Source organism: Synechococcus sp. Nb3U1 (genome assembly GCF_021533835.1).
Taxonomy (GTDB): domain Bacteria; phylum Cyanobacteriota; class Cyanobacteriia; order Thermostichales; family Thermostichaceae; genus Thermostichus.
The window spans coordinates 1,797,487-1,853,271 of sequence record NZ_JAKFYQ010000001.1 but is presented as its reverse complement, the minus strand read 5'-3'; the positions used below and the strand labels follow the sequence as shown (position 1 = coordinate 1,853,271).

General features: G+C 56.1%; 56 protein-coding genes, 1 tRNA gene, 1 pseudogene and 1 other annotated feature (2 of these 59 cut by a window edge). Of the genes and pseudogenes, 37 read left to right on the top strand and 21 right to left on the bottom strand.

The genetic code is table 11. The features are described from left to right. The 7 genes from secE to L1047_RS08675 all read left to right on the top strand — a co-directional run. Positions 1–31, top strand: partial view of a preprotein translocase subunit SecE gene (gene secE, locus L1047_RS08705; protein WP_235278474.1) — the final stretch only. It extends 293 nt beyond the left edge of the window; only the last 31 of its 324 coding nucleotides appear in the window; the start codon falls outside the window, past its left edge; it ends in the stop codon at positions 29–31. A gap of 96 nt (positions 32–127) precedes the next feature. After that, a complete protein-coding gene (gene nusG / locus L1047_RS08700) occupies positions 128–775 on the top strand; it encodes a transcription termination/antitermination protein NusG (RefSeq protein ID WP_235278473.1) in 648 nt (215 codons plus the stop codon). A 9-nt stretch (positions 776–784) separates the two neighbouring features. Further along, positions 785–1,210 (top strand): 50S ribosomal protein L11, encoded by a 426-nt coding sequence (gene rplK, locus L1047_RS08695; RefSeq protein ID WP_235278472.1) that lies wholly within the window; start codon positions 785–787, stop codon positions 1,208–1,210. A 115-nt stretch (positions 1,211–1,325) separates the two neighbouring features. Then, the gene (gene rplA / locus L1047_RS08690; RefSeq protein ID WP_235278471.1) at positions 1,326–2,036 is read left to right on the top strand and encodes a 50S ribosomal protein L1; all 711 of its coding nucleotides are present in this window, start codon (positions 1,326–1,328) and stop codon (positions 2,034–2,036) included. A 97-nt stretch (positions 2,037–2,133) separates the two neighbouring features. Continuing rightward, positions 2,134–2,291 (top strand) — a sequence feature (ribosomal protein L10 leader region). A gap of 64 nt (positions 2,292–2,355) precedes the next feature. Continuing rightward, on the top strand, positions 2,356–2,919 hold the full coding sequence (gene rplJ, locus L1047_RS08685; RefSeq protein WP_235278470.1) for a 50S ribosomal protein L10: 564 nt from the start codon (positions 2,356–2,358) through the stop codon (positions 2,917–2,919). 143 nt (positions 2,920–3,062) lie between these two features. Further along, on the top strand, positions 3,063–3,470 hold the full coding sequence (gene rplL / locus L1047_RS08680) for a 50S ribosomal protein L7/L12 (protein WP_235278469.1): 408 nt from the start codon (positions 3,063–3,065) through the stop codon (positions 3,468–3,470). 179 nt (positions 3,471–3,649) lie between these two features. Beyond that, entirely contained in the window at positions 3,650–5,152 is a 1,503-nt protein-coding gene (locus L1047_RS08675) for an ABC transporter ATP-binding protein (protein WP_235278468.1), read from the top strand. A 153-nt stretch (positions 5,153–5,305) separates the two neighbouring features. On the opposite strand, the gene L1047_RS16780 is transcribed toward L1047_RS08675, so the two are convergent. The 4 genes from L1047_RS16780 to L1047_RS08655 form a co-directional block, all read right to left on the bottom strand. Then, positions 5,306–5,509, bottom strand: a complete 204-nt coding sequence (locus tag L1047_RS16780) for a DUF2283 domain-containing protein (protein ID WP_235278920.1) — start codon at positions 5,507–5,509, stop codon at positions 5,306–5,308. Between the two features lie 38 nt (positions 5,510–5,547). After that, positions 5,548–6,321 carry an ABC transporter permease gene (locus L1047_RS08665; RefSeq protein WP_235278467.1) on the bottom strand — a complete coding sequence of 258 codons (774 nt, stop codon included), beginning with the start codon at positions 6,319–6,321 and terminating at the stop codon, positions 5,548–5,550. Continuing rightward, positions 6,318–7,280: an ABC transporter ATP-binding protein gene (locus L1047_RS08660; protein ID WP_235278466.1), complete on the bottom strand. Its 963-nt coding sequence runs from the start codon at positions 7,278–7,280 to the stop codon at positions 6,318–6,320. The genes L1047_RS08665 and L1047_RS08660 overlap by 4 nt, the downstream gene beginning before the upstream one ends. Positions 7,281–7,351: 71 nt before the next feature. Beyond that, the gene (locus tag L1047_RS08655) at positions 7,352–7,804 is read right to left on the bottom strand and encodes a phosphomannose isomerase type II C-terminal cupin domain (RefSeq protein WP_235278465.1); all 453 of its coding nucleotides are present in this window, start codon (positions 7,802–7,804) and stop codon (positions 7,352–7,354) included. A gap of 144 nt (positions 7,805–7,948) precedes the next feature. Here L1047_RS08655 and L1047_RS08650 point away from each other — a divergent pair, with 144 nt between their 5' ends. The 4 genes from L1047_RS08650 to L1047_RS08635 are packed head-to-tail and all read left to right on the top strand — an operon-like array spanning position 7,949 to position 13,605. Beyond that, positions 7,949–8,332, top strand: a complete 384-nt coding sequence (locus L1047_RS08650; RefSeq protein ID WP_235278919.1) for a 2Fe-2S iron-sulfur cluster-binding protein — start codon at positions 7,949–7,951, stop codon at positions 8,330–8,332. Next, a complete protein-coding gene (locus L1047_RS08645) occupies positions 8,332–9,621 on the top strand; it encodes an O-antigen ligase family protein (RefSeq protein ID WP_235278464.1) in 1,290 nt (429 codons plus the stop codon). The genes L1047_RS08650 and L1047_RS08645 overlap by 1 nt, the downstream gene beginning before the upstream one ends. Positions 9,622–9,666: 45 nt before the next feature. Next, positions 9,667–12,456, top strand: a complete 2,790-nt coding sequence (locus L1047_RS08640; protein WP_235278463.1) for a GAF domain-containing protein — start codon at positions 9,667–9,669, stop codon at positions 12,454–12,456. A 54-nt stretch (positions 12,457–12,510) separates the two neighbouring features. After that, complete coding sequence (locus tag L1047_RS08635) at positions 12,511–13,605, top strand: hypothetical protein (RefSeq protein WP_235278462.1); 1,095 nt, start codon at positions 12,511–12,513, stop codon at positions 13,603–13,605. A gap of 25 nt (positions 13,606–13,630) precedes the next feature. Here L1047_RS08635 and L1047_RS08630 read toward each other — a convergent pair whose 3' ends face one another. Then, a complete protein-coding gene (locus L1047_RS08630) occupies positions 13,631–14,536 on the bottom strand; it encodes an aldose epimerase family protein (RefSeq protein WP_235278461.1) in 906 nt (301 codons plus the stop codon). 150 nt (positions 14,537–14,686) lie between these two features. On the opposite strand from L1047_RS08630, the gene L1047_RS08625 reads away from it, so the two are divergent. Genes L1047_RS08625 through radC form a run of 3 tightly spaced genes read left to right on the top strand, consistent with a single transcriptional unit; the run spans position 14,687 to position 18,307 of the window. After that, positions 14,687–15,751 (top strand): CIA30 family protein, encoded by a 1,065-nt coding sequence (locus L1047_RS08625; protein WP_235278460.1) that lies wholly within the window; start codon positions 14,687–14,689, stop codon positions 15,749–15,751. Then, entirely contained in the window at positions 15,744–17,576 is a 1,833-nt protein-coding gene (locus L1047_RS08620) for an ArnT family glycosyltransferase (protein WP_235278459.1), read from the top strand. The genes L1047_RS08625 and L1047_RS08620 overlap by 8 nt, the downstream gene beginning before the upstream one ends. After that, positions 17,573–18,307, top strand: a complete 735-nt coding sequence (radC, locus tag L1047_RS08615; RefSeq protein WP_235278458.1) for a RadC family protein — start codon at positions 17,573–17,575, stop codon at positions 18,305–18,307. The genes L1047_RS08620 and radC overlap by 4 nt, the downstream gene beginning before the upstream one ends. Before the next feature lie 37 nt (positions 18,308–18,344). On the opposite strand, the gene L1047_RS08610 is transcribed toward radC, so the two are convergent. Further along, positions 18,345–18,560, bottom strand: coding sequence for a hypothetical protein (locus tag L1047_RS08610; protein ID WP_235278457.1), 216 nt, complete (start codon positions 18,558–18,560; stop codon positions 18,345–18,347). A gap of 188 nt (positions 18,561–18,748) precedes the next feature. Between L1047_RS08610 and L1047_RS08605 the strand changes: the two genes are divergently transcribed. Continuing rightward, positions 18,749–18,821 (top strand) — tRNA-Arg (locus L1047_RS08605). Positions 18,822–18,853: 32 nt separating this feature from the next. Here L1047_RS08605 and L1047_RS08600 read toward each other — a convergent pair. Further along, positions 18,854–21,481 carry a sensor histidine kinase gene (locus L1047_RS08600; RefSeq protein WP_235278456.1) on the bottom strand — a complete coding sequence of 876 codons (2,628 nt, stop codon included), beginning with the start codon at positions 21,479–21,481 and terminating at the stop codon, positions 18,854–18,856. 780 nt (positions 21,482–22,261) lie between these two features. On the opposite strand from L1047_RS08600, the gene L1047_RS08595 reads away from it, so the two are divergent. Continuing rightward, positions 22,262–24,247 (top strand): primary-amine oxidase, encoded by a 1,986-nt coding sequence (locus L1047_RS08595; RefSeq protein ID WP_235278455.1) that lies wholly within the window; start codon positions 22,262–22,264, stop codon positions 24,245–24,247. 99 nt (positions 24,248–24,346) lie between these two features. Here the strand turns inward: L1047_RS08595 and L1047_RS08590 are convergent, their stop codons facing one another. Continuing rightward, the gene (locus L1047_RS08590; protein WP_235278454.1) at positions 24,347–24,805 is read right to left on the bottom strand and encodes a GatB/YqeY domain-containing protein; all 459 of its coding nucleotides are present in this window, start codon (positions 24,803–24,805) and stop codon (positions 24,347–24,349) included. A gap of 69 nt (positions 24,806–24,874) precedes the next feature. On the opposite strand from L1047_RS08590, the gene L1047_RS08585 reads away from it, so the two are divergent. The 3 genes from L1047_RS08585 to L1047_RS08575 all read left to right on the top strand — a co-directional run bounded on the left by L1047_RS08585 (position 24,875) and on the right by L1047_RS08575 (position 27,395). Further along, the gene (locus tag L1047_RS08585; protein WP_235278453.1) at positions 24,875–26,224 is read left to right on the top strand and encodes a UDP-N-acetylmuramoyl-tripeptide--D-alanyl-D-alanine ligase; all 1,350 of its coding nucleotides are present in this window, start codon (positions 24,875–24,877) and stop codon (positions 26,222–26,224) included. Between the two features lie 79 nt (positions 26,225–26,303). Further along, positions 26,304–26,522 carry a DUF3134 family protein gene (locus L1047_RS08580; RefSeq protein WP_235278452.1) on the top strand — a complete coding sequence of 73 codons (219 nt, stop codon included), beginning with the start codon at positions 26,304–26,306 and terminating at the stop codon, positions 26,520–26,522. 336 nt (positions 26,523–26,858) lie between these two features. Next, positions 26,859–27,395 (top strand): fasciclin domain-containing protein, encoded by a 537-nt coding sequence (locus tag L1047_RS08575; RefSeq protein WP_235278451.1) that lies wholly within the window; start codon positions 26,859–26,861, stop codon positions 27,393–27,395. Positions 27,396–27,568: 173 nt separating this feature from the next. On the opposite strand, the gene L1047_RS08570 is transcribed toward L1047_RS08575, so the two are convergent. Then, a complete protein-coding gene (locus tag L1047_RS08570; protein WP_235278450.1) occupies positions 27,569–27,811 on the bottom strand; it encodes a hypothetical protein in 243 nt (80 codons plus the stop codon). Between the two features lie 187 nt (positions 27,812–27,998). On the opposite strand from L1047_RS08570, the gene L1047_RS08565 reads away from it, so the two are divergent. Both L1047_RS08565 and menD read left to right on the top strand, forming a co-directional pair. Next, positions 27,999–28,907, top strand: coding sequence for a cyanophycinase (locus L1047_RS08565; protein ID WP_235278449.1), 909 nt, complete (start codon positions 27,999–28,001; stop codon positions 28,905–28,907). Next, the gene (gene menD, locus L1047_RS08560; protein WP_235278448.1) at positions 28,904–30,694 is read left to right on the top strand and encodes a 2-succinyl-5-enolpyruvyl-6-hydroxy-3-cyclohexene-1-carboxylic-acid synthase; all 1,791 of its coding nucleotides are present in this window, start codon (positions 28,904–28,906) and stop codon (positions 30,692–30,694) included. Before L1047_RS08565 ends, menD begins: the two co-directional genes overlap by 4 nt. On the opposite strand, the gene miaA is transcribed toward menD, so the two are convergent. After that, positions 30,588–31,610, bottom strand: a complete 1,023-nt coding sequence (gene miaA, locus L1047_RS08555; protein WP_443081710.1) for a tRNA (adenosine(37)-N6)-dimethylallyltransferase MiaA — start codon at positions 31,608–31,610, stop codon at positions 30,588–30,590. The genes menD and miaA overlap by 107 nt on opposite strands. A gap of 171 nt (positions 31,611–31,781) precedes the next feature. On the opposite strand from miaA, the gene L1047_RS08550 reads away from it, so the two are divergent. Next, positions 31,782–32,597, top strand: coding sequence for a hypothetical protein (locus L1047_RS08550; protein WP_235278447.1), 816 nt, complete (start codon positions 31,782–31,784; stop codon positions 32,595–32,597). Positions 32,598–32,844: 247 nt separating this feature from the next. On the opposite strand, the gene rpe is transcribed toward L1047_RS08550, so the two are convergent. From rpe to L1047_RS08535, 3 genes are all read right to left on the bottom strand, one after another. Further along, entirely contained in the window at positions 32,845–33,555 is a 711-nt protein-coding gene (gene rpe / locus L1047_RS08545; RefSeq protein ID WP_235278446.1) for a ribulose-phosphate 3-epimerase, read from the bottom strand. A 106-nt stretch (positions 33,556–33,661) separates the two neighbouring features. After that, on the bottom strand, positions 33,662–33,922 hold the full coding sequence (locus L1047_RS08540) for a hypothetical protein (RefSeq protein WP_235278445.1): 261 nt from the start codon (positions 33,920–33,922) through the stop codon (positions 33,662–33,664). 72 nt (positions 33,923–33,994) lie between these two features. Then, entirely contained in the window at positions 33,995–34,540 is a 546-nt protein-coding gene (locus L1047_RS08535) for a hypothetical protein (protein WP_235278444.1), read from the bottom strand. A gap of 123 nt (positions 34,541–34,663) precedes the next feature. On the opposite strand from L1047_RS08535, the gene L1047_RS08530 reads away from it, so the two are divergent. After that, positions 34,664–35,575: an alpha/beta fold hydrolase gene (locus L1047_RS08530; RefSeq protein ID WP_235278443.1), complete on the top strand. Its 912-nt coding sequence runs from the start codon at positions 34,664–34,666 to the stop codon at positions 35,573–35,575. 10 nt (positions 35,576–35,585) lie between these two features. Here L1047_RS08530 and L1047_RS08525 read toward each other — a convergent pair whose 3' ends face one another. Continuing rightward, positions 35,586–36,041 (bottom strand): HHL1-like protein, encoded by a 456-nt coding sequence (locus L1047_RS08525; RefSeq protein WP_235278442.1) that lies wholly within the window; start codon positions 36,039–36,041, stop codon positions 35,586–35,588. Positions 36,042–36,328: 287 nt separating this feature from the next. On the opposite strand from L1047_RS08525, the gene zds reads away from it, so the two are divergent. The 3 genes from zds to L1047_RS08510 all read left to right on the top strand — a co-directional run bounded on the left by zds (position 36,329) and on the right by L1047_RS08510 (position 39,815). Next, positions 36,329–37,756, top strand: coding sequence for a 9,9'-di-cis-zeta-carotene desaturase (gene zds / locus L1047_RS08520; RefSeq protein WP_235278917.1), 1,428 nt, complete (start codon positions 36,329–36,331; stop codon positions 37,754–37,756). A gap of 327 nt (positions 37,757–38,083) precedes the next feature. After that, entirely contained in the window at positions 38,084–38,332 is a 249-nt protein-coding gene (locus tag L1047_RS08515; RefSeq protein ID WP_235278916.1) for a hypothetical protein, read from the top strand. After that, a complete protein-coding gene (locus L1047_RS08510; RefSeq protein ID WP_235278441.1) occupies positions 38,325–39,815 on the top strand; it encodes a sodium:solute symporter family protein in 1,491 nt (496 codons plus the stop codon). The genes L1047_RS08515 and L1047_RS08510 overlap by 8 nt, the downstream gene beginning before the upstream one ends. Before the next feature lie 15 nt (positions 39,816–39,830). Here the strand turns inward: L1047_RS08510 and L1047_RS08505 are convergent, their stop codons facing one another. Next, a complete protein-coding gene (locus tag L1047_RS08505; protein ID WP_235278440.1) occupies positions 39,831–40,688 on the bottom strand; it encodes a LysR family transcriptional regulator in 858 nt (285 codons plus the stop codon). 163 nt (positions 40,689–40,851) lie between these two features. Here L1047_RS08505 and L1047_RS08500 point away from each other — a divergent pair, with 163 nt between their 5' ends. The 4 genes from L1047_RS08500 (at position 40,852) to L1047_RS08485 (ending at position 43,766) form a co-directional block, all read left to right on the top strand. Continuing rightward, the gene (locus L1047_RS08500) at positions 40,852–41,316 is read left to right on the top strand and encodes a redox protein (RefSeq protein ID WP_235278439.1); all 465 of its coding nucleotides are present in this window, start codon (positions 40,852–40,854) and stop codon (positions 41,314–41,316) included. Between the two features lie 63 nt (positions 41,317–41,379). Continuing rightward, complete coding sequence (locus tag L1047_RS08495; RefSeq protein WP_328286043.1) at positions 41,380–42,357, top strand: nucleotidyltransferase family protein; 978 nt, start codon at positions 41,380–41,382, stop codon at positions 42,355–42,357. 9 nt (positions 42,358–42,366) lie between these two features. Next, positions 42,367–43,077 carry a class I SAM-dependent methyltransferase gene (locus tag L1047_RS08490; RefSeq protein ID WP_235278438.1) on the top strand — a complete coding sequence of 237 codons (711 nt, stop codon included), beginning with the start codon at positions 42,367–42,369 and terminating at the stop codon, positions 43,075–43,077. A gap of 146 nt (positions 43,078–43,223) precedes the next feature. Further along, positions 43,224–43,766, top strand: a complete 543-nt coding sequence (locus tag L1047_RS08485; protein WP_235278437.1) for an NYN domain-containing protein — start codon at positions 43,224–43,226, stop codon at positions 43,764–43,766. A 3-nt stretch (positions 43,767–43,769) separates the two neighbouring features. Here L1047_RS08485 and L1047_RS08480 read toward each other — a convergent pair whose 3' ends face one another. After that, positions 43,770–45,023, bottom strand: coding sequence for an ATP phosphoribosyltransferase regulatory subunit (locus tag L1047_RS08480; RefSeq protein WP_235278436.1), 1,254 nt, complete (start codon positions 45,021–45,023; stop codon positions 43,770–43,772). Positions 45,024–45,053: 30 nt separating this feature from the next. After that, positions 45,054–46,163 carry an isochorismatase gene (locus L1047_RS08475; protein ID WP_235278435.1) on the bottom strand — a complete coding sequence of 370 codons (1,110 nt, stop codon included), beginning with the start codon at positions 46,161–46,163 and terminating at the stop codon, positions 45,054–45,056. Positions 46,164–46,409: 246 nt separating this feature from the next. On the opposite strand from L1047_RS08475, the gene L1047_RS08470 reads away from it, so the two are divergent. The 6 genes and pseudogenes from L1047_RS08470 to L1047_RS16775 all read left to right on the top strand — a co-directional run. Continuing rightward, a complete protein-coding gene (locus tag L1047_RS08470; protein WP_235278434.1) occupies positions 46,410–47,819 on the top strand; it encodes a nicotinate phosphoribosyltransferase in 1,410 nt (469 codons plus the stop codon). A 62-nt stretch (positions 47,820–47,881) separates the two neighbouring features. Further along, on the top strand, positions 47,882–49,018 hold the full coding sequence (gmd, locus tag L1047_RS08465; protein ID WP_235278433.1) for a GDP-mannose 4,6-dehydratase: 1,137 nt from the start codon (positions 47,882–47,884) through the stop codon (positions 49,016–49,018). Positions 49,019–49,183: 165 nt separating this feature from the next. After that, complete coding sequence (gene rpsD, locus L1047_RS08460) at positions 49,184–49,795, top strand: 30S ribosomal protein S4 (RefSeq protein ID WP_235278432.1); 612 nt, start codon at positions 49,184–49,186, stop codon at positions 49,793–49,795. An 8-nt stretch (positions 49,796–49,803) separates the two neighbouring features. Further along, on the top strand, positions 49,804–50,187 hold the full coding sequence (locus tag L1047_RS08455) for a RidA family protein (RefSeq protein WP_235278431.1): 384 nt from the start codon (positions 49,804–49,806) through the stop codon (positions 50,185–50,187). Positions 50,188–50,259: 72 nt separating this feature from the next. Then, positions 50,260–50,550: a DUF1823 family protein gene (locus tag L1047_RS16650; protein ID WP_443081687.1), complete on the top strand. Its 291-nt coding sequence runs from the start codon at positions 50,260–50,262 to the stop codon at positions 50,548–50,550. Positions 50,551–50,567: 17 nt separating this feature from the next. Further along, positions 50,568–50,633 (top strand): annotated as a pseudogene (locus tag L1047_RS16775) (hypothetical protein); the annotation flags it as partial. 34 nt (positions 50,634–50,667) lie between these two features. On the opposite strand, the gene L1047_RS08445 reads toward L1047_RS16775, so the two are convergent. Both L1047_RS08445 and L1047_RS08440 read right to left on the bottom strand, forming a co-directional pair. Then, positions 50,668–51,555: a M56 family metallopeptidase gene (locus L1047_RS08445; protein ID WP_235278430.1), complete on the bottom strand. Its 888-nt coding sequence runs from the start codon at positions 51,553–51,555 to the stop codon at positions 50,668–50,670. Beyond that, positions 51,555–51,986, bottom strand: a complete 432-nt coding sequence (locus tag L1047_RS08440) for a BlaI/MecI/CopY family transcriptional regulator (RefSeq protein WP_235278429.1) — start codon at positions 51,984–51,986, stop codon at positions 51,555–51,557. Before L1047_RS08440 ends, L1047_RS08445 begins: the two co-directional genes overlap by 1 nt. A gap of 110 nt (positions 51,987–52,096) precedes the next feature. Here L1047_RS08440 and miaB point away from each other — a divergent pair, with 110 nt between their 5' ends. Next, the gene (gene miaB, locus L1047_RS08435; RefSeq protein WP_235278428.1) at positions 52,097–53,428 is read left to right on the top strand and encodes a tRNA (N6-isopentenyl adenosine(37)-C2)-methylthiotransferase MiaB; all 1,332 of its coding nucleotides are present in this window, start codon (positions 52,097–52,099) and stop codon (positions 53,426–53,428) included. On the opposite strand, the gene L1047_RS08430 is transcribed toward miaB, so the two are convergent. Next, positions 53,425–55,767 (bottom strand): transglycosylase domain-containing protein, encoded by a 2,343-nt coding sequence (locus L1047_RS08430; protein ID WP_235278427.1) that lies wholly within the window; start codon positions 55,765–55,767, stop codon positions 53,425–53,427. The genes miaB and L1047_RS08430 overlap by 4 nt on opposite strands. Before the next feature lie 3 nt (positions 55,768–55,770). After that, positions 55,771–55,785, bottom strand: the 3' end of a protein-coding gene (locus tag L1047_RS08425; RefSeq protein WP_235278426.1) for a serine/threonine-protein kinase. 1,908 nt of this gene lie beyond the right edge of the window; 15 of the gene's 1,923 nt are visible here — the last part of the coding sequence; its start codon lies beyond the right edge, outside the window — the gene reads right to left on this strand; the stop codon is at positions 55,771–55,773.

Genomic DNA, 55,785 nt, shown 5'->3' with positions numbered 1-55,785 from the left:
GTTTAGTTGGGTAGCGATTCAATTGTTCTAATCTGTTCTAATCAGTCAGTTCAGGTGGATCCCTATTGCCATAGGTGCGGGATTGACAGGTACGGGTATAGATTAATCAGGCGGAGGAAGATAGGTGATGAGCCTAGAGCCGGAGCAACATGAAGTACACGAAAGATATGATGGTGCAGCCGAGCCCTCAGATGCTGAAGGACAAAGTCGGCGCACCTTACGTTGGTATGCCCTACAGGTGGCTTCAGGTTGTGAAAACAAGGTGAAAAGCACCCTAATGCAGCGGGCTGCCGCTCTGGATGTGGCGGATCAAATTGTGGATGTGGTGATCCCGAAGCGGTTGGGGTTCAAGCTGGATCGGGCTGGTAAGCGCCAAGAGCAAGAAGAGAAAGTTTTCCCTGGCTATGTGCTGGTGCGCATGGACATGAACGATGATTCTTGGCTGGTGGTGAAGAGTACCCCCAATGTGATCAACTTTGTCGGCACCGAAGAAAAACGCGCCTATGGTCGAGGCCGCGGACATGTAACCCCGCGTCCCCTTAGCCATGGGGAGATTCAACGCATCTTCAGCAGCGTCGAAGTCGAGGAGGTACCTCTCAAAATCGATATGGCCGCTGGGGATCGGATCGAGGTGCTATCAGGCCCATTCCAGGGTTTTTACGGGGAGGTGGTGGAAGTCAGTCCAGAACGGGGCAAGCTAAAGGCTCTGATCTCGATTTTCGGGCGCGATACCCCGGTAGAATTAGAGTTTGGTCAAGTGCGAAAAGAGGTGTAACAGCGTTTCATGGCAAAGAAATTGGTGGCAGTGGTTAAGCTGGCCATTCAAGCGGGCAAAGCCACCCCCGCACCCCCGATTGGCCCAGCACTGGGTCAGCATGGGGTCAACATCATGGCCTTCTGCAAAGAATATAACGCCAAAACGGCAGATCAGCCGGGGATGGTCGTACCTGTTGAGATCTCCATTTTTGAGGATCGCAGCTTTACGTTCATTCTCAAGACTCCGCCCGCATCGGTGTTGATCAAAAAGGCCCTCTCCATCGAGTCCGGTTCCAGTGAGCCCCACAAAACCAAGGTGGGATCCCTGACCCAGGCCCAGTTGCGTCAGATCGCTGAGCAAAAATTGCCGGATTTGAATGCCAACGATGTCGAGGCGGCCATGAAGATCATCGCCGGTACCGCCCGCAGCATGGGTGTGACGGTGGCCGATTGAAGTGGGTCGCCTTACCCCTCAGTTGACTTCGGGATTGTTGATTTTTGAATTGTTAATTGTTTAAGCAAACCATTGTGGGGGAGAGACAGTCTCGCTAGCACCCCGAGGAGAAACCATGGCTCGAAAGTTATCCAAGCGAATGCAGGCTTTACAAGAGAAAGTGAAGCCAATTGCCTATGCCCCTGAGGCGGCTCTGGCCCTGATGAAGGAGACGGCCACTGCCAAATTTGAAGAAGCAGCAGAAGTCCACATCCGCCTGGGGATTGACCCCAAGTATGCTGACCAACAACTGCGCACCACGGTGGTTCTGCCCAAGGGCACCGGCCAAGAGATCCGGGTGGCGGTAATTGCTCGCGGTGAGAAGGTTACCGAAGCCCAAAATGCTGGTGCCGATCTGGTGGGCTATGAGGAGCTGATCGACGAAATCAGCAAAGGCATGATGGATTTTGACCTGTTGATCGCCACTCCTGATGTCATGCCGCAGGTGGCCAAGTTGGGTCGGTTGTTGGGGCCCCGCGGCCTGATGCCTTCTCCCAAGGGAGGTACTGTCACCGCTGATCTGACCCAGGCGATTGGTGAATTTAAAGCTGGTAAGTTGGAGTATCGGGCTGATCGTACCGGCATCGTGCACGTGATGTTCGGCAAGTGCAAGTTCACGGTAGAGGCCCTGCTGGAGAACCTGAAGGCTGTACAGGAGTCGATCGACCGCAACCGTCCCTCCGGGGCAAAGGGCAAGTATTGGCGAACTCTGCATGTTTCTGCTACGATGGGTCCCTCTATCGAAGTTGATATCAACGCCCTGCGAGATCTGAAATTGGCAGCCTAAGGGCTAAGCAAGTTTCGGAGTTGCGGTGGGTCAAAGACGGTTGCATTTGGGTCTGGATTGGTGAATTTCTAGGAGACACGAGGCAGAACACGCTTCCTACAGTCGAATCATCGAGCCGAAGACAGCAGGTGCCCACAGGCTTAATCTCCTGCCGAGGTTTGAGTAGAGTGCGGAGGGATCCTTTACGGATTCTTTTTGGTCTGTTCTCGCCTCAATGCGTCTTGGCTTCGGCTGGGACGCATTCTGTTTTGAGCGACCGGGATCCACCTCCAAGCTGAGCAACACAAAGGTTCATCCATTCAAATCAGGAGGTGAGCGCATGGGCAAGCAACCTGTAGCGAAGAAAGCGGAGGTCGTCGATGAAGTGCGATCTCTGCTGCAAGCCAGCCAAATGGTGCTGGTGATCGACTACAAGGGGCTGACCGTTTCGGAAATGAGCCAGCTGCGGGCAGAGTTACGCAAGTCGGATTCTGTTTGCATGGTGGTCAAAAACACTCTAATGCGGCGGGCCATCGCCGACCAAAAACCTTGGGCAGGGATCCTACCCTTCTTGGCGGGGCCATCGGCCTTTATCTTGATTCGGGGCGATATTACAGCCGCCCTGAAGACCTATCAAGATTTCGCCAAGCAAACCAAGAAAACCGAGTTCCGCGGTGCGGGCATCGAGGGGCTATCCCTGACATTGGATCAGGCCAAAGCCATCGCCGATCTACCCCCCAAAGAGGTATTGATGGCCCAAGTGGCAGGCAGCCTCAACTCGGTGGCAACAAAGTTGGCCGTTGGACTCAATGCTGTGCCCACTCAGGTGGCGCGTGGCATCAATGAGATTCCAGCTTCACTGGGACGAGCCATTCAGGCCATTGCCGACAAAGAGGCCGCTTAGGGGAATGGATTTCCCCCACGTTCTGCTGTCAGACCCGACATTGTCCATCAGCTGAAACGGATGGGCAACCCACAACGGACACCTGTCCGGTTCCACACTAGAGCACAAGTCAAACTTAAGTTACTCATAAGGAGAACAACACCATGGCTTCTGAGCGCGTTGAAAAAATCCTCGAAGACCTGAAAGCCCTGAGCTTGCTGGAAGCTTCGGAATTGGTAAAAGCCATCGAAGAAGCATTCGGCGTCAGTGCCGCGGCCCCCGCAGGTGGCATGATGATGGCGGCTCCTGTGGCAGCAGCAGCAGCTCCAGCAGCAGCGGCTGAGCCTGTAGAAGAGCAAACTGCCTTCGATGTTATTCTTGAGGCTGTCCCGGCTGATAAGAAGATCGCCATTCTCAAAGTGGTGCGCGAGCTGACTGGCTTGGGCCTGAAAGATGCCAAAGACCTTGTGGAAGCTGCTCCCAAAGCCGTTAAGGAAGGAGCCGCCAAAGAGGAAGCCAACGACATCAAGAAGAAGCTGGAAGAAGCTGGCGCTACTGTCAAAGTGAAGTAGTTCGAGCAACTCGAGCAACTAGGGAGAGAGATCCCATTCTCTCTCCTACCGATGTTTTTGGGTTTTACAGCCTTTTCCGACTTCACGCAGGCCCTTGAGCTAGGCAAAAAACCTTGTAAAAGTAAAGGATTGGCCTGAGTCTGCTATACCAGATAACGCTGGAAAAAGCTGTAAGCACCATGAAGATCCAACTGCTCAATATCCACAAGCGCTTTGGAACGGTACAGGCCAACCGGGATGTGTCCTTGCTAGTGGAGGCGGGCACCATTCACGGCCTGCTAGGAGAAAATGGGGCGGGCAAAAGTACTCTGGTCAAGATTCTGAGTGGATTCTTGCGCTGTGATCAGGGGGAGATTCGTGTGGGTGGGCAACCGGTTCAGATCGGCAGCCCTGCCGCCGCGATTTGTCTGGGCATTGGCATGTTGCACCAGGATCCCTTAGATTTTCCGTCTCTGACAGTGCTGGAAAATTTTATCGCGGGGCAACCGGGGCGCTTTGGTTTGCGGCGAAGGGAAAGTCTACAGCGACTGAGAAAGCTATGCGAGGAATTTGGCTTTGATCTCAACCCGGATGGGGCAATTGGCGAGCTGACAGTGGGGGAGCGGCAACAACTGGAAATTTTGCGGTTGCTCTCGCTGGGGATCAACACCCTAATCTTGGATGAGCCCACTACGGGCATTTCCGCCTCTCAAAAGGATCTTTTGTTTGCGGCTTTGCGACGGCTAGCGGAGCAGGGTAAATCAGTGATCTTTGTCTCCCACAAACTGGAGGACGTAGAACGGCTCTGCGATTGGGTGACGGTGATGCGGCAGGGTCAGGTGGTGGGAACTCTGCCCGTCAGGGGAGAGGATGATTCCCCGGTGCCCCTAGAACAACGGCTGATCGAGCTGATGTTTGGCCGGGAGTTGGCGGCTCCTGGACGGATCCATCCTCCGGCGACAACGGCGGATCCCTTACTAGAGCTACGATCGCTGCTGTTGCGGCAGGATCATGTCACCCTAGGTTTGCCAAATTTGAGGGTGCAGGCGGGGGAGGTGATCGGTCTGGCGGGGCTGGAAGGCAGCGGTCAACGGCAGTTGCTACTCGCCTGTGCGGGATTGTTGCCTCCTCTTCAAGGACAGATTCTGCTACAGGGACAAGAGATGGCAGGCCGACCCTATGCAGAGTATCTGCGGCGAGGGGTAGGTTACTCTCCGGCGGATCGGCTGCGGGAGGGGCTGATCCCTGGGTTGACGCTGCAAGAGCATTTTGCCCTACAGCAACGGGATCCCTGGATAAACTGGCCCCTGGCGCGTCAACGCACCCAAGCGGCCATCGAGCACTTCAGCATTCGTGGGCATACTCATAGCCGGGTGGAGCAACTCTCTGGGGGGAACCAACAGCGCAGCCAACTGGCCCTTCTGCCTACCCCTCTCACCCTGTTGCTGATGGAACACCCGACGCGGGGACTGGATATTGAGTCGGCGCTGTGGATCTGGGGTCAGCTATTAGAGCGCACCCAAACCGGTACAGCTATTTTCTTTGCTTCAGCCGATTTGGATGAGATCGTGCAATATAGCGATCGGGTGATGGTGTTTAGTGGTGGGCAAGTTTCACAGCCCATACCGGTGGCGGAGCTGACCGTTTCGCGGTTGGGGCAGATGATCGGCGGTAAGATCCACGGGATCCCGACGGAGGTGTAATTGGAATGCTGTGGGGCAGCGAAACATTGAAAACATTGAATAGAGCAAGACCCTGATAAAACGGGCTTTTTTTAAGATCGAAAATATTCTGCCCACAGTTTTTAGAATCTACTACCTATAGCTCCCTCTGGCCCTAAAGTCAACACTACGAACTTAGGGGGCTATGGTTTCAAAGGTAATGCGTACAGGACTATCAGAAGGAGGTAGAAAGTTGAGTTTTTCAAAGCCAATCACCTGACCTTGGTGGTCTTTCATCAAAATCACCTCATCCCCCATTTCTTTAGCTTCAACCTCATCTTGAGGATTGCCAAACCAAACGACAAGTGTATTACCTGTGCGGTCATTTTTATTGTCAATTGCAGGGATCCCCTAAATGCCAATCCTGAAAATCAGCCCTACTGGGAGCCGAGGATACCGCGATCTTTGGCAATCCGAACTGACCCGCGAAAGGCCGCCATCCCCAGAGCAAAATATACAACTCCAGTGACCAAACCCATCAACAGCCGCGGCCCATCCAAGCCCACATCCCGCACCATCACATCCCGCAACAGTCCAGCTCCTGCTGTCATTGGCAACCCTTGCCCCACCCATTTCAGGGATCCCTGCCATTCTTCGGTGGGAGTGGCCAAAAGAAACAACAAGCCAAACTGGCTCATCACCAGAAGCTGCTGGATCCGCTTAAAGATCAAAGCAGCAGAGCCGAGCAAAAAAGCAAGGCCATAAGCTCCCAGCACCACACTGACCAGGGGCAAAATCAAGCTGGGAGGGAACTGTAATCGGCTGCCCGTCAGCCCTAAAATCACCATTAAAATGGCTGTGACTGATGTGAAACGTAACGAGAAACTGGCACAGGCCCGGGCAAGAAAAATAGATGCCGCTGAAAAGGGGGAGAGCAAGACTTGCTCAAGGGTTCCTGTTTGGGCTTCTACCTGTAAATTCAAAGCAATATCATTGACGACAAAAATCACCAGTGTCCACAGTACATAGCCAATGACCACAGCATCCAGGCGTTCCCCAAATTGGGAGGCTGGCCCCGCCACATATTGAGCACCAACAAACAAAGCATAGAAGAAAAATGTGGTGATCAGGATCCCGCCCAGTGCCTCAACAGGATAGCGAATGTATTGGATCCAGGAGCGTTTTAACTCGGCAAAAAAGAGTTGAATCATCCCTCCCCATTTCCCTTCTTCAATAACTTAAGAAAAATGTGAGTGAGATCCGCTTCTTCTCGCTTAAGGCTGAGCAAAGGTATGGGGTTTATTCTATCCAGTACCCGATACAACTGCTCGGAGGAGCCGGTGAACCGCAACCGATGTGGCTCCTCGACCACCCCCCCCAGGGATCCCAGTTGGGCAGCCCGTTCACTGTCGATGGCTTGTTCCAACTCGATGTGATAAGTGGAGGCAGTGCCAGCAAAGTGTCGGATCAACTCCCGGGTTGGCGCCTGGGCGATGATTACCCCCCCTTGAATCACGGCCACTTGATCCGAGAGCACTTCGGCAATATCCAATTGATGGGTGGTGAGCAGGATAGCCTGCCCCGCCGCGGCAATTTGACGAATCAGGGACTTGACGGTTTGTGCTGCTTCCACATCCAATCCCAAGGTGGGTTCATCCAACAGCAGCAAAGCAGGACGGTGAATTAAGGCAGTGGCAATCGCCAGTTTTTGTTGCATCCCCCGCGAAAGGGTTTGCACCGCTACCCCTTGTTTTTCCGTTAACCCAAAGGTTTCTAGCAGCTCCAATCCCCGTTGCCGAGCGGTTTTCGCCTTGAGACCCCGCAGTACGCCGAAGTATTCCAGGTTTTGTAGAGGGGTGAGCCGCCAGTATAGGTTACGATTGCCCTCCAGCACCGCGCCCACCTGCGCCCGAGCCTGTTCCTCTTGATGGGGATCCCGTCCGACAATGCGTACCGTACCGGCATCTGGGCGAATCAACCCAGCAATCAGTTTAATCGTGGTGGTTTTGCCCGCCCCATTGGGCCCCAAAAAGGCCAGGATCTCACCGGCTGCAATCGTCAAGGAGACATCCACCACCGCCTGTACCTCTTTGCCCCCCTGTCGATGTCCTCCCGGGCCGTGTGAAGCACGATAGGATTTTTTCAGGTGCTGGGCTTCTAGAGCTTTCATTCTGCAATCCCTCAGGCGAGGGGATAGAACCAAGTTGCTGAGTTGGGTTCAGGGGGTCATGGCCAGAAGGCCTAGGCTTTCTGGGGTTGGCTGCCATTCGTTCGTGCGTAGTCATCGCTAAACCGAATGATGTCGTCCTCGCCCAAGTACTGGCCGTTTTGCACTTCGATGATCACCAGAGGAATGACACCCGGATTTTCTAGGCGATGTTGGGTGCAGGGGGGCACGTAGGTGGATTGGTTGGAGGTGATGATCTTTTCTTCGCTCCCACAGGTGACCTTGGCGGTGCCGGCGACGACGATCCAATGTTCGCTGCGGTGGTAGTGCATTTGCAGGCTGAGCCGATGTTTGGGCAACACCACGATCCGCTTGATTTTGTAGCCGGGGCCCTCCTCGAGCACGGTAAAGGTGCCCCAGGGACGACTTTCCGTATTGCTCTCGATCAACTGGGCTAAAGTCTCTGCAGAGAGGGGAACAGGGAGTTTTTCCGGTGGGGCTAGGTCTGACTTAGGGGTTTCCAGCATGGAGTTGCCCTCCTCAGGGGTGTGCTTTTAGATTATCCCAGCCCTCTCGGGATCCCCAATGGGATGGTTGGGTCACATCAACGGGATAAAATCCTGTGGGATCATGAGAAGGTATCTAGCTTCGGGATAACGCTATTGTCCTCCATGCCTTCCCCCCAGTCCGCTCCCTCTTATCCGGTTCACATCCATGATCGCCAACGGGATCGGCATTATTGGATCCAGGTGCCCGCCGATCAATACATTTTGGCCAGCGCAGAAGCCCAAGGGATCCCTCTGCCATTTGCCTGTCGCAATGGGGCCTGTACCACTTGTGCGGTGCGGGTACGACAGGGATCCCTTTACCAACCGGAAGCGATGGGGATCTCGCGGGAACTGAAGGAGCAGGGCTATGGGCTGTTGTGCGTAGGCTATGCACGCTCGGAGCTATGGGTGGAAACCCAGGATGAAGACGAAGTGTATGAGCTGCAATTTGGGCGCTACTTTGGCAAGGGACGGGTACGACCGGGGATCCCGATTGAGGATGAGTGATGGCCTCGTCTGCAGCCGTGGAATCTTCTGAAGGAACTCAAAGAATACCCCCCTTCTGGCGACAGGGATGGCTCTTGGGGGCGGCGGCGCTGATCCCGGTGAATTTGGCCCCCAGTTTGTTGTTGGTACTGCTCGGCATCGGTCGGAGCTATCTCCGTTGGGGATGGGAAGTGTTTCGGGATCCCTTGCATCGGTTGGCCTTGGGGTTAAGCCTTGGGGTGGTGGCGGTGGCACTGCTGGGACAGGATTGGCAGCTGAGTTTGCCGGGTATGTTCAATTACTGGCCTTTCTTATTGATGATGCCGGTTTTTGCCAGAGTGCTGGTGGGTGTGGTGGGGCGCAGACGGTTGGCACAAGTGCTGGTGCTGGGCAGTTGGCTGATGCTGCTGCTGGGTTGGGGGGAGGTTCTGTGGGGTTGGCAGGGGGATCTGTTTTTGGGGCCGATCTGGATCACAGGGGTTGCAGGGGGGGAGCGACCGGCGGCAGCCTTTACCTCGCCGAATATCCTGGCCATTTATCTGGTGATCACCCTCTGTTTGGCGGCAGGACTGTGGCTGGATCAACCCAGAACAGGCTGGCGAATCTGGCTGGGGGCAACCCTGGGGTTGGGATCCCTGTTGTTGATCTTGACGGCCTCCCGCAATGGGTGGGGAGCAGGGGCTTTGGTCTTGCTGCTCGGGTTGGGGCTACGGCGCTGCTGGTGGGGCCTGGGGATCCTCATCGGGTTGGGGAGCGCCAGTTTGGTGGCGGCTTTGGATTGGCCCGGTTGGCGTGCCGTTGTGCCTCGCTTGCTCTGGAGTCGCTTGGCCGATACCTTCGACCCGCAGGCCACCTACTTCAGTTCCACCGCCAATCGGGTGGATGCCTGGCGTTTTGCGCTGGAAATGGTGCGAGAACGCCCCCTGACCGGGTGGGGTTGGCAGAGTTTTGCCGATCTCTACAATGCCCAAAATCCACCGGAGCTGCTGGGCCATTGTCACAATTTATATCTTCATTTGGCGGCTGAGGGCGGGATCCCACTATTACTGGGTTACCTGTTGCTGTGGGGGTGGATTTTGTTGCAGGGCCTCGGGGCTTGGCGCCAGAGTCAAGAGGGGGTGCTGTTGGGAATTCTCTTGGCGCTGGGAGCTTTGTTTGCCTCTGGATTGTTGGATGTGGTGATTTTGGATGGTCGGATCCATCTGATGGCGACTTTGCTCTTGGGAGCCGTCCTGGGGGCTAGTCAGGAAAGGCAAGGGACAGCTCCCGAAACGGAAGCTACCCAAATGCCACGGTTGGATCTACCGTGAAGCAGTCTTGATCGATTACCTCTTCATGACCTCAGTAGGCCGAGGATGACCGCTGCCTCATCCGACCCACACCTGACCTCTCCAGCCGACCTCTTGGCTCAAAATCGCTATCTCAACGCCCTACACCAGATTGGGTTGGCGCTGCTAGACCGGCGTGAGCTGTCTGAACTTCTACAGGTGATTGTGCAGCAGGCAGCAGATTGGCTGGGGGCACCCAAAGGATTCCTGTTCCGAGTCAGTGGGACGGATCCGAATGTCATGCGGCTGGAGGTGGGGTTGAATACCTCTCCTGACTTGGTCGGCCAACGAATCAGGCCTGGAGAAGGGTTAGCTGGGCTTGTGTGGCAAACGGGATCCCCGGTGCAGGTGGAAGATTACCTGACTTGGCCGGAACGGCTGGGAATCGACTCCGATAGTCGCGCCATGATCGGAGTGCCCCTGCGGTTGCGTACACAGGTGGTGGGGGTGTTAGGGCTAGCGCATACGGAGTTGGGGCGGTGTTTTTCCCTACTAGAACTGCAGGGGCTAGAACAATTTGCCCAGTTGGCGGCCTTAGCCCTGGATAATGCTCAGCTTTTTCAGGAGGCCCAACGGGAGCTGCGGGAGCGGCGTTTGGCAGAAGCTGCCCTAGCCGAAGAACAACAACGGCTAATTTCCACTCTGGCGAGCATTGGCGATGGGGTCATTGGCACCGATTGCGCTGGACGGATTACCCTGTTCAACCCCGCCGCCGAACAACTGACCGGTTGGGCCGCCGCCGAAGCCATCGGATCCCCCCTCAGTCAGGTGCTCCGTTTGTTGCATCAAGAGAGTCGGGAACCTCATCCAGATTTGGTGTCAGCGGTGCTGAATCAAGGGAGGGCTTTGGGGCTATCTCCCGCCACCGTGCTCATCGACAAAGCCCAAACAGAGCGATTCCTATCCGCTAGTGCCGCCCCCATTACCGACTTTGCCGGGAACATTTCTGGGGTAGTGGTGATCTTCCGAGACATTACTCGCTACCGAAACACAGAACTGGCTTTGCGACAAAGCCTAGAACGAGAACATCTACTGGCCAATGTTGCACTCAGGATCCACCGTTCCTTTGAATTGGGGCAAATTCTCTCCACAGCCGCCGCAGATGTGCGACGGCTTTTGCAAGCGGATCGAGTGTTGTTCTACCAGTTTCAGCCGAACGGAGAAGCCTGGGTTATCGAAGAATCGGTGGATCCGGCCTGGCCAAAAGCATTGGGTCGGGTCATTCATCCCACTTGGTTCGGGGATCTGTTGGCGCACTACCGTCAGGGCAAAGTGCGTATCGTCGAAGACCTGCAGCACTGGACAACCCCAACACCCCAGTTGCAGCAATACCTGCAGGAGTGTCAAGTGCGTGCCCAGTTGGTGGTGCCTTTATTTCCGAATCAGGATCTATGGGGCATGTTGGCGGCTCATCAATGTGGGCAACCCCGCCAGTGGCAACCGGAGGAGATTAGCCTGATGGAGCAAATAGCCACTCAGATGGAAATTGCCCTGCAGCAGACTTCCTTGTATCAACAAGTTTGTGAACTGAATGAGCAACTGGAGCGAAAAGTGCGCACCCGCACCACGCAGTTGAACAAACAGCTCAACACCCTCAAGTTGCAAGAACAGTTGTTGGATGCGGTGGAAACTGCTGTTGTGGTTACGGATCGAGAGGGGCATATCACCTATTGGAATCGCTTTGCCAGCAATCTCTACGGCCTTGCGGGTGGGGCCATTTTGGGAGAACTGATTATAGACGGGATCCCTGTCTCGACAGAACAGGCCTTGACCCTGTTGCAAGCCATCCGAACGGGAGAAAAATGGTCAGGAGAAGTGGAATTGGCTCGGTGGGCCGTTTCTGAAGCCTCACTCACCAACTGGAAAGCCCTAGTCGATGTCGATTCCACCAGCCCTGAGAACCTAGGTTCGGGATCCCCGCACACTGTTCTGATCAAACACACTCCCTTGCGGGATGAGATGGGCCTGTTACAGGGCAGCATCGGCATCAGTGTCGATATTACCCCACAAAAGCAAGTGGAACGGGAGCTAGAAGAACGGATGCAGGAGTTGCAAGCCCTCAACCGCCTTAAAGATGATTTCCTCAGCACGGTTTCCCATGAGCTGCGCACGCCAATGGCAAACATGAAAATGAGCATTCATCTGTTGCGTCTGGCCCTAGAAGATCTCCAAGAGAACTCACCTGCCCATTGGGCAAAAGCACAACGGTACTTGGGGATCCTGCAACAGGAATGTTTCAGAGAAACGGAGCTCATCAACGATCTGTTGGATCTCCAAAGGCTGGAAAGTGGGGTTCAGAACTTGCAGTGGGAATGGATCCCGCTCCGGCAGTGGTTACCCTCTTTGCTAAAGCCCTTCGAGGCACGCACCCAACAACGGCAGCAAACCCTGACCCTGATCCTTCACCCCACCCTTGTTCAGATTCGGACTGACCCCAGCAGTTTGGGGCGTATTTTGGCGGAATTGCTCAACAATGCCTGTAAGTATTCTCCCCCCACAGCTCAGATCCAGGTTGAAGTGATTCGTCCCTCCTCTGCTTCTCTTTTCGCGGTGTCTGGGGTGGATCCCGCCGAGCGAATTGGTTTTGCCATCACCAATACGGGAGTTGAGATCCCACCCGAACAGCAGGAGCGTATTTTCGAGAAGTTTTATCGCATCCCTTCAGGGGATCCCTGGAAACAAGGGGGCACAGGACTGGGATTGGCACTGATTCAACGAATGGTGGTGCAGCTACAAGGCTCGATTCGGGTCAGCAGTGGCAACAACCAAACCTGCTTTTGTGTTGAGCTCCCCGTGGATGGTAGTCTTCAGGCTTAACCCGCTTGATGGGGAGCTCTGCCATAATGGGTCGGCTCGGGTGTGAGGGGGCGTATGGAGACTCTTGAAACAGTTGCAACATCAGTAGAGGCATCGGCCATCCGCCTGGAATCTGGGCCTGAATTACCCACAGGAGCCCTGCAAGACTTGGTGTTGCCGGATCCCATGGACGAAGGTTTGCCCGAACTGGAGTTTCATCGGCAGGTGGAACAGGCCTGGCAGGTATGTGACCGCTTCGATATACAAACAGAGATTTGGCGGGGGCGCATTTTGCGGGTGGTACGGGATCGGGAAAAGCAGCGGGGGGATGGACGCGGCAGTGGCTTTCTCCATTGGCTGAAGGATCGAGAGATCAGCAAGAGTCGGGCCTACGCGCTGCTGGAGCTGGCAGACAGCGCCGATAGCCTCATGCGAGCCAAGGAACTGGCCCCAGAAACGGTGGATCGGTTCAGCAAACGCGCCTTCATAGAAACCGCCCAAGCTCCCGCAGAAGTGCAGCAAATGGTGGTGGAAGCCGCCCAGCAAGGCCAACGTATTACCCGCCGACAGGTGCGCGACCTTGCCGATGAGTGGACTGCTGCCACTTCTGAGTTGATCCCAGCGCCCGTACGGGCCAAAGCTGCCGAACAGAGTATTCCCACTCGTTACCTCACCCCTCTGGTGCGGGAACTGGAAAAATTGCCCGCATCCCATCAACAGGCCTTGCAGGAGGAGATCGTCCTCAACCCCGATGTGGATACCCTCAAGCAAGCCACCGCCGATGCCCGTTTTTTGGCTCGATATTTACAATCTGCCGCTCAGGTGCAAGCTCTGCAGGAGCAGGAGGGGTTGGATTTGGAGGAGGCACTCGAAGAAGCCTTGCGCTTGGGATTGCTCAACTTGACGGCTGATTTGGTGAATCAAGCGGCTCAACTGGAGCAAATCTTGGCGCGTCTTTTCACCACCTGGAAACGCCTGGGATCCCTAACCGACAAGTTGGATGGCCACATTGGTGCCAGTACCCCCCATTTGCGTCGCCTTTGCCGTTGTTTAGAAACACTTTCTGGCCCAATCCTACAGATGGGACTGGGTAGCGGAGAGGAGGCGCTACAACTGCAAGTCGCCATTCAGGTTTTGGGCCAAGGTCAAGATCCGAGCCCGGTTGCCTAGAGGGATCCAGCTTCTGACAGGCTACTTAGCCCAGAGCCTCTACCCGCAGCGCAAACTGAGTTTCTAGGCTATCTCCTGGTGGCAGTTGGATCAGCTTTTCGCCTGTGATCAGAGCATTGCGTGGCCCTGTCCAGGGTTCCAGACAAAAGAAGGGTTTGCCCTGCACCGTCCAGAAAACGAGGGTGCTGAAGATCTCGTCGTAGGTGAGGATTAGCCTTCTCCCCGCCACCGGATCCGTAACCACTGCCTCTTGAGCAGACAACGACTTGAAGGCCACATCGATTTCAGGAGCTGTCCAATCCAAGCTACCCGCAAAAGGGGCGCTGGTTTTGCTGAGGTGGTCGTAGAGTTCATGGGCCGGGATCCCAAGCTGTAACTTCGGTTTAACGGCCTCCTCCACATGAAAATAGGGGTGAAACCCGACTGAAAAAGGCATGGGCTTTTCAGAGCGGTTGGTGATGTGTTGCTTGAAGAGAAGCTGGCGATCCCGAAGTTGGTAGCTGAACAGAAGCGTGAACTCGAAGGGATAAACTGACAGGGTTTCGGCATTGCTTTCCAACATCAACGTTAGAGAGGCTTGACCCTCGGTGTCTTGATCCACCACCTGCCAGGGTAGGTTCCGGGCAAAACCGTGCTGTTTGAGGGTGTATCTCTGTCCTGCATGGCTGTAGGTGTTCTCGGGCAGATTGCCACAAATAGGGAATAGGATTGGGATACCGCCCCGTACCGTCAGGCTGGGATCCAGAAACCGTTCCTCATCCATGTAGAGGATCTCTTCTCCATCGTGCTCTGCACGGCCCGGAGGGCCATCCATACGCCAACGGGTGAGAATGCCGCCCCGCTCGGGCACGATCTCTGCTTCTGCCCCGCTCTGTTCATCTTTGAGGAGATAGGTCAGGTAGGGCTGGGGGAATGAGGTGATGCTGTACACAAAGGCAGTCTCCAGAGCGGGATCCCTTTCATTGTGGGGGAATCGTGGTGGTTTGGCAGGGGTCTTTGATGCTCAAGGACAACCCCAGCAACGCTATTCTGTAGGCATTTGCCCTGCTTGCAAGGCCGTTGCCATTCTGAGGGTTCAGTGATGTCCTGGGATCTGGGCCGATTCTTGAATACTCTGACCTACTACGATGCGCTGCCCTTTGCAGAGGTTTGGCGCTGGGTACAAAATGGGTTTCAGCCAAAGTCGAGCGTCAATCCTGTGCCACCTTTCCTTTCCGGGGCGATCCCTTCTCAAGTTCTGTTGCTGGGGCAAGGGTTGCCAGTCGGGTTAGCAGAGGCCCTGAGGCAGCAGGGAGTGGAGGTACTTGACTCCAGCCCGGTTTGGGCGACGGCGACCGTGTTCCTGGGTCTAGAGGATGTGGAACTGGCCAAAACCCATCTGGAGCAGATGGGCCACCAGACGGAGCAGATGCTGTTTGATTTTCGCCAACCCAACCCAGAGTTCAACGAGTTTTGGGGCATCTTGGATGATGTGGTCATGGGGGGGGTGAGCCAAAGCCAGTTGCGATGGGGGGAGCAGCAGCTTCTGTTCACAGGGCAGGTTTCTACGGCCAACTCTGGCGGGTTTGTTTCCACACGCACCCGCAACCTAGAACCGCCCTTGGATTTGTCAGAGTTTGCGGGCCTGGAGCTGCGCCTGCAAGGAGATGGACAACGTTACAAGTTCTTTGTGCGGGACCAAACCGGGTGGGATAGTCCTGCTTATAGCTATGCCTTTGAGACCTCGCCTGAGGCGGAGCAGACCCTACGGATCCCGTTTGGCGAGATGGTGCCCACCTTTCGCGCCCGTATCGTGCCCGCTGCTCCTCCCTTGAATACCCGTCGGATCTGCTCGTTGCAGTTGATGCTGAGTAAGTTTGAGGCGGATGGTAGCCTGAACCCCCGTTTTCGTCCGGGATCCTTTCAACTGCGCTTGCGGTGGATCGGGGCCTATCGCCGGGATCCCTTGCCGCAAATCATCGGGGTGGTGCGAGGCCGGATCTCCGAGCAACTGCTGGCTCTCATACAAGCGTGTTCTCCCCGTTGGTGTGGGGTGGAAGCTGCTGTGGATGTGGAAGAGCCCATCCTGGTGGCACAATTACTGCGGGTGATGCGGTCGCCACAAGCTGTGGGCCAAGTTGAACGGGTTGAACAGTTCCATGCTTAAATCCCCGTTGCTCTCCCCTCGAAGCAGATTTCATTCTGGGGGATCCCTTTGGGCTGCTTTGCCAGTCTGGCCAGCTCTGGGCATGGGGTTGCTAGCGGGAGGATGGCTGCTGTGGTGGCAAGGGATCCCTTTTTTGTTCGACTGGGATGAGCTGATCTACGGCAGTCTGGCCCGGCAGATGCTCCTAAGTGGGGATCCCCTTTCTTTGGTCATCAATGGCGAACCCTTTTTCGAGAAGCCCCCCTTATTTTTTTGGCTGCAAGCTTTGGCCATGAGCGCTTTAGGGGTGAACGAATGGGCGGCCCGCCTGCCGAATGCTTGGGTAGGAGGGATGACGGTGGCGCTGCTGGTGGCCTGGGGATCCCATTTGCGGGGGGTAGACTTTGGCTGCCTGTGGGGGAGCTTGCTATTGACGGGCTATCTGCCCCTGTTCTTTGCCAAAACCGGCCTGATCGATCCGCTGTTTAATCTGGGAATGGGAGTGGGAATGGGATCCCTGTTTGCGGCGGATCAGGCCCGTCTGATTGGGCAGTCGGGACGGGCTTGGTTGGGACTGGGGGCATTGGCTCTGGGGTTAGCAGTGTTGGCCAAAGGGCCACTGGGCTTGGGCTTACCCCTACTCATTTGGGCTATCTACAAGCTTTGGCATCCGGATCCCTGGCCACACTGGGGTGAGGCAGTGGCCTTTTTGGGGTTGGCGGGTGGCGTTGCCCTCAGTTGGTTTGTGGTGGAGTGGATGGAGCAGGGGCCGCAATGGGTGGAGCAGTTTCTCCGTTACCAGTGGCGAATCCTCACCACATCGGATGGGCATCCTGGCCCGGTTTATTTTCATGTGCTTGCTTTTGGGTTGGGGTGCTTTCCTTGGGGGGCAGTGGCTTTGGCCGGGATCCTGCAGACGATTCGAGGTGGAGAGTCCTCCTCTCGTTGGAGAGCGAGAACCCGCAGTACGCGGTTACGACTTGGTTCGGCGGCAACGGCTACGGATCCCAGCCAGCGGGCGGAACATCTACTTTTGGTGGCTTTTGGGGTAGTGCTGGCGCTGTTTTCTCTGCTGGTGCAAACCAAGCTGGTGCACTACACCTCGCTGTTGTACCCGATAGGGGCCTATTTCGCCGCCGGGCGACTGCAACGTCTGTGGGCAAGAGAGAGCAAGCTCACCCTTTGGGAAACCCTTTGGATCCTGCTGAGCGGCTTGTTTTGGGTGGTTCTGTGGCTGGTGTTGCCCTGGCTGGGGGGATCCCAGGGGGAGGGGCTAGCAAATTGGGGAATCCTTCTGACGGATGGGCTCACCTTGGGGTACCTGAGAGCAGGGGTGGACTGGCCCCTCTACACCTATGGGCCGGCTTTGATGTTGCTTTGGGGAGGGCTAGCCTGGATATTCGGTCGGCAAAAGGTTTGGGGGTGGGTGAGTTTGCTCTTAGCCACCGGGTTGAGCGCCCAGTTGGCCTGGGGCTGGGTTTTCCCGCGTCTGTTGCAGCATACCCAAGGAGGATCCATCCAATTTTTTCAACGGTTTGTTAGCACTGAAGCCCATTTAGAAGCTGAACCTGCACCCGAGAACTCCCAATCGGCCCTGCCCGGAACAGTGGGGCTGTACGGGTTCCGCTCGTTTGTACCCTACTTCTATGGCCCGCTGCAGGTTCCCTATGCAGCTTTTCCGGCGGAGCTATCTGCCTGGGAGAGGACGGGGCAAATGCCGGATTATCTGGTCACTTGGGATCCCTTCGTGGAAGAGTTGGCTGAACGGGGATCTTTACAGGCGATTGAGCAACAGGGTCCCTTTTGGCTCCTAAAAACATCCCCCAGCTTTTCTCCTCCGCCATGAGCCAGTACGTTTTACGCATCAGCGATATCCCCGCTCAGGATCGTCCCCGCGAACGTCTGCTCACCTACGGGGCCAAAACTCTCTCTAATGCCGAGCTGCTGGCCATTTTGCTGAACACGGGACAGGGACCAGGCAAGCTCTCAGCCGTGGGGCTAGGACAGTTGCTGCTCAAGGAATTGGAGCGCCACCAAGGGGATCCCCTCGGCCAACTACGACAGGTGGAGGCGGGGGAACTGATTCAGATCGAGGGCATCGGCCCGGCCAAGGCAGCCACCCTCCTGGCGGCGATTGAATTGGGGCGGCGGGTGTTTTTGGCCCGTCCACCGGAGCGTACAGTGATCGATTCTCCCGAACAGGCAGCTATGGCTCTGAGTGGCGAGTTGATGTGGGAGGCTCAGGAACACTTTGCCGTGCTACACCTGGATATCAAACACAAGCTGCTCAGCCAGCAGATTGTTACCCGCGGCACTGCCACCGAAACCCTTTCTCACCCCCGCGAAACCTTTCGCAGCGCCATTAAGCAAGGAGCCAGCCGCATCCTCATTGCCCACAACCACCCCTCCGGCAGCTTGGATCCCAGCCCGGAAGATCTCGCCCTCACCCGACAACTGTTACAAGCAGGGCAACTGCTGCAAATTCCTGTGTTGGATCACCTAATTCTGGGGGGCGGACACTTCCTCAGCCTGCGCCAACGGACTACTCTCTGGGAGGAAATTCCCCAGCCGGAATAACTGGAGCGCTTTTGCCAAGGGCTCTCAAAGATCATCTCTAAAGATCAAAGTCCGGGATGGTCGGGCAGGGATCCCAGCCTTGGCTCTCCCGCTGCACAGCACCATCCAAAAGGGCATTGATCAGAGAGTCTGCCGCCCGTAGATCCTCCTCATCCGTACGGTGGGCCTCAAACAGTTCGTACAGATAGGTTTCCTGAAGCAGGCTCAAGCGCCCCGTCTTAAAAGCCTGTTGGGCAATTTCTTTAACGTTCATAACCTGAGCTAGAAAACTCAATAACTGCTCAATAGCTGCTGTTTCTATGGTGGGAGCATTCACCTGCAAATTTTTCCGTCAAACCGCGTAACTTGTCTGCGCAGCAATGCAGAACTTCGGCGGGGGTTCGTCTCAGCCGAGCCCTCAACCGACAGGGATATAATGACCTTGCAACAAAAAACCCTTCGGCCTTGCTAGCTCAAAGGATAGAGCACCGACCTTCTAAGTCGATGGTTGCAGGTTCGAGTCCTGCGCAAGGCGTTTGGTTCAGTTTACCTCTGGCTGGGCGATCTCTAGGCCTCTCGCAGCCCATCTTGATGGGGACACCACACATGAAAGATGACCTGTTCAGAGTGGCTTTCCACCGTCAGGGATCCCTGCAACAACTCCACTGCTTTCTGGGCTAAGGGCAACCCCAGTCCTGTGCCTCCCACGTTACGCCGATCCAGGTGGGCAACGCGGTAAAACTTTTCAAACAGATGGGGCAGCGCTTCTGCTGGAATTTCCACCCCTGTATTGCGAACGGTAATCAGCCAGCCGAGGGTACCATTTTGAACGTCCTGGTTCATCTGCAGATGAAGATAAATTTCTTGCTCAGTTGGAGTGTATTTACAAGCATTGTTCAAGAGTTCATTCACCACCCGTGATAATAGATTTTCATCGGTATAAAGGGGCAGAAGGTTTGCATCTAGATGGACGTGAAAGTGTTGACGTTGTTCGGTGGCCCGCAGCAAAAAGGGAGCTGAGATCTCTTTGATCCACTCTTGGGGAAAGAGACAAGAGAGCTTCAGGGCTTTGTTTCCCGACTCGATGGCCTGCAACTCCAACAGATCGTTAATCAAATCAATTTCACGGTTGGTCTCCATCTCCAAAATGTGCAAATAGCGCCTTTCCCGTTCGGTCAAATTGGCCTTTGAAAGGAACCCGATGGCCAGCTTCATGTTAGTGAGGGGTGTGCGCATCTCGTGGGAGACCATGTGTAGGAATTCGTCCTTGAGCTGATTCAGAGCCTGCAGCTGTTGCACCTGCTGCTGAATGGTTTGGTAAAAGCGGGCTTGGCGAATAGCAATGGCACACTGGCTGGCAACTCGGCGGATCAGACGTTGTTCCTGCTCCGTAAACACCTGGCCCGGCGGACGGGATCCACAAATATCCCCCAGCACCCTCCTATTGGGTCGGGTTGGATCCCCGTCATCGTCAATGGGCACAATCAGCAGGGTATAGCGGTCATGGTCGGGCCAGCAGGGATGGTGGAAATTGCTGAAATGACAAATTTGCCCCTGCTGGAGCTGGTTGATCACCTCGGCAAAATCCACAAATGGGATCTCTAAAGGAAAGCGCCGGATCCCTTCGACCGCCAAGTAATCCACTACCAAAATACTGACTTGTCGTTCTGGATTGTGCAGGGCAATTGCGCAATTGGAGAGGTTCAGACTCATGGCCAATTCTTGGGCTACTGTCTCCAAAATCTGTTGTTCATCCAAACTGGCGCGAATTTCTTCAGTGATCACCTGCAGCAGGGCTTCGTAGTCGTAGGCTTGCTGGATTTCCACATTGCGAACCTGTACCTGATAATCCAATTCTGCATTGGTTTGTTGCAGCCTTTGATAAAGTTCTGCCTGCTGAATCGCCACCGCCAAATGATCGCTGATCGCTGATACTAGCTCGATCTCATCCGGTTGCCAACCGGGATCTAGAGTCAACCGCCGTAGAGATAGCCCCCCCCACAGTTGACCATGGTGAGCAACCGGTACTACAAGCCACGGGCCAAGCTGATGGTTCTGTTTTTCTTCCAGGACTCTTTGAAAGGTAGGGGAGGGATCCGAAACCTGCTCCGGGTCTTGCACACAAAAAATTTGCAGCCGCTTCAAATGGTCGATAACCACAAACTCATTGGTATCGGGCACCCGCAAGTTCAAAGTGCTGGGCAAATGGTCAGGATCCCTGGCGCTCGCAATGCCCACCCACACCGCCTCAGCGGGCAAATGTTGATAAAGGGTGATCCGAGCCGCCCCTAAAACCTGACGCACCGAACGGACTACCACTTCGAAAAGAGTAGGTAAATCCAAAGCAGTATTGATTGCCTGCACCAGTTGGTTGAGCAGCTTTTCCCGTTCAATTCGCTGCTGTAGCCTTAACTCTGTTTGCTTACGAGAGGTGATATCCCGCACAATCACCAGCATCTCATCTTCCCCAAAGGGGACAAAACGAGCCTGTCGGTATTGAGGATGTGGAGATGGCCCTGCCCACGGGTATTCCATCTCTTGAACATGTTTCGTCACAAAAGCCAGTTCCAGATGCCGCAGGATCGCCTCGGCATAGGGAGCCGGAAATAGCTCCTGAGGCGTTTTGCCCAGATAGAAATCCGGTGGATGTAGGGTAGGGAAATAGCTGGGGGGCTTAAATTCTAGACACCTCCCTTGGCGATCCAGATGAAACAGCATATCCGGGATCGTCTCTAGGATTTGGCGATAGTGTCGTTCCTGCTTGGCTACGGCTGCTTCCAGTTGTTTGCGTTCAGAAATATCGAGGGTAACACCAACAATTTGCTGAGGCTTGCCCTGTCGATCCGCTAGGACAATACCCACCGAGAGGTTCCAGCGCAGTTGCCGATCCGCCCAGTAGCAGCGATACTCCACCGAAAAGTTGGGATCTGTGCTGCTGATATCCTGAAAAGCCTGGATCACTTTCTGGCGGTCTTCGGGGTGGATGCAATCAAAAAACATCTCCAGGGTGAACTCCTGGTCAGGCTCCCATCCATATTTGGCTTTGCATTGGGGTGAGGTGCTCAGTTGCCCACTGCGCAAATCCACTTGCCAATAGCCCAGCTGTGTCGCCTCCAGAGCCAGATGCAGATACTCTAGGTAGAAGCGATTGTCTCCCGGTTGCACCGGCACCAAACGGTTTGGGGATGAAGACATCTCTCCCAACAACGGTAAAATCCTTTACAGACGGTATCTCATTGCTCATTGTGGTCATTGCTCATTATGGACGATTTTGATGGGAACTGTGGAGATCTCTTTGTCAGGGAGCTTTAACTTTATAGGTGTGACTTTCAACTCGTAGTTGAAAAAATTTTCAACCGGTTAGAAACGTTTTCCATCTCCAAAAGCCAGCGCAGAGGAGCAATCCCTTTGCTATAGTGATGGGCAGCCACGTTTCGGATCCTAGATTTCGGGATCCCCCCAGCAGGTGGGGTTAGGGTACGGTGCATCAAGATTCTTGTGCATCGGAAAGGGTTCATCTCAGCGTTGAGCTTCTTGACCTGTAGTGTCGCCCTCAGCCTGCATGAAGCGTTTTTCTTTTTTTATGCTGTCCTATGTGACGTTAAGCCTGAAACTTCTACTGCCACTGACTTTGGGGCTGTTCCCAGCGAAGCCTGCCCCATGCTGGACTCGACTGATCCGTATCCTTTTGAAAGTACCGCTTCCCTCTTCTTTTGGTTAGGGGGGCTTACTGTTGCGAATTGGGGCGAAAAACTTGCCCCTGGTTTTGGTTTGGGCTTTTGAGCTTGTTCTTTGACTCCCTCAGCCTCTAAGCTCTTCTCCCTTCCTAATTTGCGGGATCCCTGGGTTGGTTTCGTTTGGCCGTACCCTGTCACCGGGATCCCTGAGGTTCTCATTTCTATTCCCAGAGCATTCAAGGTACTTTCTGTGGTTTGTGAACTTTCTCGCAGCCGTGATGCGCAAGTGAAAACCAGCTTGCCGAGACTGCCAGCTCAATCAGAAACGTCTCGACAACCGATCTCTCCCCAACAGCACCCGTTGGATCCCCTCACTCCCGAAGAAATTCAGAGGGCCGTTGCGATTTTGCGGCAACAGAAGCCCATCACCCCAGAATGGCGATTTGCCACGATCCAACTCCAAGAGCCGGATCGACGCTGGATGTCCACATGGAAACCCGGCATGGATTGGGATCGACAAGCTTTTGTGGTGCTTCTGGATCGCTCTAGCGGCAGCACCTACGAGGCAGTGGTTTCTCTTTCTGCACAACAGGTGCGCTCCTGGCGGCTTATTCCAGGCGTGCAACCGGCCCTGTTGGACGATGAAGTGTACGAGTGCGATCGCCTCCTCAAAGAGGATGCTGCTTTTTTGGCAGCTCTGGCTCGGCGGGGGATCCAAGATGTCAGCCTAGTGATGGTGGATTATTGGACGATTGGCTATTTTGGGATCCCGGCAGAACAGGGGCAACGGCTGGTGCGGGGCCTGTGCTTTTTGCGCTCAGAACCCTGCGATAACGGCTATGCCCGACCGATTGAGGGGTTGAGTCCTTGGATTGACCTCAACCGCATGCAAGTGGTCAAGATCGAGGATCGGGGCCTATGGCCGTTGCCGCCAGAATCTAGCAATTTCGACGAGCTGTTTTTCAAAGATTTTCGCGCCGATTTGAAACCGCTGGAGATCATACAACCGCAAGGGGTGAGCTTTCAGGTGGAGGGCCATCACATTCGCTGGCAAAAGTGGGATCTACGCATCAGCTTCAACCCCCGCGAGGGTTTGGTGTTGCATCAAGTAGGTTATGAAGATCAAAGCTCGCCAGACTGCGGCGAGCAAAGCCGGATTCGTCCAATTCTCTACCGGGCCTCAGTGGCCGAGATGGTGGTGCCCTATGGGGATCCCCGCGATCCTCATTTTCGCAAAAATGCCTTCGATGTGGGGGAATATGCCATCGGTATGCAGGCCAATTCCCTGCAACTGGGGTGCGACTGCCTCGGGGAAATTTACTATTTTGATGCCCACCTGCACACCAACAGCGGTGAGCCGATGCTGTTGAAAAATGCAGTTTGTATGCACGAAGAGGACTTTGGCATTCTGTGGAAGCATAGCGATTGGCGCACCGAACGGGCCCAGGTACGGCGCTCGCGGCGGCTGGTGATTTCTTTCTTCACGACGGTGGGTAACTACGACTACGGCTTCTTTTGGTACTTTTACCAGGATGGCACCCTGGAATTTGAGGCCAAGCTGACGGGCATTATCAACACCTGTGCCACCTTGCCCGGAGAGGATCCCGAGTTTGGCACCCTGGTGGCTCCCCAACTGGCGGGGTTGAACCATCAGCACTTTTTCACGGTGCGGCTGGATATGGCAGTGGATGGAGACCACAACTCCCTTTACGAAGTGCATTCGCAGGCGCTCCCCCTTGGCCCCGAAAATCCGCACGGCAATGCTTTCCGCGCTCAGGCCACCCTCTTGAAAACCGAACAGCAGGCGGTCCAATCGGTGGATCCCTTGCAGGGGCGCTACTGGAAGATCGTCAATCCCCAAAGCCGGAATCGCTTGGGCCAAGCGGTGGGCTACAAACTCTTGCCGGGGGAGAATGTGCAGCTTCTTGCCCAGCCTGACTCCTGGCTGTATCGACGGGCGGGATACTTGACCCACCACCTCTGGGCAACACCCTATCACCCTGAGGAGAAATTTCCGGCAGGCGACTACCCCAACCAGCACCCCGGTGGCGAGGGCTTGGTGAATTGGACGCAGGCAAATCGTTCGATCGAGAATACGGAGTTGGTGCTTTGGTATAGCTTTGGTTGTAACCACTTGCCACGCCCGGAAGATTGGCCGGTTATGCCCGTCAGCTACATCGGCTTTATGCTCAAGCCGGTCGGCTTTTTCGACCACAACCCCGCTTTGGATGTGCCCCCTTCCCCCCCAAAAGCCAAAGACTGTTGTGGTTCGTCCTTGAACTAAGCAGGGGTTAGACAATAGGGATCCCTTCGCACGCACATCCGCGATCTTCAAGGGTGCGATCTTTAAGGGGAGTAGATTGCTTGTGGAGCGGATCCCGGCTCAGGGACTCAGCTTGGTCTTAACCCGCTCCTGCACCCGTTTGCCATCCGCTTGGCCTTTCAGGTGTTGCATGGCGGCGCTCATGACTTTGCCCATATCTTTGCGGGTTTTGGCCCCCAAGTCAGTGATTAGCTGATCCAATACTGCATCCAATTCGGCGTCGGTTAGTTGTCGGGGCAGGTATTCCTCCAGGATGGCCAGCTCTTGACTTTCCTGATCTGCTAAATCCGTGCGGTTGGCCTGCTGATACTGCTGGATTGAGTCCCGCCGTTGCTTGGCCAGTTGCGAGAGCAGCTCTAACTCCTGCTCAGGGGTAAGAGACTCTTGGCCGCTGGCTCGCACACTGGATTCTTTTTCCAGGATCAGTTTTTTAATGCTGCGGATCGTCTCTAGGCGGGTTTTGTCTTTCGCCTTCATGGCGATCTTGATGTCGGTGTCGATGCGCTCTCGCAAGCTCACGGGATCCCTCGAAGTGATTCTCTATGCCCTGGCGGGTTTTACTCTGGATCCAGTTTATCCTGCTGCCCCATGCCAACACTGCAAATGCTGGCCGACCTGCTCCACACCCCCCTAGAGGGGGATCCCAGCCTGCTGCACCTTCCGATGCAAACCCTCTGCACCGATAGCCGCCAGTTACAAGCGGGGGATGTGTTTGTCGCTTTGCGAGGGGAACGCTTTGATGGGCATGAGTTTATTCCGCAGGCGCTGGCTCGGGGGGCCATAGCTGTGATCAGCGACCAGCCGGTGGCCGGATCCCATTTTCGTGTAGCCGATACCTTGGCTGCCTATCAACAGATTGCCAAAGGGTGGCGGCAGCAGTTTTCTCCTCCTGTTATAGCCATTACCGGTTCGGCTGGCAAAACCAGCAGCAAAGAGATGTTGGCGGCAGCTTTATCTCGATATGGCACCGTTCTCAAAAGCCATGCCAACCACAACAACGACATCGGTGTTGCCCAAACGCTACTCCAGATGCGACCCGAGCACCAGTTCGTCGTCTTGGAAATGGCCATGCGCGGCCCTGGCGAAATTCGCCGACTGGCCCAGATGGCTCAACCTACCCATGCCCTGATCACCCATATCGGCACCGCCCACATCGGCAGACTGGGATCCCGTGCCGCCATCGCCGCTGCTAAGTGTGAGCTGTTGCAGGAGCTGGGCCAGGGAGTCGCGCTTTTGAATGGAGAGGATCCCCTCTTATTGGCCACCGCCGCAAGGGTGTGGTTGGGGCAAACCCTCACCTACGGCCTGGATCGGGCAGATTTCCGGGGAGAATGGGATCCGCTTGCCCAAACCGTAACCCTGAAGGGATTGACTCTGCCCGTGCCCTTACCCGGTCGGCACCACGCCCTGAATTGGATGGGAGTTTTGGCCACCCTGCTCAGCTTGGGGCTAGATCTGGAGCGGCTACAAGAGCCCCTAGAACTGCCTGCCGGACTGGAGGGGCGCAACCAACACCTGAAGTTGCCCGGCGATGTGGAAATTTTGGATGAGACCTACAATGCCTCTCCAGAAGCAATGATCGCCGCCCTGCACCTGTTGGCCCAGACCCCAGGAAGAAGACGCTGGGCGATTTTAGGCCCGATGCGGGAACTGGGAGACCACGCCCCTCAACTCTACGCAGAAGTGGGTCGGGCTGCTGCCCCCTTGGGGTTGGATCGGGTCTTACTCTTGGATCCGGAAGGGGAAATGCAATCGCTACTCGACCAACAGCCCGCTGCCCACACAGAACGCTTCGGGGATATGTCCGCCCTGCTCGAGGTGCTGCAGCAGCAGGTGCAAGCGGGGGATCGACTCCTTTTTAAGGCGGCCCGTGCCGTCGAACTGGAGAAGGTGCTCAACCTGTTTTTGCAAGCATGGCTAGGGGGTGAGCTAAGCTAAAGAACGGCTGATCGGGATCCTTTTGAAGAAAGTCCCTCCATTGCCTAAAACCTGAACCTTTGGCTATAGCTCCGCCCTCATGTACAACCCGTCTCTGCGCGAAGAACCCCGCGATCAACCGCCCACAGTGGTGCCCTCCCCCAGTAGCCTCTCGATTATCGATTGGTTGCGCCAGGAAGGTCGGCTGATCGAGCATCCCATCGAAGTGCCTGGGGTGGTTTTGGAAGAAGACATCGATGATATCGACGATCTGATCGGAGACGACTACGCCGACGACTTCGATAGCGACGACGAGTAAGTGCGACGACTGCTGGCCAGCCCATTCGATCCAACAGGGCGATTGGGCTCTCTTTTGTTGTCAATGTGTTGTCAAGGCAGCCTGTCACAAATGTAACGACTTTCTCAGCTTGGAGAGGATCCCTCTCAGGCAGCCTTTGGCGGCTAAAACTATCTGGCGATCATTTTTGTGACCTTGACAACACGCGATCACAACCTCAGAATGCCTATTTGGAAAGAAACCTGGACAATCGGAAATATCTTTATTTTAGGTTTTTTTCGATTTTTGGGAACTTAAATGGGATCCCCTGCGTCATAAAGGAATGTAAACCTAATCTTCACGAAGGGTTACAATTTTATGATTCGCAATCTCTTTGCTCTGTCCTTGGCCGTTGCCTCTGCCACCACTCTGGCTGTGGTTCCTATGGTCAATGCCAGCACCCCTGGTGCTACTGCTGAAACCACCACCGAAGCGGCTGCTCCTGCGGGCACCATTGTGGATGTTGCTGTTGAAGCGGGCTCCTTCACCACCCTGACCCAAGCTTTGGAAGCCGCTGGCTTGGTAGAGATCTTGTCTGGGGAAGGCCCCTTCACTGTTTTTGCCCCCACCGATGAAGCCTTTGCGGCCCTACCGGAAGGTACTCTGGAAGAGCTGCTGTTGCCGGAAAACCGTGAGCAACTGATCCAGATTCTCACCTACCACGTGGTACCTGGCGAAGCCCTTTCCACTTCTCTGGAAGCTGGGGAAGTGACCACCGTCGAGGGATCCCCTGTGGAAATTTCCTTGGCTGATGGCGTGATGGTGAACGATGCCAAGGTGGTGACAGCAGACATTGAAGCTTCCAACGGTGTCATCCATGTGATCGACAAGGTGATCCTGCCTCCTCAGGAGTGAACTGAATCGCCTCTAAGGCTCTTAGGTTCTACAGGTTTTAGGCCTCTGGTCAACCTGTAGGAGTTTCAAAACTTGTGCAGCCCCTGCCTTGGGTGGTGGGGGTTTTGTGTTGCTATGAATCCGAAGTTCTTTCGGTTCAACCTCCTACTTCAGGAAGGGAGGATCCCTGGGGCTTAAAGGTCAATGCCGACACTGGAGGCATAGATCGCCTCGACCGCTACCCCGGCTACCCGTTGGGGACGCACGATCATGTACTCGTTATCCATTTGTTTGGGCAAGGTAATAAAGTCTTCGCCACCGACCATGAGGTTGTTGATCAACTCGGTGTATTCTCGGGCCTCTCTGACCCGTACCTGCATGGTTTGGCCACCCTCTAGCATGATGTGGATCAGATATTCGTCGGGTTTTCTGGCCATGGTTGCTCCTGATGGATGAAGACAAGGGGTGGGACTAGAGAGAATCTGGGAGAATCTAGAACTTATTATTCCCACATCTGAGAACCTTGACCAATCTATGAAATCTGAGCTGGGCCGCGCCAAACCGGATCACAGGCCGTAGCATAGTGAAAGTGAAATATGCCCATTTCGGTATCCTTTGCGCTCCATGCCCAACCTGTCTGATGTCTCTGCTGCCCACCGTGAGCTGGAGTGGAACGTAGTTCGTCCCACTGACACAAACGATGTCTACCCCCTCACCTATCCTGCTGTGGAGGATCCCATCACCACCCGTTCCGACATCATTGCGGTTGGGGGAGCGGAGGACAAGGAAAATGAGCGCCACATCCTTTGGGAGTTCTTTCGCCGTTCGGGAGGAGAATCTGCCCACATCACGATCGTGCCTGCGGCCTCCGGGATCCCAGCGGTGCTGGGGGAGGTGTACACCAACATTTTTCAGCAGATGGGGGCGGCCAGCCTTCAGGTTTTAGATATTCGTAACCCGCTGGAAGCTCGGGATCCCGATGCCATCCAAAAAATTCGCTACTCTACCGGTATTTACTTCACGGGTGGGGATCAGGAGCGCTTGGCAGAGGTGCTGGCCCACAGCGATTTGATCGAGGCAATTCGGCAGCAGTGGCAACGGGGACAAACGGTGGTAGCCGGAACCAGTGCCGGGGCTTCTGCTTTGGGACAACAGATGATTTCTCGGGGCTACAGTGGCGAACCGCCTACCCCCGCCATCGTGACGGTGAAGACGGGCTTGGGCCTTTTGCCCCGCGTGATCATCGATCAACATTTTCATCAACGCAATCGGCTGGTGCGTCTGGTGACGGCAGTGGCCCATTATCCCCAGTGCTTGGGCATCGGCATCGACGAGAATACAGCGGTGGTGATCCAGGCTAACGATGTGCTGGAGGTGATCGGCTTGGGTACGGTGACGATCGTGGATGGGACGCAACTGCACTCCACCGTTCAGGAAACTGAAGCAGATCAGTATTTCCGGCTGCACGATGCCCGCATTCACTTTTTGCCTCCCGGATCCCGATTTAATCTCCATACCCTGTCTCCTTTGTGACCTGTCTAGATTGGCGCAATACCAATGCCCTGTGGGGATCCCTGTTGGCAGAAACCTTGAGCCGCTTGGGCTGTCGCTTGGCGGTGGTCTGTCCGGGATCCCGGTCGGCCCCGCTCACCTATGCGTTGGCCCAACATCCCGACATCGAGGCCATCCCAGTTTTGGATGAGCGTTCGGCAGCCTTTTTTGCCCTGGGGTTGGCCCAGCAAACCCAACAGCCCGTTCCCTTGGTCTGCACCTCCGGTAGTGCAGCAGCCCATTTTTTGCCCGCCGTCATCGAAGCCCGAGAAAGTGACATTCCACTGCTGATCTTGACCGCCGATCGCCCGCCGGAGCTGCGTCACTGTCGTTCCGGCCAAACCATCGATCAGGTGAAGCTTTACGGCCACTACCCCAACTGGCAGGCGGAATTGGCTTTACCTGCTCCGGATCTGACTTTGCTGGCTTATCTGCGCCAGACCCTGATCCACGCTTGGGAACGGGCGCTCCACCCGTCCCCTGGCCCTGTGCATTTGAATGTGCCCTTTCGGGATCCCTTGGCTCCGCTGGCGGATGGCAGCACCGAACCGCTAGCGGGACTGCGGGATGAGCCGGGGTTTGAAGAGCACTTTTTTCGGGAGGTAGCCTTTAGATCAATGCTCCCGGTAGCTTCTGTCAACCTGGAGGATAAGTCTTTTTGGCAGGCTTGGCGCCACTGTGAACGGGGGGTGATCTTGGCAGGGCCGGCACAACCTCGGGATCCTCATGCCTATTCACAGGCTGTAGCCCGTTTGGCGATGACTTTGGGTTGGCCAGTCTTAGCGGAGGGACTCTCCCCCTTGCGCAACCACGCCCACCTGAACCCTCACCTAATTAGCACCTACGATCTTATCCTCAGGCGGGATCGCCCGCAGCTCTGGCCCGAACAGGTGATTCAACTGGGATCCCTGCCCACTAGCAAGGAGTTGCGGCAAATCCTAGCCCAAATAGGCCCGCCCACTTGGCATCTCGACCCCCGCCCCGACAATGGGGATCCGCTGCACAACCCCACCACCCATTTGCGGATTTCCGTAGAAGACTTAACCCAGGGGATCCCGGAGCAAGAGTTGGTTTGGCGGGATCCTTCCCCGTTTCTACAGGCATGGCTGCAGGCAGAAGACTCCATTCGCAAAGCCCTGGATCAGATCTTGACCTCCTTGCCGGGGTGGTTTGAGGGAAAAATCGCTTGGAGTTTGGCTCAATACTTGCCCGCCGATACCCCCCTTTTTGTTTCCAACAGTACCCCCGTGCGGGATGTAGAGTGGTTTTGGCCCCCCAATGCTCGCCGTATTCGGCCCTATTTCAATCGCGGGGCCAACGGCATCGATGGCATTCTCTCGACGGCTTTTGGGGTGGCCCATCACAACCGCCCTACTGTTTTGCTGACGGGGGATTTGGCTTTTCTGCACGATAGCAACGGATTACTGCTCAACCAACGATTGCAGGGCTCCCTGACCATTCTCTTGATCAACAATCAGGGGGGCGGGATTTTTGAGTTTTTACCGATTGCTGAGGTGGGTCGGCAGGGGGTGGATCCCCCGTTTGAGCCCTATTTTGCCACTCCCCAAGCAGTGAATTTTGCCCTCCTCTGCCAAGCCCACGGCATTCCCCATCAGCAAGTACAAAGCTGGGAGCAGTTCACTCAGGTGTTGGATCCCTTGCCTAGCCAGGGGGTGCGGGTGCTGGAGATCCTTTCGGATCGGCGGTCAGATGCTCAGTTGCGTCGGGATCTGTTTCAGCAGCTGGCGGAGTTCTCTTCCAATCCCTAACCCGTTGCCAAATCTGGACGGGCAGATCCTCAACTTCACAGTCCAACCATTGGATTCCTGGCATGGCCCGAAACCATGTCATCTGCCGTTTGGCAAACTGGCGGGTGTGCTGCACGATTAGCGGTTGCAACTCAGCCTCCGAGATCCGCCCCTCCAGGTAGGCAGAAATTTCCGCATAGCCCAAGGTGTTCAGCAGCGGCAGATCCGGCCCGTAGCGCTCTCGCAAGCCTTTCACCTCTTCGATCCACCCCGATTGAATCATTGCCGCGGTGCGCTGGGTAATGCGGGCCTGCAAACGGGGCATGGGGCACTGCAAGCCGAGGGTCAAAATGGGGTATCGAGGCGGCTGGGCTTGGCGTAGGCTAGAGGCCGTTTTCCCCGTAGTGTAGACAATTTCCAGGGCGCGGAGGGTGCGCACCGCATCGTGAGGGTGAATGTGCTTAGCAGCAATCGGATCCAACTGTTGCAGCCAGGCGTAGCGGATCTCGGGGGGCCAAGTTTCCAGTTGTGCTCTTAGTTGCGGCTGCGGGGGCACAGCCGGGATCCCCAGGCCAGCGGTAATGGATTGGATGTAGAGGCCGGTGCCACCCACCAGAATGGGGGTTTGTCCCTGTTGATGGGCTTGCGCGATGCGAGCTTGGGCCGCTTGTTGAAACTCCGCGACGGTGAAGGTATCCCTGGGATCCGCCAGATCGATCAACTCGTGGGGCCAGAGGGCCTGCTCGGCGGGGGTGGGTTTGGCAGTGCCAATGTCGAACTGACGGTAGACCTGTCGGGAATCGGCATTCAACAAAGGGGATCCCAGCCGTTGGGCCAACAGCAGCGCTTGCCGAGATTTCCCGGTTGCGGTGGGGCCGCCGATGACAATTAAGCCTGGTTGAGTAGGAGTTGTAGAGCTTTGCTCCGCCGTAGAGATAGGAGCTAGGATCCCGTTTTCCGGGATAAAGCCCGTTTCGGTACTTTCAGATACTGCAAATACGTTCACATTAAGGAGGTGATTAAATTTCACTACGGGTTTTGGCTCTGTGGGTAAAATAGGGCATCTTCGGCCTTGTTATTCCTACGTTTTCCAGTGATCTCATCCTACGTGCCCACCTTGCCTTGTTTCATCTATCGTTGGCCACGGCCGGGGCTGAGCAAGCTACTGCTGAAAAGTCTCTGTGGAGCTGTTTGGCTAGGGATCCTGGGGGCGTTGTTGCTGTGGGATCGTCGCCCTGCATTTGCAGAAGCCTTGGTGCTCAAACAAGGAGAATTGCGAGCCTTACCCCTCTTGCAAACCCGGGCTCGACTGCCCCTACAACCTCTGGAAATGCTCTATTTGGGCATGTTTGAGGAGCGGTTTTTGAACTATGCCCGCGCCAACAACTGGGAGACGATCTCGAGTAACCGCGAGGATCCCCGTTGGACCCGTTGGCAGTTGCGCCCCGGTGGCGAAGCGCTTTACTTGGCAGATCCGTTCTTGCTTCAGGATCCCTTGCAGCCCCCGATCTATGCCCGTGGATTTTATGTGCAAGCCTATTTTGTCGCCGGACGATTGGTGGGAATGCACCTGATCCAAAACCCAGAAGAGCCGGGCTTCAACTTAAAAGAACTACAAAAGCTCATCCGCGCTTGGTTTCCTGACAATCGCCTGATGTTGCACTACCAAGTGTTACCGGAAGATCCGCATCAGCAGGTGCTGGGAGCTTATTTAGGCAACATTCCCTCTGCCTTTATTGCCGATATTCAGCTCAACCGCGTGCCCTTTTGTCAAACCTTTTTGACGCCAACTTCGCCGCAGCCGATTACGCCCCCCTTGATCGATCCGCCCCCCCACTGTCTGCGCATGACCGATGCTGCCCACGTACAAGCGGAAGTAAACGGGGCAACAGCCCTTGGTGAGGGATCCCCTCTGGTGCGTTGATTGCTGGATCCCACTGGAGCTTAGAGGATCCCAACTTCATCAAATAGCCAGAAATAGCCAGTAAGGTAGGAGAGTTTTCCTTCCGTCATACCTCCAATTGTTAGCTGAGAGAGCTTGTCTGCTTGCCTGGAGCAATACTTTAGGTGGTATCAGGTTTGGGGATATCGGGTGATATGGCTAACCCTAGAGTCGAGTCCACCTGCACCCATCAATTGCTCAATATCCTAGCGATTGCCTTGAGCCCACCTCAAACCGTGACCAGCTCTGGACGACGGCTGTTACGAATGCCGCGAATCGCTTCTCCGTAATCCTTGGCCTTGAACACCGCTGAGCCTGCCACAATCGCATTGGCCCCCGCTTCAATCACCTGCCAGGCATTGCTCCCTTTGAGGCCACCATCCACCTCGATCCAGGGATCCAAGCCGCGTTCATCACAGAGGGCACGCAACTGACGAATTTTGGGCACCACCGCCGGAATAAAGCTTTGCCCCCCAAAGCCGGGGTTGACGCTCATGATCAGCACCAAGTCCACCAACTCCAGCACGTACTGGATCAAATCCAAAGAACTGGCGGGATTGAGCACTACGCCCGCCTGCTTGCCCAAATCCTTGATCTGGCTGAGGGTACGGTGCAGGTGAATGGTAGAGCTAGACTCCGCATGCACAGAAATGATGTCGGCCCCTGCCTTGGCAAAGTCCGCCACATAATTCTCCGGTTGCACGATCATCAGGTGCACATCCAGGGGCTTGGTCGTGACTGGGCGCAGTGCTTCCACCACCAGTGGGCCAATAGTAATATTTGGCACAAAGCGGCCATCCATCACATCCACATGGATCCAGTCCGCCCCCGCTTCATCCACTGCCCGCACCTCATCCCCCAAACGGCTAAAGTCCGCCGAAAGAATAGAGGGGGCGATCACAATCGGCTTTTGCCCAGAGGTCGCTGACGGCTTGATCATGATGAATGTCCGGGTTGTGTAAATAGAAGAACAACGGGATCCGCTCCTCCATGGTACGGGCTTTGATCCCCTTTGCAAAGCGTCACAGTCCTTCTCAGTCTGGCGCTCAGGGTTCTAAGGGAGATGTGGATTCCCGCGGTAGGATCCCGACAAAGCTCACATCGGCAAACCGCAACACCTGCAAAACTTGGGTGATACGCCGCAGAGGGTCGAATCGTTCAGAGGTGCTATTGGGCTCTGGAGAAGATTGCTCAGAGGGAGCGGGATCCCGTTGCAACGTCATAGAAAGCTGCTGTAGCTGCATGTAGATGCTATTCACCGCCAGCATCGCTAGGACTGTGCCGAAAAACTTGGTACGGGATCCCATAGGTCAACTCATGCGGGAGAACAAAAAGTACAGCCGTTGCCAGCGCAGCAGCAAAGCTTGTCTAGCTCCAACTTAGCGAATTTGCCGTTGGCGTACCAAATGCCGCAAACATTGCTGAGCCAAGAGACTCGGTTCCTGCAGAGTGTAGGCCCCGAGCAAATCCCCCCGACCATCCGCCAAAAACAGTACTGCCTGCCGTCGGGGATCTGTGCTGGGCAGCACTTGCCGGACTAAGTCCTTAAGGGGAGTCACGGATTCGCCAGAAAAATCTACCGCCAAATAGGGGGATCCCTGTTCAGGAACCGGGTAGTCCCGCCGCAGAATGCGCAGCACCAAGTCTCGAAAGGCTGCCATCCCCGTGCCATCGATCAAAATTACCTGGCGAAACCCTTTGTATTGACCAAACTCCAGATCGATGCGCCGCGACATGTCCACCGATTGTTGAGCCGTGGCGCGATTGGTCAAAATCACCGCCTGTAGCCCGTCCGGGAACTCCGCCAAATCTAGGGGATCCCCGTTAATGCTTTCGGGCCGAATCGACAGAGCTAAAGAGCCAAGGCTATCTGGGCAAGCGGATACGGATTCTGCCGAGGCAGTCCAGGGGAAACACCCAGACATGAGACAACCGACCAGCAGAGCCACAGCACAAGGGGGACAGCAGAGGTGGGGCAGCCAGAGCATTCGAGAGAAGCAGTAAGATGGATATCAGTAACCCTGCAATATTTCTACATCTTTTTCACTGTGTTGACTGCTTCTCCGGCCAGTTTTGCGGCTGATGCCATCGCTCCTTTTGCTCCTCAAATCTGGAACTGGCGTGGACATTCCATTCGCTATGTGGTGCAGGGATCCGGATCCCCTTTGGTGTTGGTGCATGGGTTTGGGGCTTCAATTGGCCATTGGCGGCACAATATCCCCGTTCTGGCGGCGGCAGGATATCAAGTTTATGCTCTGGATTTGCTTGGGTTTGGTGGCTCTGCAAAACCTGCTCTGCCCTACAGTTTGGATTTGTGGGTGGAGCTGCTGGTGGATTTTTGGCAGGCACACATTCAACGGCCAGCAGTGTTCATTGGCAATTCCATCGGTGCTTTGCTCAGCCTGATCATGGCCGCGCAACATCCGGATTTGACGGCAGGGGCTGTATTACTCAACTGTGCCGGCGGCTTGAATCATCGTTCCCATGAACTCAACCCGATTTTCCGGTTGGTCATGGGCACCTTTACAGCTTTGGTGGCCTCCCCCGTTACGGGTCCATTTTTATTTGATCGGGTGCGTCAACGCCAGCGCATCCGCGAAACCTTGAAACAGGTGTACCGCAACCCTGCTGCCATTACCGATGAACTGGTGGAGATCCTCTACGCCCCCTCCTGCGATGTGGGTGCTCAGCAGGTGTTTGCCTCAATTCTCACCGCTCCGGCTGGCCCGCTCCCCGAGGCACTGTTGCCGCAAGTGCGTTGTCCGCTGTTGGTGCTCTGGGGAGAAGCGGATCCCTGGACACCGATTCAACGGGGTCGAGGCTTTCAAAACCATATCAACGGGATCGACTACCAATTTCTGCCCATCCCCGACACCGGCCATTGCCCTCATGATGAACGCCCAGAGGTGATCAATCCTTTGATTTTGGACTGGTTACCCAAAGCCTTTGCAGTCGTTTGATGTGCTCTTCTCAAGCCTTTTTGGAAGTCCCTTCGGCCGATAGGCCCAGCCAGCCCCGGATCTTTTCCATCCAAACCTGAAGTGGCGAAGGCTGGGGCCGGATCGCCAGTTGAATCGGCTCATCTTGATAGTCTTTGTCCTTGAGGCGGAAACCAAACTCCAGCTCCTCTTTGACCTTGCTCAGACGGGGGAACAAGCGCAGAGCGGCTTTTTTGAGTTCCTCTTCGTTCTGGAAAATAGCCTGGTGAATGGCGCTAGAACGTCCTACCGCCAGGGATCCCACCGGTAACCAAGGATTGGGTTTCCCGGCAGCCGCCTTGGCAGAGCGGGCAAAAATGTTGAATTCCGGCATCCCCTTTGCTTGCAGCTCGTCATAGCGTTTGGCCGCTTGTTTGCGTTTGGCGGCATTGGGGTTGGGGGGGGTCTTTTCGGGCTTGGATTTGCTGAAACCCTTGGGCTGGCTCATACCACAGCAGTTGGGAAGGTGGATTTTTGCAGCTTAGCGCACAAGTGGCGCGCCACTCTCCGCCTGTCTACTCAGGGTTCATTCCGCCCGATCTTGACCTGGCTTCCTGATGTAACTCTGTAGCTGATTTCGGGATCCCCGGCGGATTTTGTTCCAAAATGAGAGAAGTTTATTTTTCTTTGCAGTCGCGTCAGCGTTGCGGAGCAACATTGGGAGCAACATTGTCTGGGCGGGGTCATGAAGCTCCAAATCGGGATCCCAGACGAGACTCATTTGAGGGCAGTGGTATGCGGGTGGCAATCATCGGGGCAGGCTTGGCCGGGTTGGTAACGGCGGTGGATCTGGTGGAAGCGGGGCATGAGGTGCAGCTTTACGAGTCACGTCCGTTTGTGGGCGGTAAGGTGGGCTCCTGGCAGGATGCCGATGGCAACCACATCGAGATGGGTTTGCATGTTTTTTTTTGTAACTACAGCAACCTGTTTGCCCTGATGAAAAAGGTGGGAACCTTTGAGAACTTGCTGCCCAAGCAACACACCCACACCTTTGTCAACCGGGGCGGGGCGGTGGCAGCCCTTGATTTTCGCTTTCCGATAGGGGCACCCTTCAACGGTCTCAAAGCCTTCTTCACCACCGGGCAACTGTCTTGGCTGGATAAACTGCGCAATGGCTTGGCTCTGGGCACCAGCCCTTTGATCCGCGGCTTGCTGGATTATGAAGGGGCGATGCGGCAGATCCGGGCCTTGGATCGGATCAGCTTTGCCGATTGGTTCCGGGGCCACGGCGGATCTGAGGGCAGCCTGAAGCGAATGTGGAACCCGATTGCCTACGCCCTAGGTTTCATCGATACCGAAGCGATCTCGGCCCGCTGTATGCTGACCATTTTTCAGATGTTTGCTAGCAAAACCGAGGCTTCTAAACTGAATCTTCTCAAGGGATCCCCCGACCGATACCTCACTCAGCCGATCGTTAACTACATCCAGGCCCATGGGGGCCGGATCCACACCCGCAAAGGGGTGAGTCAAATCCAAGTGAGCGAGTCGGATCCCTACCCAGTGACAGGCTTGCTGTTGGCGGATGGTGAGCGAATCGAAGCAGATGTGTACGTGTGTGCAGCAGCAGTGGATGGGGCAAAGCGGCTCATCCCAGAGGTATGGCGGCAATGGCCCCAGTTCGATAACCTCTACCAGCTGGAATCGGTGCCGGTGGCGACGGTGCAGTTGCGCTTTGATGGCTGGGTCACCGAGCTGAACCCCCAGGGCCAGGTCAAACGAGCTGTGGATCACCCGCAAGCGGCGGGCATTGATAATCTCCTCTACACGGCTGATGCAGATTTTTCCTGTTTTGCCGACTTGGCCCTCAGCAGCCCCGCCGACTATTACAAACCCGGCCAGGGATCCCTATTGCAATGTGTGCTTACCCCGGGGGATCCGTTCATTCCCATGCCCAACGAAAAGATCGCCCAGCATGTGTTGCACCAAGTCCACGCCCTTTTCCCTTCATCGCGGGAACTGAACATGACCTGGTACAGCGTCGTGAAATTGGCACAATCCTTGTATCGAGAAGCGCCGGGCATGGATCCCTACCGCCCGCAGCAAAAAACCCCGGTGCCCAATTTCTTCTTTGCCGGCAGCTACACCGCCCAAGACTACATCGACAGCATGGAAGGGGCGACGCTCTCCGGACACCTGGCTGCCCAGGCAATCTTGGCCGGTTAGCCAACAGAGTCGGGGCCAGTCCTTGAGCCACCCCAGTTCCTGCGGAAGTGGTTCTAGCAACGCTCTGGCTCGGCCCGCTCTTCCAGCAACGGGATCAACTCTCCCTCTGCCGCGAACCAGCGCACTCAGGGATCCCCGGTTGCAAGCTCAGTTGTTGGCTGGATAACCGCCCCGCTTCGGTTGCCAAACTCTCCTGATATCGACCGCTGATCCAACCCAATCCGGCCCCGCAGGGGACAGCAAGAAACCAGAGTTTTTGGTGAAAAACACCATAATCCTGTTATAGTGAAAACTACCATAATTCAAGGAGGCAGAGCGTTGTCTGGCATGGATCCCTCTTCGTTGGATGGTGTCAACGGATCCGCCAACTCAGGGTTTGGGCGGGTGCGGCGGGCTTGGGTCCTGGGGTTCTATCCGCTGCTGTGGCTGCTGACATTCTGGGGCACTCGCTCCTCAGAACCGCGGATCTTCGGGATCCCGGTTTGGTATCTGGGGGCGGGGCTGATCATCCTATTGTTGGTGCCTTTGAATCTGTACGTGGTGTGGGCCTGTTGGCCGAGGATGGGCAATGACTGATACGGTTTTGAGCGTTGGGATCGTGGGGGCCTATCTGCTGGTGTTGGCGGGGATTGGCTTTTGGAGTTACCGCCATACGGGGCAGGATCCGGTCAGCTATTTTTTGGCGGGGCGGGGTTTGGGATCCCTGGTATTGACGCTGACGATGTTGGCGACCCTGCTGAGTGCCTTTACCTTTATCGGCGTCCCGGCGGATGGCTACACCCACGGGTTGGGGATCTTTTTGGGAGTGGGGGTGACAGATGCCCTCATTTCGGTGTTGTTTTTTCTCTTGGGCTATCGGCTTTGGCTGGCGGCCAAACACTTCCAATTCATTACCCCATCGGAGTTTTTCGGCCATCGTTTCGGAAGCCCAGTGCTGGCTTCGCTCTACTCCCTCAGTGCTCTGCTGTTTACCGCCCCCTACATCAGCATTCAGATCATCGCCGGGGCGCGTACTCTCTCGGCGGTGCTGGGGGACGGGATCCCCTACTGGCCCTTGGCGGTGCTAATGGCGGTGGTGATCTTGGCCTATGTGCTGCTGGGGGGATCCCAGGCGGTGGTATGGACGGATACCCTACAGGGGCTGATCATGCTTCTGGGCATGGGGACTGCCTTCGTGATGATTGCCAGTTCCTTGGGGACTGAGGCCGGGGCAGAGTTGGATCCCTGGCTGAGGTTGCCGGGGCCAACCGGTCGCTGGAGTTGGCAGGGATTAATCAGCTATCAACTGTTGATTTTCATGGCGGTTCCTCTGTTTCCGCAAATTTTCCAACGCTTTTATATGGCCAAAAGTGAGCAGGTGTTCAAAACAATGATGGTGGTTTGGCCGCTTTTGATTTTGCTGATTTTCTTTCCGGCAGCTCTAATCGGGGTTTGGGGACGCTTGGTTTTTCCCAGCTTGGAGCAGGCGGATCAGATTATGCCCCTGATGCTGCAAACCCTGCCCGCCGGGCTGGCGGCTCTAGTGATTTCAGCCGCCTTGGCGGCCTTGATGTCCACCGCTGACTCGCAATTGCTCACCACCAGCTCTTTGGTCACACGAGATTGGGTCTTTACCTACTTCAACCGACGTCTATCCCCTCTGCAGGAGGGACGGTTGGGGCGGATCGTGGTGTTGCTGATTGCCTTGGTTTCCTTTGTTATTGCCCTCAATCCACCGGGGGTGATCGTAGAAATTGCCACCTGGAGCTTTCAGGGCAGCGCCATGCTGTTTCCGGTCTTGATCGCCGGTTTGTACTGGAAGCGCACCAGTCGGGCGGGGGCAGTGGCCGGCGGAATCGTGTCGAGCGTACTCACCTTGGGCTGGCTGGCTGGGGTGTTGCCGCAGGAGTGGAGACTGGGTTGGCTACCGGTGATCCCGGCGGTGCTGGTGGGGAGTGGAGTGTTGATCGGGGTTAGCCTGCTCACCCAGCCCCCAGCGGAACGGGTGGCGGAATACTATCAAGGCCCTTGGGCAGAACCAACCCAGGATCAATCGGGATCCCAAGGGCACCCTTCCTAGCCAATGGGATGGTTGCTACCGCAAAGCCTCCAGGAAGGCAAATACCGCAGGTGGATGCAGGGCAGAGGCCAGAATCGCAGCACCGATCACTCGCTCCAAGGGGATCGGTAAGCGGCGGATCTGGATCCCGTCTGGAATGGGGATGGCGGCCAGCCGTGGCAAAATGGCAGCTCCCAGGCCCTGGGCGACCATGTTCACAATCGTGGAGTCTTCTTTCACCAGGTAGGCTACCTTGAGGGTCTGTTGGGCAGCTTCCCAGTGGTTCCGCACCGCTGTGGTGCATTCGGCGTAGTTGTAGAGAATATAGGAAAATTGGGAGAGATCGGCCCAAGTGAGGGTTTCCGGCAGGGATCCAAAACTGTGAGGGATTAACAGAATAAATTCATCGCGGGCAATCTCCCAAGTTTCCAGATCGTCTGCATTACGGGGCAGCGGCAATAGGCCAATATCCACCTGACCGGAGCGCAGCAGCTGTTCTACCGTGGCCGGATCCTCTTCGGTGAGGGCGAGGGTGATTTGCGGAAATTGTTGACGAAAGCGGGCGATCACCGGCGGCAGTAGATGAGTGGCGGCACTGCGAAAAGCGGCCACCCGCACACTTCCTCCCCGCAGGCCTTTTTCCAGGTTGGCCTCATAATCCATTTGTTCGCGCAGTTGCAGCATTTTGCGCACATGGCGCAGTAGGCGCTCCCCCACCGGGGTTAGGTGTGCCCCAAACCGACCGCGCACCAGCAGCCTCACCCCCAATTCCTCTTCAAGGCTGGCAATGGCCCGACTCACCGCCGACTGAGAAATGTGCAATTGCAGAGCAGCATCGCTGAAGTTGCCCTGCTCCACCACCGCCACCAGGGTTTGCAGTTGCGAGATGTTCATGGAGCCTATCTATTCGATCTGCGCATAGATGTGATGCTATCTCAGGTTTGAACCCTCTGCTGGAGCTGATTAGACTACAACTTAATCCTGCTTCACAGTGAGAAAACAAGTAGTTTTACTGTTTCTTACTGTCGTCAAATCAAGTGTATTCAGGTGGAGATCCATGTTTGCTCTGTTGCCTTTTCGGAAATTCCGAGATACCCCTAGCGTTCGCTTTTTCGATATCACAGTTTCTCGGTCGAATGCTCGCGATTTGGTTTGTCATGAGGGGCCAGCTATCAGCCCACCCAACAATCCTCAAGGCTACTGGCAATTTTATTTGCACCCGCACCAAGAGGACAATTTGCTGGCTTTGTCGGGGGGGCGGACGTTTTATTTGGTGAATTTTAGCTGGCGGGATCCCTTTCATATTGTGCGCCTAGAAGCCAATCGAGCCATTTTGCGCATCCCCCCTGGAACCTTTCATCGTTCCGTCTCTGATCCTGAGGGATCCGTCGTTTTGAACCAGGCGGTGCGCGCCCAAAAAGCCACCCTGGAACGCGAGTTTCGCATCTACGACAGCAGCCGCATTCCCCGATTGCTACAGGTGACCTCTGCTCCTGCCCCTCTGCCGCGGATTTGTGCCTGAGCCATAGGAGCTGGTTGGGGAGCCTAGACACCTCTCTGGTCGGGAAGGGCATTTTTCTCTACCATGCGGGTGAGATCAGGGTTTGAGGTGGCTATGCAGGCAGTGATTTTGGCAGGGGGAAAAGGCACTCGCTTACGACCTTTTACCCTCTTGCAGCCCAAGCCCTTGATGCCCCTGCTGGAGGTGCCCTTCTTAGAATGGATGATTGGGCGCTGTCGGCGGGTGGGTCTGACGGATATTTTGCTTAGTGTGGGCTATTTGGGCAGGCAAATTGAAGCGGCCCTGGGAGATGGCGGTGCTTTGGGGGTGAAGATCCGCTACATTCCCGAAGAAACCCCTCTGGATACGGCGGGAGCCTTGGTGCTGGCCCAGCCCTACTTCAGCGGGGATCCTCTGGTGGTGTTCAATGCCGATATTCTGACGGATCTGGATTTGCAGGCGCTGATGCACTGCCATGTGCAGAGCAAAGCCGCCGCCACCCTCACCCTGACTCGCGTCGAGGATATCACTGCCTACGGATTGGTGGAAGTAGGGGAAGAGGGGCAGATCCAGTCCTTTCGTGAAAAACCCACGGCTGCCGAAGCTCTTGCCCTCACCACCGACACGATCAACGCCGGCACTTATGTCTTGGATCCGGCCATTTTTCAGCGCTACCCGAGTGGGGATCCCCTCAGTTTTGAACGCCGGGTTTTTCCGGACTTGCTCAGCCAAGGGCAGCGGATGCAAGCCTACCTGCACGAGGGTTACTGGCGAGATTTGGGCAACCCGGCCAGTTACTACCACGGCCAACTGGATATCCTCAGCGGGCGAATGACGGATTTTCCTCTGGAGAATGTACAGGAACAGAGCCCCGGCGTATGGATCCATAACACTGCCCACGTTGAACCGAGCGCGCAACTGGGATCCCCCTGCTACATTGGCGCCCATACCCGGCTGGGAGCCCAAGCCCGGATCCCGGCGGGCACCATCCTCGGCGGCCACAGTTGGGTGGATGGATCCCTGCAACCGGGAGTGTACGGACCAGGAGTCCTGGTGGTGTAGATTGAAAAAATGGAGTTACCGCAAACTGGGGAACGCTGGGATCCCTATCTTTCTTCCGTAGCTGCTCGCTATAACCGGGAGCTGGAGATCCAACTGGGCCAGCCTGGCTGGCAACTTCCCCCCGATTTGGAACAATTGCCCTTTTGGCAGGCCTGCCAGCGGGATCATCTGCAGGAGCGCCTCGGGATCCCGTATTTTAAGCTGTGCGCCCCCCAAAAACGGGAAGCCTGTCTGGATCTGGGCTGTGGGGTGGGTTTTCTCACCTATCCCTGGAACGACTGGCAAGCCAACTTTTATGGCCATGACCTAAGCGGCGGGATCGTGCGCTTCATCCGCTCGCGGGCACCCCAACTGAACTCGAAGCTGTTCAAATCGATGCAGCAGGGATCCGCCCATCACCTGGAAACCTACGAGCCGGAACAGTTTGATTTGGCCATTGCCACTGGTTTTTTGTACTACTACCCGCTCGATTACTTTGAGCTGGTTTGGGCAGAGCTGATGCGGGTGCTGCGACCGTCTGCGCCTATCCTCATCGAGGTGGTCAACCCGGAATCGGTGTGGGCGGAACAGTGGGGGTTGATCGAGCTGTTCAAGGGCACAGAACCCATTTTTACCTCTTTATCGGAGTGGGAGCGGCGCATCGCTGAGCTGGGGGGCAAAATTCAGAAACAGGCTCATGGGGAGCTGTTTACCACCTATTGGATCCAACGCAAGCGGTAGGACTCTGAGGATTTCATGGATCCCATCGGGGAGATGCGCCAAAGATCCCTCTCCACAACTGGCAGAAATGTGGCAGAAATGCCGACCATTCGGGATAATGAATTTATTAAGAAGTGTAATCCTTGGCAGGGGATCCACTGCCGCCCATGCACGCCTCCTCTTCCACCCTCCTGCTGGTCGATGGCTACAACGTTATTGGAGCATGGCCGTCCCTGAACCAGTTGGCGCGCCGGTCTCTGATGGAGTTGGCGCGTCTGCGCTTGGTAGAGTCTCTGGCCAGCTATGTGGCTTTTCGGGGTTACCAGGCAACCGTGGTGTACGATTCTTACGCCCAGCCTACCCCAGCCCAGCAGGAGCGCTCCCCTTCCGGCATTGGGATCCTGTATACCCCCTATGGTGAAACCGCCGATACGTGCATCGAACGACTTTGTGCCCAACTGCAGTGGGATGAGTGCCGGGTGCGGGTGGCTACCTCGGATCGGGTACAGCAGTTGGTGATCGGCGGCTACGACGCTGAATGGGTTTCGGCAGAGCAATTGTGGGAGGAAGTACAGCAGGCCCAGCAACAGATCCGGCGCATTAAGCCCAAACGCTCACCAAGCAAACGGGGCATTGATTCTTACTTGGATGCGGAAACCCTGGCCCGGCTGAATCGCTGGCGACTGTCTGGTCAGGATCCCACCGATTGAGCATCACAAGAAATTCAAAGTCGTGACGTGATAGCTGCCATCCGCTTGTACCCAAGCGATCTCCGGGATCCGGCATTGGCGGGCATAGGCTTCCACCTCTTCTGGAGAGCGATCCAGCAATTCCATTTCCACGGGCTCAGACTGTCTCCACTGGGCCGCTAAAGCCAACGCCTGCGGGATCCCTGCGGGTACCAAAGGAACCACCAACCGTCGGCAACCGGTCTCCCCCAGTTGATGGGTCGGGGGCAAGAGCCGGAGCAGGGTATCGGGTAGCAGCGTAAAGCCAATCCCAGCCTGTTCCGTTTGATGAGGGCTGTAGAGAGCGTGCAGCCGATTGTAGCGGCCTCCCAAGCCAACTACTTCGCCACCCACCACCGCCTGAAAAACAATGCCCGTATAGTAGGCCAGGGTTTGAACCAAGCTCAGATCCAGCACCACTTGCACCTGTTGCTCCTGCAAGACCTGGCAAAGCTGTTGCAAATCCCGCAACCGTTCAGCTGGCACGGGCAACTGCGCCAACTGTGGCAAAACGCGGCTGGGTTGGCCCCGTAGCGCTAGGATCTGGGATCCAATCTGCCGGGCTGCTTCCGGTAGAGGTGCTGATTCCAGATAGACATAATCCAATTGGGCAATCGCTCGTCGAACCGCCGCTTGGGCGGTAGGGGCAATAGGGCTGAGCAAACTTTCGGTGAGACTCACATCCCCCAATAGCAATGTCCAATCAGGGATCCCGTTGGCACCCGTGGTACCTTGGCCCAGGCAACGAATACAATCAGCCAGCAGCGTCAGAATCTCGGCATCCGCTAGCCAACCCCCGGCCCCGATCAGCTCCACCCCCGACTGGAAAAATTCCTGTCCACTGGTGGATCCCTCCTCCCGCGGGCTGTTGCGAAAAACACTGCCATGGTAGTAGAGCCGCAAAGGCAAGGGCCCAGAAGAGAGACGAGTCGCCGCTGCCCGCACGATCGAGGCCGTCAGTTCTGGGCGCAACCCCAGCATCGTCCCTTCGCTATCCCGCAGTTGCAGTACGGACTCTGCCTGGATGGATCCCCCGGCCAGCAGGGTTTCTAGCCGCTCCAGCGTGGGGGTAATAATGCGCTGATAGCCGTAGCGTTGAAACACCTGGCTCAGTTGAGACTCCAACCGTTCCCGCCGCTGTACCTCGCGGGGCAGGAGATCCCGAGCTCCGGTGGGTGGCCGCAAACTGCTGGGGCTGGTGAGGGATCCCACAGCTAGACGGGAATCTGCATCGTACACGGTTAAGCTCTGGCACGGTTTCCTGCCGCATCATACCGGATGTTGGGTCGGTGAAGCTCCCTCAGGATCCCGGGGGAAATCAGGCCAATCCCACATCGAGTCTGTGGAGCGCACCCGGTGCATGCCTGCTGCCGCAAACCTGGCAAAGGCGGCTTCCGCCTGCTCACTAAAATCCACCACCCCTGGGATCACCACCGCCGAGGTGCAATCTTCCAAAAGATAGATCTTCCGGGCCAGTTTCGGATCCTGGGCCTGAATTTCCTGCAGGAGGTCGCTCACCGTCCAGGCCAGACAATGACTTTTGGCTTGGCCCGCCACAATCAAGGCATCAAACCCCAGCAAATAGCGAATCAATGGATTGTTTTTTTCGTCGATCGGATCCCCGGTTGGCCCAGTCAAGACTTCAGGACTGAGCACCGAATAGTTTTCAGTGAGGGGGTTGGCCCCTTTCAGTTCCAGACTGGCCTGGCTGAAGCGGGCGATGCTGTGGAAGAAAATGGCCTCCTCCACCGCCGGCACCAAGGCATGGCCAATGCCCCCCAACATGGAGTGGTAGGGCCAGACGATCAGGGGATATTTCCCGCCCTGCTCCAGTTGCTCAGCATAGTGGAGAACATGGGCTTGTAATGTGGGCAGATCCCCCTGGACTAGGCTAGCAGCCACGGCGGGGTTGACCTGCCAGCGACCGGAGCGAATATCGGCCACAGAGATCGAGGTCGCCGGCTCCGGATGGGATCCCTGCGCATCCATCCAAAAGATCGGGTGGAAGATCTGCATGGCCGTATGGGTGTCGAGGGTGGGAATGATCTGGGTGATCTGGGCCAGGTTCCGGTAAATGAACTGGCACAGGCGCTGATTATCCTCTACCGCCCCCAATCCGGAGCCGCCGGCGACAAACAATTCAAACCCCGGAATGCAAAAGGTATTCTGCACATCGATCAGCAGCAAGCCCACCCGTACCCGATCCGCAGCCGCTGCAGGGATCCCGTGCTGTTTGGCCCAGATCTCGGCTTCTGCAGCCCGTTGTGAGTAGGGCACACGCCACACTTCTCCCACCCGCTCAACCTGAAAGTGGGGGGGTAAGGGCAGGATCCCAGTAGAAGGGGCATCGGCGGTTAACCCCTGTAGAGTGGTGATCATGGTGTTTGTTCGCAGTGGTGTCTGTTGGGTGAAAGGTTGGAGTGCAAGTATTTATGGTTGTTTTCACTATAAATGAGAGGATTGGAGTTGTCCAGTCAATGGGGGTCACCTCCGAAAGAGATTCAAGTAGAAAAGGTTAAAGCCTTTCCGCGCAAGGATTGAGCTGAGGTAGGGATCCCCTGACAGCTACGCTTTATTATGGTAGGTTTTACTAAAATAAATCGCCTTCTCCCCTGAGGTTGCTTCATGTTGGCCCCTAATTTTTCGTCGCTGCAGCCCCAAGACTATGGCCTGCTGACGGACTTCTACCAGTTCACGATGGCTGCCTGCTATGTGGGAGAGGGTCTGGAGGCCCAACCTGCTGCCTTTGAGCTGTTTGTGCGTCGGCTGCCCCCCGACTATGGCTATTTGATCGCCATGGGCCTCACCCAAGCGGTGGAATACCTGCAGCAACTGCACTTCACGCCGGAATCTTTGCAGGCGTTGCGGGACACGGGCATTTTTGTCGACGCGCCGCAACGGTTTTGGGGCCTCTTGGAAAATTGCCGTTTTCAGGGGGATGTCTGGGCGGTGCCGGAGGGATCCGCAATCTTTGCCAACCAGCCCCTGGTGCGCATCGAAGCGCCTTTGTGGCAAGCCCAACTGGTGGAGACCTATCTGTTGTCTACTTTTAATTACCAAACCCTGATCGCCACTAAAGCGGCACGTATGCGGGATGCGGCAGGAGATGAGTCAATCTTGCTGGAGTTTGGGACGCGGCGAGCCTTTGGCCCTCAGGCGGGGTTGTGGGCAGCCCGGGCCGCTCTAGCGGCGGGGTTCAACGCCACCTCCAACGTGTTGGCGGCCCTGAAATTGGGGCGGAAACCGGCGGGGACAATGGCCCATTCTCTGGTGATGGCGATTGCAGCACTTTCGGGAGATGAGACCAGCGCGTTTCGTTCCTTCCAGCGCTATTTTCCCCAGTCGGCCCTTTTGATCGATACCTACGATCCGATTCAAGGGGCGCGTACGGCAGCCCGCCTGTTTGCAGCAGAGAACCCCGAACAACTGGACTCACGGGGGGAATTTGGCGGAGTGCGCATCGACTCGGGAGATTTGGAGGATCTCTCTCGCCAGGTGAAGCAAATTTTGCCCCAGGGATCCCCGGTTTTTGTGAGCGGCGATCTGGATGAATACGAGATCGAACGGCTGCATCGCTCTCAGGCCCCGATCAACGGCTACGGGGTCGGCACCCGCCTAGTCAGTGGGGAAGGGGTGAATGGGGTCTACAAGTTGGTGGAAATTAACGGGATCCCGGTGGCCAAAGCCTCCTTTGCCAAGGCCACCCTTCCAGGGCGCAAGCAGATCTTCCGCGGCCCCAGCTCCGATTGGCTCGGTCAAGCGGAGGAAACCCCGCCCCTTGGCTTTGAGCCCCTATTGCGCAAAATCATGGCCTCAGGCGTGCTCCTGGATCCCTTACCGGATCTGGAGACTATCGCCCACACCAGCCGAGCCTCGGTGATCCGGCTTCCAGACAGGGTCAGACAATTGCGTCAGCCGGATCCCTGGCCGATGACCCTGACCGAGGCTTTACAACAGGTGAAAGATCAAACCTTACGGCAGGAGTATTCTGTTGCTGACGTTACTGCCGGGGTGAATCCTGTTATCAGCTCTTGAATGGGGCTGAACTATAATGTTTGAGCTTTGCTACCCAACTTTAGTCTTTGACCCCTAACTTTATGCCCCAACGTGCCTTGATTAGCGGCATCACCGGACAGGATGGCTCTTACCTGGCCGAATTGTTGATGGAAAAAGGCTACGAGGTTCACGGCATCATCCGCCGCGCTAGCACCTTCAACACCGACCGCATCGATCACATCTACATCGATTCCCACGACCCGCGAGCTAAGCTCTTTCTGCACTACGGGGATCTCACCGATGGCACCACCCTGCGCAAGATCCTGGAACAGGTACAGCCCACCGAGGTTTACAACCTGGGGGCACAATCCCATGTGCGGGTGAGCTTTGATGCGCCGGAATACACGGTTGATTCGGTGGGCATGGGCACGCTGCGCCTGCTAGAAGCCATTCGGGACTATCAGCAACGGACAGGGATCCGGGTGAAATTCTACCAGGCGGGATCCTCGGAAATGTTTGGGTTGGTGCAAGAGGTACCCCAAAAAGAAACCACTCCCTTTTATCCCCGCAGCCCCTATGCCTGCGCCAAGGTGTACAGCTATTGGCAAACTGTGAACTACCGTGAAGCCTACAACCTCTTTGCTTGCAATGGCATCCTTTTCAACCACGAAAGCCCACGGCGAGGAGAAACCTTCGTTACCCGCAAGATCACCCGTGCTGTCAGCCGTATCGTAGCTGGCAAACAGAGCAAGCTCTACCTGGGCAACCTGAATGCCAAACGAGATTGGGGCTACGCCAAAGATTACGTGGAAGGTATGTGGAGGATGTTGCAACAGCCGGAGGCGGATGATTTTGTCTTGGCGACGGGGGAAACCCACACTGTACGAGAGTTTGTGGAACGGGCTTTCAGGCTCGTGGGATTGCCCATCACTTGGAAGGGATCTGCTGAAACGGAACAAGGGCTGTTCAAAGATCGGGTGCTCATCGAAATCGACTCCCGCTACTACCGACCAACGGAGGTGGATCTGCTTTTGGGGGATCCCTCTAAGGCCAAACAAGTCTTGGGATGGGAGCCGAAGGTGAGTTTCCCGGAATTGGTGGAGCTGATGGTTTTGGCGGATCTAGAGGCAATGGGGCTGGATCCCGACCCCATCCTCGGGGAACGGCGTACTCTAAACGGCTTGCTCAGCGAAGATCGCGCCTTTATCCGCACCCAACTTGGGGTTCACTACGACTGAACGACTGATGGCACGGGATCCCTGATTAAGCCTCAAAAACAGCTTTGCCCTGCTTGCACAAAGGAGGGGATAAGCGCTTAATATAGTAGATCGCCAATTCTTTTGGCATCTTGTATTCGTGCCCTCTTGCTGAGCACCCACTGCTGCTTTTGGAGAACCGCCCGCATGTCCCGCTACACAGGCCCCCGCTTAAAAATTGTGCGTCGTTTCGGGGGACTTGATCTGCCCGGTCTGACCCGCAAGCGCCCCAAAAACACCAACCCACCGGGGCCACACGGAGCTGATCGCAAAAAGAAATCGGAATACGCCATTCGTCTAGAAGAGAAGCAAAAGGTACGCTTCAACTACGGCGTGAGCGAGCGGCAGATGATCCGGTACATGCGCAAGGCCCGACGCTCCAAAGGGTCAACAGGGCTAGCGCTGTTGCAAATGCTGGAAATGCGCCTGGATTGCATCGTGTTTCGCCTCGGGATGGCCCCAACCATTGCGGCAGCGCGGCAGGTGGTGAACCACGGCCACATCGAGGTGAACGGTCGCAAGGTGACGATCCCCAGCTACGGATGCAAAGTGGGGGATGTGCTGACGGTGAAGAATAAGGAAGCCTCTCGCAAGCTGGTAGCTGCCTACGCCGAGTATCCCGGTTTGTTCTTGCCCGATTACCTGGAATTTGACAAAGAGAAGTTACGCGGTCGCATTAAAGAGTTGCCGCCCCGCGAGCAAATTTCTGCCCCTGTGAATGAACTCTTGGTGGTGGAGTTTTACTCCCGCAAACTGTAGGGATCCGTGTGCTGGAGTACATTACTCTACCGGACTTGCCCCCCGTCGCTCCCTATTCTCATGCGGTGAGAGCGGGGGATTTCCTCTTCGTGACGGGTCAGCTTTCTGAAGATCCAGAGACGGGGGCAGTGGTGCTAGGGCCAATTGCTGAGCAGACCCGCCAGGTGATGGAAAATCTGCGGCGGGTTCTAACCTATGTGGGCACAGGATTTGATCAGGTGGTGATGGCGCGTATTTTCCTGACTGACTTTCGCGACTACGAGGTGGTGAATTCCATTTACGCCTCTTACTTTCAGCCCGGTCGTCTGCCGGGGCGAACGACCGTTGGAGTCCTGGGCTTAGCTGGGCAAGGAAACGTGGAGATCGATCTGATTGTTTATTGTGGGGATTGATCCAGAAGCTGCGGGGCCAAATCGCAACCCATGGAAATTTTGGGGTAATGTTTTCGTTTGAGAATCCACCGGATGAACATCCCCCCTCTGAACACAGCAACGATTCATGCCATTCTCAGTGGCGAGCTGCCTGACAACACTGTGAATGCCTTAGTGTTGCAATCCCTTGGCTTTCGATACGACGAAACCTGCCAAACCTGGGATCCCTCAGGAGCCGATCCCGCCTGGCAAGGGGAAGCAGGGATCCCGCATGTGATCGAGAACCGTTCCGACAGCGTCAAACTGACCCGCTCCATCGCCTCAGAAAACAAGCAGCTGCTCAAGGAAGTGTTGGGCTTTCAGGGCTACAAAATAACGAATTAACCCCACAAAAAACTCGCCGCGCCACGGCTGCAAACTGGCTTTTGGGGGTGTTGTTAGCTCAAGATTACAAGGCACAGTCCTGACCTAAGCCGGCTTCCGGCCATGGGGAGTTGTCAACTAGGCATGAAAAGGGACTGCCAACAGGGGTAGCAGCGCCAACCCCAACCAGGCCCATCCCTGCATCGGGAAGCTGGGTAACGGCTCTTCTGGAGTCTCCTGCAACAGGACATTGATGCGTTCCTGTAGCCGTTGTCCGAGGTCGGGTTGCATTTCCAGGGCAAAACCGACCCACGCGGCGGTCGAGGGTTCGACTACGCCATAGCCCACCACCTGCAGCAGCGCTTCCCCCAACACCAAGGGATCCACCCGTTGAGCCGCCCAGCGATCCGCCCGCAACTCCCGCAGGGTCAGCAATTCCTGCCAGAGGGCCTCTGTGTTGGGCAGCCAACAGGTGAGCCGCCGCAGCCAGCCCAACCCGAACATCCAAAGGGTATCGCGGTAATAACGATGAGCTTCTTCATGAGCTAGCACCGCCTGCAGGTGTTCCCTATCCAAGTGCTGCAATAGGCCACGACTGACCACCAGTCGAGAGTGCCATACCCCCACCTGAGCGGCAAAAGGAGCCTCCAGATCCAATACATAGGCTCTGGAGGCTGTGGATCCCTCGGATCCCTGTAAGTCTAGTTCGGTTAGGGCTTGTAAGCGGGTTCGCCGACAGGAACGCTCGTACTCCCAAACCCAATGTAGAGCTACGCCCGCCACCAACACCAGCAACACCAGAGCACAGCCATAGCAAAACCAGCCGCCCCTACCAGCCATTTGCCCCCACGGCCCCATCCATGCCAAGGCCAGAGCGGTCGTTACCAGAAACGAAGGGGGCAGCACAAAATGGATCCAAGCCCACTGCCAACGCTGTGACCAAGTGCCTTGGGCATCGATGCGCACCGATGCCCGCCACAGCCAACTGAGGCCCAATCCCAACAGCAACATACCCAAATGGATCATCAGGGCTCCCTCCTGGCTCGACGGGCTGCCCGCAACCGTTCGGCAATCGCCTGCAACTGAGATACACTGGCTTGATCCAAGCTATCGGCAAAAGCGGCCACCGTATCGGGATCCCCGACCGCCAAAAACTGTTGCAACTGGGTAAAGGCCCGCAAACTAGTGGCTTCCTGTCGCGACAGACGAGGCCGCCATACCATCGGCAAATTGCGCCCATCCCCGTCAACACGACGCTCGCAACTGACCCAACCTTTCTGGCTGAGGCGCTGCAAAACCGTGGTCACGGAGGCATAGGCCAGCTCTCGATCCGGATCTACCAAGATCTGCTCGTGGATCTGACGGGTGCTGGCGCTGCCCAGCTCCCACAAAATGTCGAGTATTTCCGATTCTAGGGGGCCTAGTGAAAGCTGTTTGGGTCGATGCTTCGGCAACATGCATCTTTGCCAAAAGGGATCCCTCCTAGAATAACCCGTCAACCCTTGGAACTCCTGAGGCGAGAGGGATAAGTTAAGCTCAAGAATGGCGATTCCCACCTCCTCCCTGCATGTCTGCTCCTACTTACCACACGATTACCTTCGGCTGTCAGATGAACCGAGCTGATAGCGAACGGATGGCCGGGATCCTGGAATCTTTGGGTTATGTGGCCACTGACGATGAGCTGCAAGCGGACTTGGTTCTCTACAACACCTGCACCATTCGGGATAACGCCGAACAGAAGGTGTACTCCTACCTGGGCATTCAAGCGCAGCGCAAACGGCAGAATCCGGCCCTGAAGCTGATTGTAGCGGGTTGTGTCGCTCAGCAGGAAGGGGAAAAACTGCTGCGGCGCGTACCGGAACTGGATTTGGTGATGGGGCCGCAATACGTGAATCGGCTGGGGGATCTGCTGGCCCAGGTGGAAGCCGGACAACAGGTGGTGGCCACCGATCCGATCGAGATCCCGGAAGACATTACCAAGCCCCGTCGGGATAGTCAGGTGACCGCCTGGGTGAATGTGATCTACGGCTGCAACGAGCGCTGTACCTACTGCATTGTGCCCAGTGTGCGGGGTCTGGAGCAATCCCGCCACCCCCAGGCGATCCGCGCTGAGATCGAAGAGATCGCCAAAGCGGGCTACCGTGAGGTGACCTTGTTGGGGCAAAACATCGATGCCTATGGGCGTGACCTGGATCCCAAGATCAACCTGGCCAGTTTGTTGCGCTTCATCCATCCGGTTGAGGGCATTGAACGGATCCGCTTTGCCACCAGCCACCCCCGCTACTTTACCGAGGATCTGATCGCCACCTGTGCTGAGTTGCCCAAGGTGTGTGAACACTTCCACATTCCTTTCCAAGCAGGCAACAATGAAGTCCTGAAACGGATGCGGCGCGGCTATACCCACGAGCGTTACCGCCAGATCATCGACTTGATCCGCCAATACATGCCGGAAGCAGCAATCAGCGCCGATGCCATTGTCGGTTTTCCTGGGGAGACGGAAGCTCAATTTCAAGAAACGCTGCAACTGGTACAAGAGATCGGCTTTGACCTGCTGAATACGGCTGCTTATTCTCCCCGTCCCGGCACGCCTGCCGCCGATTGGCCTGACCAAGTTTCAGAAGCAGAAAAAAGCGATCGTCTACAACGGTTGAACCGCCTGGTTACAGAGGTGGCGGCTGTCCGCAACGCCCGCTTTTTGGGCCAAGTGCAAGAGGTGTTGGTGGAGGGGCCAAACCCCAAGCAGCCCGGCCAAGTGATGGGACGAACCCGTGGCAATCGGTTGGTATTCTTCGAGGGGGATCCCACACAACTGAAGGGATCCCTGGTGCCGGTGCAGATTATTGCTACCCGCGCTTTTTCTCTAACAGGGAAAGCATGGCTCCCAGTGCCTTCTGTTTAGCGGATTACTTGGCGCATATAGTTTCCCCAGGTTTGCGCAGCAATGCTGCTGCTCCCGCGGGTTGGGCTAGAGTCGTCATTGCCTAGCCAAATGCCGGTCACCAACGTGGGATTGGGAGTGTAGCCGACAAAGAGCAGATCTTTATTGGCAGTGGTGGTGCCAGTTTTGCCCGCTTCCCCGATGCCGAGCCGAGCCGCGGTGCCGGTGCCGGAGCTGATGACAGCTTGCAAGAGTGCGGTCATCTGTTGCGCCACTTGAGGCTGTAATGCTTCGGGATTCTGACGGCGGGGATCCTCTCGGCCCGGATAAATCTCGCGGCAGGTGCGAAAATCGCTGCGGCTGACACAATCGCTGCTATCCAGAATGCGCCGAATCGTGTGGGGTTTCGACCAAACCCCTTGGTTGGCAAAAGGGGCAAAGGCTGCCGTCAACTCCAGCAGGTTCACCTCCATCGTGCCGATTACCATCGAGGGATAGGCTTGCAGTGGCGATTGGATCCCCAGTTGACGGGCTATACTGACCACTCGGTCTAGCCCCACTTGTTGTGCCAAGCGCAGAGAAATCACATTTTCTGAGAGGATCAGCCCGCGTGCTAAATCCATTGGAGCGGATCCGGAGCGGCAGCCGTTGAAGGTGAGGTTGCCCCAGGTGAGGGGCTCACAGGAGAGCACCAGTGATGGGGAAATGCCTTGAGTGAGGGCAGCAGCATAGGTAAACACCTTAAAGGTGGATCCCGGTTGTCGTTGGGCTTGGGTCGCCCGGTTAAATTGGCTGCTGCTGTAGTCAATCCCTCCCACTAGGGCCAGCACTTCTCCATTGCGGCTGTCGAGGCTGACCAGGGATCCCTGGCGAAACCCAAATGTCGATCCTGACTCGCGTACCGTTTGCGCCAGGGCTTGCTCGGCAATACGCTGGTAGGGCAAATGCACTGTGGTCTCGATGATGAAATTGCCCTCCGCCGAGAGATCTTGGCCGAGAAGCTGCTGCATTTCCTCGAAAACAGCGCTGTAAAAATAGGGGGCGACGGTGGAAGTTTCCGAGCGCAAATTGGGGTTGAGGGTGAGGCGACTGCGACGGGCACGCCGAATTTCTTCTTCTGGGAAGGTTTGCAGCTCACTCAGGCGATCCAACACCCGATCCCGACCCCGCACCGCTGCATCGTAATTGGTGACGGGGTTAAAGGCGTTGGGGGCCGGCAAAATGGCGGCCAAGGTGGCGGCTTCTGAGAGGCTGAGCTGGCTACTCGGGATCCCGAAATAAAACTGGGCGGCGGTTTCAAAGCCGTAGATGCCATTGCCCAGATAGACATTGTTCAAGTACAGGGTGAGGATCTGCTTTTTGTTGTAGCGCTTTTCCAGCTTCAGGGCCGCCACCGCCTCCCGCAGTTTGCGCCCAAACGTGTTGCCGGCTCCCGTGTAGTCTCGTAGGATCGTCCGGGCCAGTTGTTGGCTGATGGAGCTGCCCCCCTGTTGCAATTCTCCTGAGCGCAGGTTCACCCAAAAGGCCCGCCCAATGCCCAGCAGATCCACCCCGAAGTGAGAATAAAACCGATGGTCTTCTGCCGCCACCACCACCCTGGGCAAAATCGGGCCAAAGGCTTCCAGATTCTCCAAATCCCGGTAGTGATCTGCTTGGGTGCGGCGCAACTGGGTTTGTTGATCGCCCGCCAATACTACTAGGGGGCTGCGTTCTGCCGAGAGGGGCGGCTCTACCGAGAACTTGCTCCACTCATGGCCAATCCAGATCCACAACCCAAAACCCGATGCCAGCAACAACGCCAGACAACTGCGCACCCAATACACCTGCGGCGGTGGCGGATCCAGCACCTGAATCAACACGCTCTCAGGATCCTGGGGTGGCCCAAAGCTGAGCTGGCAGCGATGCTGCAAAATCACCCGGCGCACCCGCTCTGCTCTGCCCAATCGCTTCAGACGAAAAACCCCATTGGTGGAGTCTTGATCTTCTAGTTGGTAGCGCCCAGCATTCCAACCCAGCCAGTAGAATATCGGCGGCAACGGGATGCGCCAACCCAATTGAGGAATGCGCCAATCAGGACGAGGGCGAATACGGGCGTGCAGGTGGCTAACCGAGGCTGCCGGAATGCGAATGGTGGAGACCGTCTGGCTGCGACCGAGAATGTCGGATCCCTTCAAGACGAACACCTGTGGTTTTTCTCCCGGACACGTAATGCGAAGATGTACTGGACGTTTGGGTGCTGCTGGTTCGGCAGGTTTCAGCAAAGCGGTGGCTCCAGCAGGGGAAGGGCGCCAGATCGACAGGGTTTTGAAGAAGCGGGTGACGGTGCCCAGCAGGGGCTTTTTGTCATCTGAAGCAGACATGGCCTAGTCCCCCCGCAA

What these genes read in the sequence shown, in the direction of transcription:
- nusG (WP_235278473.1), top strand. Translation starts at nt 128, where the DNA reads ATGAGCCTAGAGCCGGAGCAACATGAAGTACACGAAAGATATGATGGT.
- rplK (WP_235278472.1), top strand. Translation starts at nt 785, where the DNA reads ATGGCAAAGAAATTGGTGGCAGTGGTTAAGCTGGCCATTCAAGCGGGC.
- rplA (WP_235278471.1), top strand. Translation starts at nt 1,326, where the DNA reads ATGGCTCGAAAGTTATCCAAGCGAATGCAGGCTTTACAAGAGAAAGTG.
- rplJ (WP_235278470.1), top strand. Translation starts at nt 2,356, where the DNA reads ATGGGCAAGCAACCTGTAGCGAAGAAAGCGGAGGTCGTCGATGAAGTG.
- rplL (WP_235278469.1), top strand. Translation starts at nt 3,063, where the DNA reads ATGGCTTCTGAGCGCGTTGAAAAAATCCTCGAAGACCTGAAAGCCCTG.
- L1047_RS08675 (WP_235278468.1), top strand. Translation starts at nt 3,650, where the DNA reads ATGAAGATCCAACTGCTCAATATCCACAAGCGCTTTGGAACGGTACAG.
- L1047_RS08665 (WP_235278467.1), bottom strand. Translation starts at nt 6,321, where the DNA reads ATGATTCAACTCTTTTTTGCCGAGTTAAAACGCTCCTGGATCCAATAC.
- L1047_RS08660 (WP_235278466.1), bottom strand. Translation starts at nt 7,280, where the DNA reads ATGAAAGCTCTAGAAGCCCAGCACCTGAAAAAATCCTATCGTGCTTCA.
- L1047_RS08655 (WP_235278465.1), bottom strand. Translation starts at nt 7,804, where the DNA reads ATGCTGGAAACCCCTAAGTCAGACCTAGCCCCACCGGAAAAACTCCCT.
- L1047_RS08650 (WP_235278919.1), top strand. Translation starts at nt 7,949, where the DNA reads ATGCCTTCCCCCCAGTCCGCTCCCTCTTATCCGGTTCACATCCATGAT.
- L1047_RS08645 (WP_235278464.1), top strand. Translation starts at nt 8,332, where the DNA reads ATGGCCTCGTCTGCAGCCGTGGAATCTTCTGAAGGAACTCAAAGAATA.
- L1047_RS08640 (WP_235278463.1), top strand. Translation starts at nt 9,667, where the DNA reads ATGACCGCTGCCTCATCCGACCCACACCTGACCTCTCCAGCCGACCTC.
- L1047_RS08635 (WP_235278462.1), top strand. Translation starts at nt 12,511, where the DNA reads ATGGAGACTCTTGAAACAGTTGCAACATCAGTAGAGGCATCGGCCATC.
- L1047_RS08625 (WP_235278460.1), top strand. Translation starts at nt 14,687, where the DNA reads ATGTCCTGGGATCTGGGCCGATTCTTGAATACTCTGACCTACTACGAT.
- L1047_RS08620 (WP_235278459.1), top strand. Translation starts at nt 15,744, where the DNA reads ATGCTTAAATCCCCGTTGCTCTCCCCTCGAAGCAGATTTCATTCTGGG.
- radC (WP_235278458.1), top strand. Translation starts at nt 17,573, where the DNA reads ATGAGCCAGTACGTTTTACGCATCAGCGATATCCCCGCTCAGGATCGT.
- L1047_RS08610 (WP_235278457.1), bottom strand. Translation starts at nt 18,560, where the DNA reads ATGAACGTTAAAGAAATTGCCCAACAGGCTTTTAAGACGGGGCGCTTG.
- L1047_RS08600 (WP_235278456.1), bottom strand. Translation starts at nt 21,481, where the DNA reads ATGTCTTCATCCCCAAACCGTTTGGTGCCGGTGCAACCGGGAGACAAT.
- L1047_RS08585 (WP_235278453.1), top strand. Translation starts at nt 24,875, where the DNA reads ATGCCAACACTGCAAATGCTGGCCGACCTGCTCCACACCCCCCTAGAG.
- L1047_RS08580 (WP_235278452.1), top strand. Translation starts at nt 26,304, where the DNA reads ATGTACAACCCGTCTCTGCGCGAAGAACCCCGCGATCAACCGCCCACA.
- L1047_RS08575 (WP_235278451.1), top strand. Translation starts at nt 26,859, where the DNA reads ATGATTCGCAATCTCTTTGCTCTGTCCTTGGCCGTTGCCTCTGCCACC.
- L1047_RS08570 (WP_235278450.1), bottom strand. Translation starts at nt 27,811, where the DNA reads ATGGCCAGAAAACCCGACGAATATCTGATCCACATCATGCTAGAGGGT.
- L1047_RS08565 (WP_235278449.1), top strand. Translation starts at nt 27,999, where the DNA reads ATGCCCAACCTGTCTGATGTCTCTGCTGCCCACCGTGAGCTGGAGTGG.
- rpe (WP_235278446.1), bottom strand. Translation starts at nt 33,555, where the DNA reads ATGATCAAGCCGTCAGCGACCTCTGGGCAAAAGCCGATTGTGATCGCC.
- L1047_RS08540 (WP_235278445.1), bottom strand. Translation starts at nt 33,922, where the DNA reads ATGGGATCCCGTACCAAGTTTTTCGGCACAGTCCTAGCGATGCTGGCG.
- L1047_RS08535 (WP_235278444.1), bottom strand. Translation starts at nt 34,540, where the DNA reads ATGTCTGGGTGTTTCCCCTGGACTGCCTCGGCAGAATCCGTATCCGCT.
- L1047_RS08525 (WP_235278442.1), bottom strand. Translation starts at nt 36,041, where the DNA reads ATGAGCCAGCCCAAGGGTTTCAGCAAATCCAAGCCCGAAAAGACCCCC.
- zds (WP_235278917.1), top strand. Translation starts at nt 36,329, where the DNA reads ATGCGGGTGGCAATCATCGGGGCAGGCTTGGCCGGGTTGGTAACGGCG.
- L1047_RS08515 (WP_235278916.1), top strand. Translation starts at nt 38,084, where the DNA reads ATGGATCCCTCTTCGTTGGATGGTGTCAACGGATCCGCCAACTCAGGG.
- L1047_RS08510 (WP_235278441.1), top strand. Translation starts at nt 38,325, where the DNA reads ATGACTGATACGGTTTTGAGCGTTGGGATCGTGGGGGCCTATCTGCTG.
- L1047_RS08505 (WP_235278440.1), bottom strand. Translation starts at nt 40,688, where the DNA reads ATGAACATCTCGCAACTGCAAACCCTGGTGGCGGTGGTGGAGCAGGGC.
- L1047_RS08500 (WP_235278439.1), top strand. Translation starts at nt 40,852, where the DNA reads ATGTTTGCTCTGTTGCCTTTTCGGAAATTCCGAGATACCCCTAGCGTT.
- L1047_RS08495 (WP_328286043.1), top strand. Translation starts at nt 41,380, where the DNA reads ATGCGGGTGAGATCAGGGTTTGAGGTGGCTATGCAGGCAGTGATTTTG.
- L1047_RS08490 (WP_235278438.1), top strand. Translation starts at nt 42,367, where the DNA reads ATGGAGTTACCGCAAACTGGGGAACGCTGGGATCCCTATCTTTCTTCC.
- L1047_RS08485 (WP_235278437.1), top strand. Translation starts at nt 43,224, where the DNA reads ATGCACGCCTCCTCTTCCACCCTCCTGCTGGTCGATGGCTACAACGTT.
- L1047_RS08475 (WP_235278435.1), bottom strand. Translation starts at nt 46,163, where the DNA reads ATGATCACCACTCTACAGGGGTTAACCGCCGATGCCCCTTCTACTGGG.
- L1047_RS08470 (WP_235278434.1), top strand. Translation starts at nt 46,410, where the DNA reads ATGTTGGCCCCTAATTTTTCGTCGCTGCAGCCCCAAGACTATGGCCTG.
- gmd (WP_235278433.1), top strand. Translation starts at nt 47,882, where the DNA reads ATGCCCCAACGTGCCTTGATTAGCGGCATCACCGGACAGGATGGCTCT.
- rpsD (WP_235278432.1), top strand. Translation starts at nt 49,184, where the DNA reads ATGTCCCGCTACACAGGCCCCCGCTTAAAAATTGTGCGTCGTTTCGGG.
- L1047_RS16650 (WP_443081687.1), top strand. Translation starts at nt 50,260, where the DNA reads ATGAACATCCCCCCTCTGAACACAGCAACGATTCATGCCATTCTCAGT.
- L1047_RS08445 (WP_235278430.1), bottom strand. Translation starts at nt 51,555, where the DNA reads ATGATCCATTTGGGTATGTTGCTGTTGGGATTGGGCCTCAGTTGGCTG.
- L1047_RS08440 (WP_235278429.1), bottom strand. Translation starts at nt 51,986, where the DNA reads ATGTTGCCGAAGCATCGACCCAAACAGCTTTCACTAGGCCCCCTAGAA.
- miaB (WP_235278428.1), top strand. Translation starts at nt 52,097, where the DNA reads ATGTCTGCTCCTACTTACCACACGATTACCTTCGGCTGTCAGATGAAC.
- L1047_RS08430 (WP_235278427.1), bottom strand. Translation starts at nt 55,767, where the DNA reads ATGTCTGCTTCAGATGACAAAAAGCCCCTGCTGGGCACCGTCACCCGC.